The organism is Methylobacterium sp. J-078, assembly GCF_022829285.1.
Classification (GTDB): Bacteria; Pseudomonadota; Alphaproteobacteria; order Rhizobiales; family Beijerinckiaceae; genus Methylobacterium.
In genome coordinates, this window is record NZ_JAKSYI010000040.1 from 1 (window position 1) to 57,671 (window position 57,671).

Genomic DNA, 57,671 nt, shown 5'->3' on the forward strand with positions numbered 1-57,671 from the left:
CCTTGGCCGCACGAGGGTACTGGCGCGCGGCCTGGTCGCGCACCGACTGATCGATGCAGTCGAGCGGATTGCTGATCTTGGACACCGAGGGCGCCGCGGCCTGGGCCGCCGTGTGCACGGTGCCCCCCACGAGGGAGCCCGCTCCGCCGAGCGTGCTGGTCACCCCCGAGACCGCGCCGCCGATCAGCCCGCCGGGCGCCTCGACCCTGTCGCTGAGTGCAGGCGTCCGGTTCGTGGCCTCGGCCTTCTGCTTGGCCGCCGCCACGGTCTCGTCGTACTGCTTGCGGTAGTCCTGGATCTGCGCCTTTGCCTGGTCGACCGGGATGCCCTGGGCCTTGGCCAGCGCGTCGGCCGCGCGGGTCTCGGCCTGAGCCTTCTGGGCCGGGTCGCCGGTGATCCCGCCGATGGCGGTCTGTGCACGGCCTTTGACGTGGCGGGACGCGGCGCGGGACTGATCTCCGTCCATGTATCGGATCTCCTGTGTTCGAGGGGGAAGGCGGGGCTGCGAGACCCGGCGTGTCGCGGGGAGCGGCCGGGATTCGCGGATCAGGCGCGGCGGGCGGCGTAGCTGTCGGCCCGGGTCGTGTGGTTGGTGGCGCCCGAGCGGCTGCCCAGCAAACCCGCTAGCTCCCGCAGGCAGTACGACTAGACCGTGGCGACCGCCAAGCAGAGGGCCGAGGCAGGTGCGGTGGCGGCCAAGTCCGCCGCAACGCAGGGCGCCTTCTACGGCGCGCTCGCGCTGATCCTGGGCGCGCTGGCGGGTTTCCTGGGTGGCCGCTTCGGCGCCCACAAGCTCCACACCCTGGCCGACGGCTACGCCGCCCGCCGCGCCTGATCCGAGCGACCCGACCCGAGAGAACCGGCCGGTCCCCGCGACCGGCCGGCCTTCGATGGGCACGAAACCCCGAGGAGCCCCTGACCGATGCGGTTCGCGAAGCTCCTCCTGCGCCCGGAACTCGTCTTCCTGCTGCTGACGGTGCTCCTCGGCGCCGCGGCCGGCGCGGCCTACTGGGTCTCGCGGGCCACGGTGCTGACGGTGGCGGTGGCCCCGCGCGACGGCACGGAGCCGGCGCTGATCCAGGCCTACGCGGATGCCCTGGCCAAACGCCACAAGGAGATCCGCCTCAAGGTCCTGGCCTTCGACGACGTGCGCGACAGCGCCGCCGCCCTCCAGGACGGCCGGGCCGACCTCGCGGTGGTGCGCCCGGACGTCGACCTGCCCGACAACGGCCTGACCCTGGCGATCCTGCGCGACCAAGCCATGATCATCGCCTCGCCCGAGGCGTCCGGGCTGACCCGGTTTCCGAGCCTCGACCGCAAGCGCCTCGCCATCCTCGCCCATCGCGACGCGGATCAGGCCCTGATCCGGGCGATGGTCGAGCATTACGGCCTCACCCTCCTCGACCGGGAGCCCGAGGGTGCCGTGCCGCCGCGCCACGTCGTCCTCGTGGAGATGGCGGAAGCCGATCTCGCGGCGGCCTTCGCCACCAAGCGCATCGACGCCGTCGTCTCGGTAATCGCCCCGACGGCGCCGACCGCCCAGCGCATCGTCGGGATCGTCCAGGGGGTCAGCCGGAACCGGAAGGTCGCCTTCGTGGATGTCGAGAACGTCGACGCCATCATCGCGCGCATGCCCCGGCTCCAATCCGTGACGATGCCGGGCGAGACTTTCGGCGGAAGCCCCAAGGTGCCGGCCGAGGACGTCCACACCGTGGGGGCCTCCTACCGCCTGATGGCGCGCACCAGCCTCTCGCGCTCGGTGGCGGCGGACGTGACCCAGCACCTGTTCGAGATGCGCAGCGGGATGGCCAACACTACCCCCGCCGCCGACTACATGCAGGCTCCGACATACGAGAGCACCGCCGAGGCCACCAGCGCCCGGCTTCCCATCCACCCCGGCGCCGTCGACTTCTTCGAGCGCGAGCAGCAGGGCTTCATCGAGCGCTACGAGACCTGGATCTACCTCGTGGCCTTCCTGGGCGGCGGCATCGGCTCGGCCGTGGCCTGGGTCGGCCAGCGCCTGTCGCGCCTGCGCCGCGAGCGCGTCGAGGAGGCCACCGACCGTCTGCTGGCGATCCGCCAGGAGGCGCAGGACAGCACCGACGCGCCGCGCCTGGAACGGCTCGCCCGCGAGATCGACGATCTGGCCGGAGACATCGCCAAGCACGCCCTCGAACGCCCGACCGAGGCCCGGACCATGTCGGCGGCCGCCATCGCCATCGATGCGGCTCGCTCCACGGTCAAGAGAACCATCGCGGCCAGCCAGTATGCCGCCGAATCGAGCGATCTGGCCGGCCGCACCACGTCGACGCAAGACACCGCGGCGACCTGACGGCGAGACCCCGGACGAGAGCCCAGCCGGATTGCCCCCGGATCGGACGCGGCGCTCGTCAGGGCTCGTGCCGGTCCGTCCCCGGAGCCGCCCGCATCAGACCTTCGTAATAGCCCTCCAGGCCCAGCCCGTTCTGGGCCGAGAGCCGGTGAGCGGCCCGGTACAGGATCGCCCGCACGGCACCGACCCGCTCGGCCGTCGAGGCGGCCAGGATGGCGTCGATCTCGCCCGTGGTCTCTCGCAGGTGCCAGGCGGTGTTCTGCAGGACCGTGCCGCCGATCTCCGCCGCGCATTGCGAGAAGAAGCTCAGCACGGGCGCGATGATCCGGCGCGAGCGCGACAGCAGGATGAGGTCGACGGCGGCGCGCTGGTTCTCGGTGAGGGACATCCCCGCGCAGGAGGCCACCCGGTCGGGCCCGTAGCGCGTGACGAACCGCTCGACGACGCCGTCGTCCTCGGTGCAGACGACGATGCCGCCCGCATCGGGGCCGGCTGCGTCGATCGCTTCGAAATACGCCTGCAGGGGCGTGTAGCGCTGCAGGATCTGGGTCATGCCGTCGCTGGCGAGGTCGGCGAGGTCGTAGGCGAAGAGCATCTCGAGGATGTCGCCCCGTCGGACATGGACCGACAGGCACCGGCCGAGCCGGAAGCGCCCGTCGATCTCCGCGATGGCCGCGGCGACGGCCGGACTCCAGTTGATCGTGGCGGCGATGCGGGACACGCCCGCCTTCAGCGCCGGGTCCCGCTCCATGAAGTCGAACAGCGGACCCGGGAAGTCGTAGTTGACGCCCCGGCCCATCATGGCGATCTGCGCGACCTCGCCGCGCGACAGGCCGGAGAGCTCGTCCCGGTTGTAGTACAGGCTGAAGAGCTCGGTGCTGACGACCTCCTCGTGGGGGACGATCACCCCATGCGCGCCGTCCGCCGCGTCGCGGAAGAGGTGCAGGCTGGCGAAGATCTCGGGCAGGTGCCGGGGGTGCATCAGGGGCGTGTCGCGCACCAGGAAGGGCCAGCCCAGGGGGGTCCAGACCACGCCCATCGGAACGCCGACCTGCTCCGACAGCATCCGCGCGTAGATCGCCGACAGGATGCGGGTTCCGAGGCCGTCGCTACGCTGAGAATAGATCATCGTCCCATCGGTTTCGCGCGGAATATCGCCGGGGAATGCCGCCGCGGACGGCGACAGATGGCACCTCGGACACGGGCAGGCTAGTCCGGCAGGAGCGGGGCGCAGACGGATTGGCGGAACCCCGGCAGCGGCACCACCGCGACGGCGACGCCGTAGATCCGGGCGAGACTCTCCGGCGTGATCGTCGCGGCCGGATCGCCGAGCGCCAGGAGGCGGCCCTCGTGCAGGAGCGCCACCCGGTCGGCGCAGAAGAAGGCGTGGTCCGGGTCGTGCGTCGAGAGGATGACCGCGATGCCCAGCCGCGACAGGCGCCGGACCTGGGCCAGCACGCGGGTCTGGTTGCCGAAATCGAGGCTGGCGGTGGGCTCGTCCATGACGAGGAGCCCGGGCTCGCCGGCCAGCGCCCGGGCGATCAGAACCATCTGGCGCTCGCCGCCGCTGATCTCCGTATAGGTGCGCTCCGCCAGGTGGGCGATCTCCAGGCTCGCCAGCGCCCGGGCGGCGACCGCGCGGTCCGCCGGACCGGGACTCGCGAAGGGGCCGAGCCGGCTCGCACGCCCCATCAGGACGACGTCCGAGACCCGGAACGGGAAGGTTGCCCCCTGCGCCTGGGGCACGTAGCCGAGGCGCGCCGCCAACCGGCGGCGGGACCAGCGGGCGACGTCCTCGCCGTCGAGGCGGATCGTGCCGGCGAGCGGCGGCAGCAGGCCCAGCAGGGTCTTGAACAGGGTGGTCTTGCCGCCCCCGTTCGGGCCGAGGAGGCAGAGCACCTCGCCGGCCCGAACGGTGAGATCGAGGCCGGCGCCGACGCGGCGGCGGCCGTAGCCGAAGGCGAGACCCGAAACCTCGAGCATCAGGAGACATCCCGCATCAGGCCCAGCCCCGCTTGCCGCTGGCCAGCAGCCAGAGGAAGAAGGGCGCGCCGATGAGCGCGGTGAGGATGCCCAGCGGCACCTCGATGGGGGCGATGGTGCGGGCCACGAGATCGACGGCGAGGAGGTAGCCCGCCCCGAGGATCAGGGAGGCCGGCAGCAGGCGCCGGAAGTCCGGGCCCACGAGCAGGCGGGCCACGTGCGGCACCAGGAGGCCGATCCAGCCGATCACCCCCGTCACGGAGACGGCGGCGGCAGTGACCAGGGTCGCGGCCGCGATCAGGACCGGGCGCAGGACGCGGGTCTCGACGCCGAGCGCCCGGGCCTCCTCCTCGCCGAGACTCATCAGGTTCATGCGCCAGCGCAGGAGCATCAGGGGCACGAGGCCGAGGAGGATGGCCGGCAGGATGGCGGCGACATCCCCGAGGCTGGCCGAGGCGAGGCTGCCCAGCAGCCAGTAGGTGATGGCGGGAAGCTGGTTGTAGGGGTCGGCCAGCACCTTGAGGAGCGAGATGGCCGAGCCCAGCACCGCGCCGATGGCGACGCCGGCCAGGACGAGGGTCAGGACCGGATCGTGCCGGCGCACCGCCGCGCCCACGGCGTAGACGGCCGCCACCGCCCCGAGCCCGCCCGCGAAGGCGAGGCCCTGGATGGCCGCCACCGGCAGGGCGAGGAAGATGCCCAGCACCGCCCCGAGGCTGGCCCCCGCCGAGACGCCGAGGATGTCCGGCGAGACCAGGGGATTGCGGAACAGGCCCTGGTAGGTCGCCCCCGCCGCCGCGAGGCCCGCCCCCACCACCAGGGCGGCGAGGACACGGGGCAGGCGCACCTGCAGGACGACGATCTGCATCGCCGGCTCGGCCCGCATCGGCAAACCGAAGAGCTTTCCGGCGAGGATTCCGAACACGTCGCCGACGGGTACGGAGTAGCGCCCGGTGGCGAGCGCCAGCACGACCAGGGCGAGGAGTCCCAGAATCGGGAGCAGGACCGGAAGCACCAGCGTCGCAAGGCGCTCGCGGATGTGCGGAGGGGCCCCCGGCAGGGGCTCGGACGCCGGAACGGTCTCGCGCTCCGGCGTCACGGGGTCCGGCCGCCCGTCGCGCCCGACAGCAGCGTCTCGACCTGCCGGGCGTCGAGCTCCACATGGTAGAACCGCCGGTAGAAGTCCCGCGTCGCGTCGTCGAGCGCCTGCGGGAACAGATCCGGATAGAGCACGTGCGCGAGCCAGCGGATGCCGATCAGGCGGTTGGCACCGGGGGGCGCATCGAACCAGCCGAAGGGCAGGGCGGGGGCCTGGTGGACGCGCCCCGCGCGCACCGCCTCGAGGCCCGACCAGAGCGGATCGGCGGCGATCCCGGCGCGAAAGCCCGCATCCTGGGTGAGGATCACGTCCGGGTTCCAGGCCAGGACCTGCTCCGGCGAGACCGTGGCGAGCCCCCCGGGACCGGCGGCCGCCGCGACGTTGCGGGCGCCGACGACCTCCAGCAGCTCGACGTTGATCGAGCCGGCGAGCCCGGTTTCGAGCCCCTTCGGCCCACGGGCATAGTACACGCGCGGGCGCCGCGCTTCCGGCACCGTGGCGACCACCCGCGCCACGTCGGCCACGATGGCCTCGGCGGAGGCCGCGAGGTCGGCGGCGGCGGCTTGCGCGCCGATGAGCGCACCGAGTTGCCGATAGCTCTCGGCGGTGCGCGAGAAATGCCCGTCGAGGAGCACGTAGGGGATACCGGTCTGGGCCTGCACCCGGTCGGCGAGGGAGGCGTAGGTCGGGGCGGTGCTGCCGACATCGACGATGAGGTCGGGTTTCAGGGCGAGGACCGCCTCGACGTTGGCGGTCCCGCCGCGCCCGGTCAGGCGCCCCGTGGCGGGCAGGTCCCGGACGCCGGGGGCGAGGAAAGGCCTCTCCTCGGCGGTGGGACTGCGGATCCAGCCCAGCATCCGGTCGGGTGCGAGGGTGTAGAGCAGCACGGAGGCCGGCGGGCCGGCGGCCAGGATGCGCAGCGGGCGGTCGGGCACCTCCACCACCCGCCCGGCCGCATCCGTGAAGGGCCGCGCCCAGGCCGGCGCGGCGGCACTCCCGATCACGAGGACGATTCCCGCGAGGACCGAACGTCGGGCGAGGCTGGGCCGCGCGCGAGCGGGCAGGCAGGTGGGCGGGCGCATGCGGTCTTCCGGGAGGTGCTGTCCAGGCGGAGATATCTAGGCGGCTTCCCCCCGGCCAGCCATCTCCGAGCCGAAGGTCGGCGGCGGTTTGTCCCGAATGCGCGCGAAATCCGGCCCGCCGCTCACGCCGCGTCGGCCAGCGGGAGGAGGGCCGCGTCGCCCCGGGGCTCGGCCGCCGGCTCGGCGGCAACCGGCGGGCGGTCCGCCCCGAGTTGGGCGATGAGGTCGGCCAGGTGCTCGGACAGGCCGTTCGACATATCCGAGAGGTCGGAGAGGCCGTAGGCGAGGTCGAGGGCGGGCATGATGCTGCGCAGGAGGGTCGGGGGGGCCCGCAGGGGGAGCGGGGGCGGCGCCTCCTGCCCGGCGACCGGCCACAGGAGCGTTGCGAAGGTGTCTGGCGCGGGGGCGAGCATGGGGTCCGTGCGGGTCCGGGGCACGCCTTCGGGGAGGGCGGCGGCCGGTCCGGTGCGCCCGCCCCCGCGAAGGCCGCCCAAGCTGCGCCGTATCACTTGAACCGGAGGTGAAGCGGCCTCGATCCGGACGTTCAGCGTGCGGGATTCCTGTGCTTCAGCCTTCCAGCGCCATCAGGCTCGCATTCCCGCCGGCGGCGGCGGTGTTGATGGAGACCGAGCGCTCGGCCAGGAGCCCGAGGGGGTCGTAGTCCCGGCCCGCCGGCAGGGCCTCGACCTCCAGGGACTGGAGCGCCACGATCGGTCCCGCCCGCGCGGCGAGGCGGCGGGCGAGGGCCGCGCATTCCGCCCGGTCGCCGGCGTGCAGCACCGCCCGCAGGTCCGGAATGTCGTCGAGGTCGGCGGAGAACCCGATCGCGGCGGCGGCCCCGGCCGGCAGGCCGCGCAGGTGCCCGGCCGCCTGCGGACCGATCGCGACGGCCCGGTTGCCGGTGGCGAGGATCAGCCCGACCTGGAGACGGAGCGCGAGGGGCGAAGACGCCACGGCGGCGGCGAGGCCCCGCGGGCGCAGGGCGTAGAGGTTGCGCTCCCCCACCGGGCCCGGCAGTTCCACCTCGGTTCCGGGCCCCACATGCGCGCAGAGGCCCGCGATCCGGGCGGCGAGATCGGCCTGACCTGCCTCCCTCAGCCAGTCCGCATAGGCCCGGGCGGCCGGGATCTCGGGGGCGGCCGCCCCGAACTCGACCGGCGGCGGGTCGGCCAGCAGGCGACGCAGGGCGAGGGGGCCGCCCGCCTTCGGCCCCGTGCCGGAGAGGCCGGTACCGCCGAAGGGCTGCACGCCCACCACCGCCCCGATGATGTTGCGGTTGACGTAAAGGTTGCCCGCCTCGATCCGGTCGAGGACGCGCGTCATCGTCTCGGTGATCCGGGTGTGCAGGCCGAAGGTCAGCCCGTACCCGGTGGCGTTGATGCGCGCGATCAGGCGATCGAGATCCGCGCGGGGATAGCGCAGCACGTGCAGGACCGGGCCGAACACCTCCCGCTCCACGTCGGCGACGTCCGCGATGGCGATCAGCGTCGGGGCCACGAAACTGCCCCGGTCGGCCTCGGGCGGCAGCGGTGCCTGGACGACCCGGTGGCCGCGCGCTCGCATGGCCTCGACATGGGCGCGGATGCCGCGCTGCGCCTCGGCGCCGATGACCGGGCCGACATCCACCGAGAGGCGCCGGGGGTCGCCGATCTCGAGTTCCCGCAGCGCCCCCTCCAGGAGGGTGAGGATGCGGTCCGCCCCCTCCTCCTGCAGGCAGAGGATGCGCAGGGCCGAGCAGCGCTGCCCGGCCGAATCGAAGGCGGAGGCGACGACGTCGGCCACCACCTGCTCGGGCAGTGCGGAGGAATCCGCCACCAGGGCGTTCTGGCCCCCGGTCTCGGCCACCAGCGGCACCGGTCGCCCGTCCGTCGTCAGGCGCTCGGACAGGGTCCGGTGGATGGCCCGCGCCACCGCCGTGGAGCCGGTGAAGAGCACGCCCTGCACGCGCGCGTCGGCCACCAGCGCCGCGCCGACCGCGCCCGCCCCGGGCACGAGGCGCAGGGCGTCGGCGGGGATGCCCGCCGCGTGCAGGAGGCGGACCGCCTCGGCGGCGATCAGCGGCGTCTCCTCGGCGGGCTTGGCCAGCACCGCGTTGCCGGCCGCGAGGGCGGCGGCGACCTGCCCGGTGAAGATCGCGAGGGGGAAGTTCCAGGGCGAGATGCAGACGACCGGCCCGAGGGGGCGCGGCGTGCCCGCCCCCGCCAGGCGCTCGCCCTCGGCCGCGTAGTAGCGCAGGAAATCGACGGCCTCCCGCACCTCCGCCACGGCGTCGGGCAGAATCCGGCCGGCCTCGCGCACGATGAGCCCGATCAGGACCGGCATCCGCGCCTCGAAGGCGTCCGCCGCGCCCCGCAGCGCCTCCGCGCGGATGGAGGCCGGCGTGGCGGCCCAGGTCCGAGCGCCGTCGCAGACGGCGCCGAGGGCGGCGGCGATGTCGGCGGGCTCGGCGACGCGGACATGGCCGACCACGTCGTCCCGGTCGGCCGGGTTACGGACGGGCTCCACGGCCGCCTCGGGCGGATGCCCGGACGGGGTCGCCGTCCAGGTCAGGCCCGCGCTCGCCGAGAGGGATTCGCTCACGGCCGCGAGGACGGCCTCGTCGGAGAGGTCCAGCCCGGCGGCGTTGCGGCGCGCGGGCCCGAACAGGTCCGGCGGGCGGGCGATGCCCAGATGCGGCGCCCCCGGCGTCGCCATGGCGCGGACCACGGCCACGGGGTCGGCGATCAGGGCCTCCACCGGCACGGTCGCATCCGCGATGCGGTGGACGAAGGAGGCGTTGGCGCCGTTCTCGAGGAGCCGGCGCACGAGGTAGGCGAGCAGGGTCTCGTGGGTGCCCACCGGCGCGTAGATGCGGCAGGGCCGATCCAACCGGTCGGCGCCCACCACCGCCTCGTAGAGCGGCTCGCCCATCCCGTGCAGGCACTGGAACTCGTAGTCGCCGAGGCGGAAATCCGGTCCCGCCATTTCCAGGATGGCGGCCAGGGTCTGGGCGTTGTGGGTGGCGAATTGCGGGAACACCGCGTCGCGGGCCGCCAGCAGCTGGCGGGCGCAGGCGAGGTAGGAGACGTCCGTGTGCGCCTTGCGGGTGAAGACGGGGAAGTCCGCCAGACCCTCCACCTGGGCGCGCTTGATCTCGGTGTCCCAGTAGGCGCCCTTGACGAGGCGGACCATGAGGCGCCGCCCCGCGCGCCGGGCGAGGTCGACGAGCCAGTCGATCACGAAGGGGCAGCGCCGGCCATAGGCCTGAACCACGAAGCCGAGGCCGTCCCATCCCGAGAGGTCGCGGTCGAGGGCCAGGGACTCCAGGATGTCGAGGGAGAGGTCGAGGCGGTCGGCCTCCTCCGCATCGATGTTGAGACCGATGTCGTAGTGCCGGGCGAGGCGCGCCAGCGCCTTCACCCGGGGCAGGAGTTCGGCCAGCACCCGCCCGCGCTTGGCCCGGAGGTAGCGCGGGTGCAGGGCCGAGAGCTTGATGGAGATGCCCGGTCCCGCCTGGATTCCGCGCCCCCTCGCGGCCTCCCCGATGGCGTGGATCGCCTCCCGGTAGGCATCTTCGTAGCGCGCCGCGTCCGCGGCGGTGGCCGCCGCCTCGCCGAGCATGTCGTAGGAGTAGGTGAAGCCCCTGGCCTCCATCCGGCGCGCCCGGCCCAAGGCCTCCGCGATGGTCTGGCCGGTGACGAACTGCTCGCCCATCAGGCGCATGCCGAGATCCACGCCCCGGCGGATCAGCGGCTCGCCGCCCCGCCCGATCAGGCGCGTCAGCGCGGCGGCGAGCCCGGCCTCGCTGGTGGTCGCGGTGAGCCGGCCCGTCACGAGCAGCCCCCAGGTCGCCGCGTTGACGAAGGGCGAGGGGCTGTGGCCGAGATGCGCCTGCCAGTTCCCGGTCCCGATCTTGTCGCGGATGAGCGCGTCGCGGGTCGCCGCGTCGGGGATGCGCAGCAGCGCCTCGGCAAGGCACATCAGGGCGACGCCCTCCTGGCTCGAGAGGTCGTATTCGCGGATCAGTCCCTCGACGCCCCCGCGCCGCGCGCTGCCCCGCAGGGTCCCGACGAGGTGGCGGGCCGTCGCGGCGACCCGCGCCGCCGCCTCGGGGGACAGAGCGGCCCGCGCGAGGAGCGGCGCCAGGCATTCGGCCTCGGGGCGCCGGTGGGCCGCCACGATCGCGGCCCGCAGGGACGAGAGCGCCGGCGGATCGTCCCGGAAGGCCCACCCCGCATCGGCGTCGCCCCAGGAGGCGGGCGGGGGACTCGGCGCTGTCGGCATGGCGGGGTTCATGACGGGGCTCACTGTATCCGGCCCGAGTGTAGGCCCGGCGGCCCCGCGTTGATATCCCGCCGATGCGCGGGTCAGGCCGTCGTGACGGCCCCCGACGACCCGGGCGTCCCGCAGGCGGTGCAGTAGCGCTCGAAGGTGCTCTTGCGGTGGGTGCAGACGGGGCAGCGCGCGAACAGGCCGATGCCGCAATGCGGGCAGAAATTCGTTTCGGGGTTGGCCAGATCGATGGGACGCTCGCAGCCGGGGCAGGCCTTCTTGGCGAGGCGCAGCAGGGCCTGGTCGGTGGCGATCTCGGTCCGGCGCTCCGCGTCCGGGCGGGCCTCGTCCGCCTTCTGGCGCTCGTTGTAGGCCTGGAGGGCGTTGATCACCGCGCGCCCTCCCAGCAGCGTGATCACGATCCCCACTCCGTACTGCACGTAGCCGCCGTAGCTCGGCATGTAGGGCACGAGTTCGACGAAGAACGCGAAGGCCGCCGCGATGGCGAAGCCCCAGACGAAGGGCCAGTTGCGGCTGCGCCGCCGCGTCCGCAGCAGCCATCCGGCGAGCGCCAGCATCGGCAGGGTCAGGGCGAGGCGGTAGCCGAACACCCGCATCTCCTGCCCGCGCAGGGCCGCGTCGCGCTTGGCCTCGGCGGCCCCGCGCAGATCGGCCTCGATGCGCTCCTGCTCGGTCTCCCGCTCGGAGAGGTCGAGCCCGGTCTTGGCCAGGGCTTCCAGCCGCTCCTCGATGGCGCGCTCGGCCGCCTTGAGGGCGTCGAGGCGCTTCGTGCGCTCGATAAGGCCGGGATCCTGGTCGACGCGCTGCGTCGCGTCGCGGGTCTTGAGCCAGTTGGCGAAGGTCTCGCGGGCGCTCTCGGAGGCCGCGCGAGCGGCGTCCAGGGCCAGCTCCCCCTGCTCGGAGAGGCGCCGCAGGTCGGCGCGCTCGCGGCGGATCTGCTTGAGGGCGGCGGCCGTGGCACTCGCCTGGTCCTGCTCCAGGAACTGCTCGGTGGTGTAGCGCTGCTCGACCTGGGGCAGATCTCCGACCAGGAGCGACCCGAGGCCGATGAGGAAGACCGCGAAGGCGATCGCCACGAGCCAGAGAACGAGGTTGAACCACCGTTCCGACAATCGGGAGCCAGATCTCATCGTGCGGCCTCGTCCGGGTCGTGGCGATGCCGCGGCGTGCGGCATCCATCCCCGTCCAACCCTTCGCCGCGATGTGTGGAGCAGAATCACGCATTCGCGTAGCCCCAACGTGGGCGCTCCGAGGCGGCGCGGCCCGGCGGGTGTGCCCGAACACGCACGTCCGCTTGCGCTTATAGATTATGTTTATAATCTATAAGGACGACGGCGGCCGACGTGGCCGCCAACTAGGAGCCTTCCCGTGTCGAAATCCCAGCAGAAGACCGCCATCGTCACGGGAGCCTCCTCGGGCATCGGGCTGGCGACGGCCAGAGCCCTGAGCGATGCGGGCTACCGCGTGTTCGGCACGAGCCGGCGGGCGACGTCCCTGCCGGGCGTGGCGATCACGATGCTGACCTGCGACCTCACCGACGAGGCCTCCGTCGCGGCCCTGGTGGAGCGCGTGCGCGACGAGACCGGGCGGATCGACCTCCTCGTCAACAATGCGGGCTTCGGCATCAGCGGGGGCGCGGAGGAATCCTCGGTGGCACAGGCGAAGGACCTGTTCGACGTCAACCTGTTCGGCGTCATCCGGACGACCCGGGCCGTGCTGCCGGCGATGCGCGCGGCGGGGGGCGGGCGCATCGTCAACATCAGCTCCGTCCTCGGGCTGATGCCGGCGCCCTACATGGCGCTCTACGCGGCGAGCAAGCACGCGCTCGAGGGCTACTCGGAATCCCTCGACCACGAGGTCCGTGGCCAGGGCATCCGCATCGTCCTCGTCGAGCCGGCCTATACCCGCACGGCCTTCGATCAGAACCAGGTGGCGCCGGACGCGAAGCTCGACCTCTACGCCCAGGCGCGCGCCGACGCGGAGCGGACGCTGCGCACGGTCATGGCGACGGCCGACGCGCCGGAGGTGGTGGCCCGGATCGTGGTGGCGGCGGCCACCGCGACGGCACCGCGCCGGCGGTACACCGCCGGCAAGGTCGCCCGGCAGGTGAGCCTGCTGCGCCGCTTCGCGCCGGCGGCCCTGTTCGACAAGAGCCTGCGCAAGCAGATGGGGCTCGCCGGCTGACGGCGGTGCCGGACCTCCCCCGGTCTCAGGCCCCGGAGGTCTGGATCGCCCGGCGGGCGACCACGAGGGACAGGACCACGTTGAGGGCCGCGACGGCGAGCATCAGGTCCAGCAGAACGTCGAGCCCGAGCCAGGCACCGAGGTAGCCGCAGGCGAGGGGCGTCGCGGCCTGGCCCAGGAGCGGCATCCGGGCGAGGCGCCCCATCACGGCGGCGTAATCCCCCTGGCCGTAGAGGGCGAGCGGCAGGGTGCCGCGCACCACGGTGCGCATGCCGTTGCCCGCCCCGTACAGGACGATGCCGGCCCAGGCGAAGCTCGGGGCGAAGGCCAGGATGAGGATGCCTAGGCCGACGCTCCCGCTCGACACCAGCAGAGCCCAGACCGGATGCGCCCGCCGCCCGAACAGGAGTTCGAGGATGCGGGCGCCGACCTGCGAGGGGCCGATCAGGGTGCTCAGGGCGACGGCCGTGCCGGCCGCCACCCCCTTGGCCTGCAGGAGGAGGAGGAGCTGCACCGAGATCGCGGTCATGATCACCGCCGCGCTGGTGAAGGTGACGGCCAGGATGCGCTCGCCCGGCAGCGGCCCCCGGCCCGCCGGACTCACCAGGGGCGCGGCGCCCGTCTCGGGCGCCGCGACCTTCGCCACGGATCCCGCGGTGCCGGTCTGAGCGGGAAGCGCCCAGGCGAAGAGCGGAACCACCACGAAGGCCGCGAGCGCAGCGTAGACGAGGCAGGTGCCCCGCCAGCCGACCGTCTCGACGAGGAGGCTCGAGGCCGGCCAGCACAGGGTGATGGCGAAGCCCGAGGCGATCGCGATCTGTGTCATCGCCCCGCGCGCCGAACTCCCGTAGGCCTGCCCGATGGCGGCGAAGAGCGGGTCGTAGAGGGCGCCGGCCATGCCGATGCCGGTGACCACCCAGGCCCCCAGGAAGACGGGCAAGTTCGGCGCCAGCGCCATCAGAACCTGCCCGAGGGCGATGACCAGCGCGCCCGCCATCAGCACCGGGCGTCCGCCATGGCGCCGGATCTTCCGCCCGACCCAGGGCGAGAGCAGGCCCGAGACCAGGATCGCCAGGGACAGGGCCCCCACCACCACGCCCAGCGGCCAGCCGGTCGAGCGCACGATCGATTCGGCGAGCACGGCCATCAAGAAGAACGAGCCGCCCCACAGGAGGATCTGGGTGATGCCGAGCGCCGCGTTGCCCGCCAGGGTCGGGGCACTCGGCGGCGGGCGGGCCGGGGACGGGTCTGGCACGGTTCGGGTCTCCTGGGCACCCGCGACCGGGTCCGGACCCTGCGTGTTTGCCCCCGTTCGGGCGAGGGCGAAACCCGGTCCGGCCGGATGACCGCCCCATCCCCCGGAACCTGTCAGGGATGCGGCAGGGCGCCTTGGGGCAGTGGCGCCTCGTCGGTCGCACCGACGAGGCGCCCGAAGACCCGGCCGAGGACCGCGCCGAGGCTGTCCATCAGCAGGAACACCGCCGGCACGAAGACCAGCGAGAGCAGGGTCGAGACGATGAGGCCGCCGATCACCGCCACCGCCATCGGCGCGCGGAACTCGCCGCCGATGCCGAGCGCCATGGCCGAGGGCACCATGCCGGCCGCCATCGCGATGGTGGTCATCACGATGGGCCGGGCGCGCTTGCGGCCCGCATCCACGATGGCGGTGACCCGGTCGACGCCGCGCGCCATCTGCTCGACGGCGAAGTCGACGAGCATGATGGCGTTCTTCGTCACCAGCCCCATCAGCATCAGGATGCCGATCACCACCGGCATCGAGATCGGCATGTTTAGGATCAGGAGGCCGAGGATCGCGCCGCCGATGGAGAGCGGCAGCGAGAACAGGATGGTCAGCGGCTGCAGGAACGAGCCGAACAGCAGCACCAGCACGGCGTAGACCATCATGATCCCGGCCCCCATCGCCATGAGGAAGCCCGAGAACACCTCGGCCATGATCTCGGCGTCGCCCGTCTGCCGGATGGTGACGCCCGGCGGCAGGTTTTTCGCGGTCGGGGTTTGGAGCGCTTGGGCGATGAGGGAGCCGAGCGCGTCCGAGCCCTCCATGTTGGCCTCCACGGCCACGCGCACCACGCGGTCGTAGCGCTCGATGGCGCCAGGGCCCTGGTCGAGCTCGATGTCGGCCACCGCCGCCAGCGGCACGGCAGCGCCGTTCTTGGCCGGCACCTTGAGGTTCTCGAGGCGCGAGACCGCACCGCGCGCGCTCTCGGGCAGCTGCACCCGGATCGGGATCTGGCGGTCGGGCGCGTTGAACTTCGCCAGATTCAGGCCGATGTCGCCGATGGTGCCGACCCGTACGGTCTCCGCGATGGCGTCGGTGGAGACGCCGAGATCGGCGGCAGCACCCGCCTTCGGCCGGATGCGCACCTCCGTGCGGTTGAGGGGGGCCGTCGACATCACCGAGACGAGGTGGGGGATCGCCGCCATGTCGCGCTGGAGGCGAGCGGCGACCTCCGTGACGACGTCGACGTCGGGGCCGCCGACCACGAGGGCGAGGTCGCGCTGGCCGCCGTCGCGCAGGGTCCAGGAGCGGATGTCGGGCTCCTGGGCGAGCAGGCCGGCGATCTCGGTCTCGATGGCGGCCTGTTTGCGGGCGCGCTGGTTCTTCGGCGTCAGGTTGACGATGAGGGTGGCGAGGCGCGTCTCCCGCTTGCCGCCGGCCTGGCGGCCGCCGTCGACGAAGACGGAGACCACCTCCGGCAGGGCCCGGATGCGGGCCACCACCCGGTCGGAGACCGCCACCGTGTCGGGCAGCCGGGCGCCGGGGGCGAGTTCGACCATGAACAGCGTGCGGGCGTTGTCCTGCTTCGGCACGAAGCCTGAGGGCAGCAGCCCCGTGGAGGCGAGCGAGCCGGCGAACAGCGCGAGGCCGACGATCAGCGTGACGAAGCGGTGGCGCACCGACCAGCCGACGAGGCGGCCGTAGGCGCGCATCACCGGACCCTCCTTCGCCTCGGCATGGCCGTGGTCGCGCAGGAAGTAGGCGGCCAGCATCGGGGTGATCAGGCGCGCGACCAGGAGCGACATGAACACCGAGACCGCGATGGTGAGGCCGAACTGCATGAAGTAGCGGCCCGCGATGCCCCCCATGAACGAGACCGGCGCGAACACCGCGATCAGGGTCGCGGTAATGGCGATGACGGCGAGCCCGATCTCGTCGGCGCCCTCGATGGCCGCGCGGTAGGGCGATTTGCCGAGCCGCATGTGCCGGACGATGTTCTCGATCTCCACGATGGCGTCGTCGACGAGGATGCCGGTGACCAGCGTGATGGCGAGCAGGCTGATCCCGTTGAGGGTGAAGCCCATGGCGTCCATCGCCCAGAAGGTGGGGAAGACGGAGAGCGGCAGGGCGACGGCGGCGATCAGCGTCGCGCGCCAGTCGCGCAGGAACAGGAACACCACCAGAACGGCCAGAGCCGCCCCCTCGATCAGGGTGTGCATGGCCGAATCGTAGGAGCCGATCGTGGCCGAGACCGAGGAATCGATGGTCTCGAACTGGATGTCGGGATAGGCGGTCTTGAACTCGGTGATCTTCCGCTCGATGCCCGCCGCCACCGCGGCGTCGCTGGCGCCCGAGCCGCGCGAGACCGCGAAGGCCACCACCGGCTCGCCGTTGAAGCGCGCGAAGGTGCGGGGCTCCTCGATGGAATCCTCCAGCGTGGCCAGTTCGTCGAGGCGAACCTTGCGGCCCCCGGGGAGCACGATGGAGGTGGCCTTGAGGTCGCGTAAGGAACGCGAGGCGGCCAGCGTCCGGATCGACTGCTCGCGCCCGCCGACCTCGCCGCGCCCGCCCGCCATGTCGGCGGAGGTCAGGCGCAGCTGCCGGTTCACGTCGGCCGCCGTGATGCCGAGCGCCAGCAGGCGGTCGGGCAGCAGGGTGACGCGCATCTCGCGGGCGACGCCGCCCACGCGCTCGACGCCGCCCACGCCCTTCACGCCCTGGAGTGCGCGGGCGACCTTGTCCTCCACGAACCAGGACAGCTCGGCCGGATTCATGCCGGGCGACCGCACGCCGTAGATCAGGATGGGCAGGCCGGTGATCTCGACGCGCTGGATCACCGGCTCGTCGATGGTGCGGGGCAGGTTGATGCGGATCTTCGAGACCGCGTCCTTGACGTCGTTGACGGCCCGGTCGGTGTTCACCTCCAGGCGGAACTCCACCGTGGTGACGGAGGACCCTTCCGTGATCGCCGAGGTGATGTGCTTGACCCCGCGCACGCCGGCGATGGAATCCTCGACCCACTTCGTCACCTGGGTCTGGAGTTCGGCGGGGGCCGAGCCCGACTGCGTGATCGTCACCGAGACGATGGGCACGTCGACGTTCGGCATCCGCGTCACCGCGAGGCCGCGGAAGCTGACGAGGCCGAGCACGATCAGCACCAGGAACAGCACGAGGGGGGCGATGGGATTGCGGATCGCCCAGGCGGAGATGTTCAGGCGCATGGGGCGACCCGTTCCAGTTCGCGTGTCAGGATGCGGCGCGGCGCCCGATCAGGGCGTGCCGGCCTCGGCGGTCTCGCGCGGGGAGGGGCCGGCGGCCACCGCCGGCGCCTGTACGGCCAGGGCCACCGGGCGGACCCGGTCGCCGTCGCGCAGGAAGCTGCCGGCCCGGGCGACCACGCGCTCGCCGTCGGCGAGTCCGGCGCGGATCTCGATGTCGTCGTCGTCGGACAGGCCGGTGCGGACCTCGCGGGCCTCGACCACGTCGTCGGCGACGACGAGGACGGAGCTGCGCTTGGCCCCGCCGTAGAGCACGGAGGCCTGCGGCACCGTCACGCCGCGGGTGCGGGCGAGCTCGACGGCGCCCCGCGCGAAGGTGCCGATGCGCAGGCGCGGATCCGGCTCCAGGCGGATGCGGACCTTGCCGAGGCGGGTCGCGCGGTCGACCTCCGGGTAGACGGTGCGCACGCTGCCGGGCAGGCGGACCCCGTCGCCGAGGTCGATCCAGGCCGGGGCGTTGTCGCGCAGCTGCGGCAGCTTGGTCTCGATGACCTCGCCCTCGAGCTCGATCTCGCCGCGCGCGATCAGGCGGAACAGCGGCTCGGCCGTGGCGGAGGCGGCCAAGCCCACGCGGGCGGTGCGGCGGCTGACGATGCCGGCCTCCGGCGCGCGGATCTCGGTGCGGGCCAGACGCAGGTTGAGTTCGTCGAGCACGGCCCGCGCCTGGGCGAGGTCGGCCCGCGCGATGCGCAGGCCGTTGCGGGCGAAGGCGAGCTTGCCCTCGGCCTGGCGCAGGGTCGCGGTGCGGCCCTCCATCACGGCCGCCGTGGCGTTGCCGGTCCTGAGGAGCTGCTGGGCCCGCTCGAAGGCGAGACGCGCCTCGGTCTCGGCGGCCTCCGCCTGCTCGATGCTGCTCTGGGCCTGCGGCACGGCAGCCTCGGCCTTCTCGACGAGGGCCGCCTGCTGGGCGAGCTGGCGGTCGATGAGGTCGCGCGAGAGGCGGGCGAGCACCTGGCCGCGGGCCACCCGTGCGCCTTCCTCGACCAGCACCTCGGTGACCCGGTAGCCCTCGATCTCGGGCGTCACCAGGATCTCGTCGCGCGGGACCAGGGTGCCGGTGACCACCACCGACTCGACGATCTCCCGCCGCGTGGCATCGACCACGCTGATCGTCGGCACGAGATCGGCTTTCGCCGGCGCCGGGGCGGGGCTCGCCAGCACCGGCGGGGCCGCCAGCCCGAGGGCGAGGGCCAGCAGGGCCGTGCCGAGGACGAAGCGCGGATCGGTCATCGATGGGACTCCGGGGCGGCCTCGGGGATGGCGGGAAGCCGGCCGTCGAGCCCGGCTTCGATGAGGGCGCGGATCTGCGCGACGGCGCCGGCCATGTCGAAATCCGGCAGGATCGCCCGGCTTGCGACGACCCCGGTCATCTGGGGCGCCAGCAGGGCGTAGAGGGCTGCGGGATCGCAGGCGGGCGACGTGGCGAGCGCCGCGAACGTATCCTCGAACCAGGTCCGGGTTTCCGTTTCCGAAGCCTCGGTCAGATCCGCGATGGCCGGATTGCGGGTTCCTTCCGACCAGATTTCCAGGCGCAGGATCGCCTCGTCCCGGGTGAGGGTGCCGAAATACTGCTCCAGGACCCCGAACAGCGCGCTGCGCCGGTCGCCCTCGCGCTGCAATTGCGTGACGAGGAGGGCGCCCCCCTCGCGCTCGCGCTGCACGAGGCCCATCACCAGGGCCTCCTTGGAGCGGAAGTAGTGGTAGAAGTTGCCCGCCGTCATGCCGGCCTCGCGGGCGAGGTCCTGCATCGTTGTCCGGTGGAACCCGTGGCGCACGAAACAGGCGCTGGCAGCGTCGAGGATCTGTTCCCGGCGCGTGGCCTGGCCGGCGCGGGCGTCGATGAGGCTGCCGACCGGCGAAGCCATCGTCAGGAGACCTTTCCATCCGATGCCGGGGCGACCACCCGGCAGGCGGCGATCGCGGCGTCCGCGTCGGCGCAGAGGCGGGCCTGCCAGCCCACCGAACCGTTGCCGGTCCAAGCGATCAGGGCGGCCCAGCCGAGGACCAGCACGGCTCCGAGCAGCAGGTGATCCGGCGCGAAGAGCGCGCGAACCTTCCCGACCAAAGCCTGAGACCGGACATCCTCGTGGGTGCGCTGCATGGCATCCTCCAACCGACCTCATCATCGTATTGAACGTTCATTCACTGGTCAATGAGTGTTCATTCTCGAGGTGCGCAGGAGCACGGCGGTGCGGCCGTGGCGCCACAGCGCCAGGCTTCCGAGCGGCGCCGACGTGTCAACGTGAAGCAAGCCGGAAGCGGAACGGCCGAGGGCGACAGGGGTTCGACCAGATCCCCAGTGGAGGACCCGGTCGGCCCGGTCCGGATATTCGCGACACGCAGGCCTCGGCTCGCTGCGTCGCGCCCGGCCCCGGCCGGGTATCGTCCGCTCCCCATCCGAGGCCGTCCTCACCGTGTTGAAGCCCTTTCCCCGCGCGGGCGGTCCCGTCACCCGTATCGACGGATTTCTCCCGATCGAGGGCTACGCGGCCCTTGGGGAGGGCCGCTCGGTGGCGCTCGCGGGCGCGGACGGCTCCATCGACTGGTGGTGCTGCCCCAACCTCGACTCGCCGCCGCTGTTCGACCGCCTGCTCAGCGCGGAGGAGGGCGGCTACTTCGCGATCACGCCGGAGGCGCCGTTCACGTCCGAGATCGGCTACCGCGACGGCAGCAACGTCCACGAGACCGTCTTCACGACGGAGACCGGGCGGGCGCGCCTCACCGAGAGCCTGAACAGCGGCCCGGCCGGGCGCCTACCCTGGGCGGAACTCGCCCGCCGGATCGAGGGGCTGGAGGGGCACGTGCGCTTCCGGGTCGCGCTGGTGTTCGGCACGCGGGGCGACACCGCCGCCCCCTACCTCTCGGGCAACGGCAACGGCACCGCCTTCCACGTCGCCGGCATGATGGGCCTGTTCCGCACCAGCGACGGCGTCCGGATCGAGACGGAGAACGATCACGCCATCGCGGGCTTCGTCGAGGTGCGGGCGGGCCAGCGCGAACTCGTCGCCATCGTGGCGGCCGAGAACCAGCCCCTGGTGGTGGCGCCCATCGCCGAGATCGACGGGCGCATCGACGTGTCATGCCAGGAATGGCGGGACTGGACCGAGCGGCTGGCCTATCGGGGCCGCTACGCCGAGCCCGTCCTGCGCAGTGCCCTGGCGCTGAAGCTGCTGCTCTACTCGCCCACGGGGGCCATCGCGGCGGCGGCCACGAGTTCCCTGCCCGAGGGCATCGGCGGCTCGAAGAACTACGATTACCGCTACGCCTGGATCCGCGATGCCGGCTACGTCATCAAGGCGTTCCTGCGGCTGGGGGCGCAGGCCGAGGCCAACGCGGCCCTGTCCTGGCTGATGCGCCACATCGGCGAGCATGGGGCGCAGGTTCTCTACACCCTCGAGGGCGGATGCGTGCCCGACGAGCAGGAAATCGACCTGGCCGGCTATCGCGGCTCGCGCCCGGTGCGCACCGGCAATGCCGCCACGGGCCAGCACCAGCACGGCATCTACGGCGACATCTTCGAGACCGCCGAGCGCTTCGTCGCCGACGGCAACATGCTCGACCTGCGCACCGGGGCTCTCCTCGCCGGGCTCGCCGACCAATGCGCTGAATCCTGGAAGCTGAAGGATGCGGGCATCTGGGAATTGCCGGAGGCCAAGCACTACACCGGCTCCAAGATCAGTTGCTGGCAGGCCCTGGCCCGGGCGGTGGAACTCGCCGATGGCGGCCATCTGCCCGGCAGCTGCCGGGAGCGCTGGGCCCGCGCCCGCGACCGCGTCGCCGACTGGATCGACGAGAACTGCTGGTCGGAGGCCCAGCAATCCTACGTCATGCATCCCGGCTCGGAGAAGCTCGACGCCTCCCTGACGCTGGCCGTGCGCTTCCGCTTCGGCAACCCCGAACGCCTCGCGGCCACCTGCCGCGCCATCGACCGGGAACTCGGGCGCGGCCCCTACCACTACCGCTACACCGGCGCGCAAGCGGAGGAGGGCTGCTTCCTCGCCTGCACGTTCTGGCTCGTGGAGGCCAAGGCCTTGCTCGGGGAGACGGCGGAGGCAGAAGCCATGTTCGAGGCACTCGTCGCTGCCCTCGACCGGAATTCCGGCACCTATTCGGAGATGGCCGACCCGGTCAGCGGTGCCTATCTGGGCAACCTGCCGCAAGGGCTGACCCACCTCGCCCTGATCCAGGCCGCCGCGACGCTGTCGGGCCTCGATCTCTGAAGGGCCGCCGCACCCGGCGGGAGCTTTGGTCGCAGATCCGACCCCCGTCCCGCCGCGTTGCTCGGGACCACGCCAGGAGACGGCAGCATGGCCAGCACAACCGACCACAAGACCAACGACCGGAAGACCGGGGACGTGACGACCTACATCCTCAAGCAGGCCCTGGCCGCGCGGGTCGACGATCACGTGGAGATCGCGGTCGAGGCCGAGGACGGCACGACCTTCAAGATCCGGGCGACGTCCGACCAGCTCGACGCCCTGACGGGCGACCTCGAGACCATCCTCGAAGCCGACGACGCCGACGCCTGATCCGCTCCTTCCGGGGTCCGCCACCGCGCGGGCCCCACCTTTCCGAAGACGACCGCCGAACACAGCCCGGGAAAGCACCCCTCCGATGACCATCGATCCCCGTGACGCCGGTCCCCGGCCGCCCTTTCCCGGCGACCAGCAGCAGGAGCGACCGGGTCTGACCTCGCGGATGCGTCCGGCGCCCGACCACGGCGAGACGAGCTACGTCGGCAAGGGGCTCCTCACCGACCGGGTCGCCCTGGTGACCGGCGGGGATTCGGGCATCGGCCGGGCGGTGGCCATCGCGTATGCCCGCGAAGGCGCCGATGTGGCGATCTCGTACCTGCCCGTCGAGCAGTCGGACGCCGAGGACACCGCCGAGTGGGTGCGCAAGGCGGGTCGGCGCGTCCTGCTCCTGCCCGGCGACCTGCGCGACCCGGCCCATTGCCGCGATCTCGTGGCCCGCACCGTGGCCGAACTCGGCGGCCTCGACATCCTCGTCAACAACGCCGCCGCGCAGGTGGTCAACGAAGGTCTCGACGACGTGACGCCGGAGGATCTCGAGGGCTCGTTCCGCGCCAACGTCTTCGCGATGCTCTACCTCGCCCAGGCGGCCGTGCCGCACATGAAGCCGGGCGGGGCCATCGTGAACTCCACGAGCCAGCAAGCCAAGGTCGCCGACAAGACCATGCTGGTCTACGCCTCCACCAAGGGCGCCATCGCGAGCCTGACCATCGGCCTCTCCAACCTGCTGGCGCCGAAGGGCATCCGGGTGAACTGCGTCGCTCCGGGCCCGGTCTGGACCCCGATCCAGCCCATCGTGAAGGACCCCGAGCAGATCGCATCGCTGGGCGCCGACACGCCGTTGGGCCGCGCCGGCCAGCCGGCCGAACTCGCTCCCGCCTACGTGCTCCTCGCCTCGCGGGAGGGCAGCTACATGACCGGCGCGCTGGTGCCGGTCACGGGCGGCACGCCGATGTATTGAAGGGACGGTTCTGCGCAGTCTTGAGGAGACCGTGGGCCCTCAAGGCACGCGGCGATGATCGTCTCGTAGATCCGGCGGACAGTCGCCAACCTGTCGGCCTCAGGCGTCGATGACGCTGGCCAGGGCGGACTCGATGAGCGCCGAGCGCGTGAGGCCGCGCGCTTGCGCGGTCTCGTCGGCCTGCCGCAGCATCGCCTTGCTGATCGTGATGTTAACGCGGACTCGATCGGTCGGCAGGTGGCGGGGAAAGATCAGCTGCGGAAGCCCAGCGGCGTCCTCGGGCGTCCGGCTCTCGAGAAACTGGATCATGCCGCGTCCTTCGGGCACCGGCTCGCGGTCCGCGCGAAGGGCGGCCAAGTGGCCGGACAGGGCTTCGCGCGCCGCCGCCACCGCGTCCTCGAAGGTATCGCCGCCGGTGACACATCCAGGCACGTCTGGGAAGGTGACACCCCACTCGGAACCGTTCTCGGGCGGATGGATGAGCGCAACGTAACCGTGGTTGCTCGTGGCGTTCATGAGGCTCGCTCCTGGGGCGAAACGGATTTCGAGGGCAATGGCGCGGACGCCGCTGGTTCTAGAGCCCCGCCGCCGCCCTGATGCTCTTCACCGTTTTTGGGTGCATGTCCTTCTTCGGATGAGGAATGGTGATCTTCCCCGGCCGCGTCGGATGCTTGAAGTGGCGGTGACTGCCGGTCGTCGAGTGCCAGACCCAGCCAGCAGCCTCGACCTCCCTGATGAGGTCCCTGGAATCCATCGCCGCTCGGCCACCGCTTGGATGTGTATAGCATACACACAATGAGATCGAACGACAAAGGGGTCGAACCGATTGGTGCTGGCGCAGGCGGCAGTGCCGGAATTCGCCTCTGCCTCAGGTCCGGGTGATCACTGCCCCACCTTCAGGAACGCCTCTGCGCTGCGCAGGCTGAGCGCCATGATCGTCAGGGCCGGGTTGGCGGCCAGCGAACTCGGGAAGGTCGAGCCGTCGCAGATCCAGAGGTTCGGAACCTCGAAGCTGCGGCCGAAGGGATCGACCACCGCCGTGTCGCCGTCGCGGCCCATGCGGCAGGTGCCGATGGTGTGGGCGACGCGCTCCAGGGTCCAGAGATCCGTGGCCCCGGCCGCCTCCCAGACCCGGTTCAGGAACCGGGTCGCGTGGGCGTTGAGGCGCTCCTCGTTCGGGCCGTAGCCGAAGCTGATCGCGGCCTTGCGCATGCCGAGCGCGTCGACCTCGTCGGAGAGCGTCAGCACGTTGGCGTCGCAGGGCAGGGTCTCGCCGTTGATGCCGATGCCCGCCATGTGGTTGTAGCGGGCGAGCTGGTCTGCGAGCGCCCGGCCCCAGAGCTTGCGGCCCCGCACCAGGGAATTGCCGAAGGTGAGCGGCACCACGCCGAGGCTCTGCACGAGGTAGCCGCCGGCGAAGTCCGCGTCGGCCGGACGGATCATGTCCTCGGTGATGAGCGAGGAGGGATAGCCCTTGTTCATCCGCATCTCGGGTGCGAAGGTACCCCAGACCTGGGTGGCGACGTGGCCCATGTAGTTGCGCCCGACCTGGCCGCTGCCGTTGGCCAGATCGAGATGCAGCAGCAGGCGCGCGGATTCCACCGAGCCGGCGCAGAGGAAGACGTTGCGGCAGGGCTGGCGATGGTCGATCCCGCCCTGGCGGTAGATCACCGCCGTCACCCGGCCGTCCTTCGCGCGCTCGATGCCGTGGACCCGGGCCTCGGCCCGGATCTCGGCGCCGTGATGGACGGCGAGCGGCAGGTAGGTCACGTCCATGCTGGTCTTGGCGCCGGTGCGGCAGCCCTGGTGGCAGTAGCCGCAATTGATGCAGCCGGGCCGAGTCGGGCCGTGCTCCTGGGTGAAGGCGCGTGAGACCACCGCCGCCGGCGCGTCGGCGTAGCGCACGCCGAGCGCCGCGCAGGCGCTCGCCATGGCCTGGGCCGGGGCGTTGCGGGCAACAGGGCTTAGGGGATAGGCGCGGGTCTCGTCCCAGGGATAGGCGGCCGGGCCGGAGACGCCGATGAAGGCTTCGACGCGCTCGTAGAACGGCACCAGCTCGGCGTAGTCCAGGGGCCAGTCGACACCCTCGCCGGTCTCGCTGTGGAGGCGGAGATCCCGGGCGTCGGCCCGGGGCGTGAAGGCGCCCCAGTGCAGGGTCGAGCCGCCGACCCCGGTGCCGCTGTTGTTGCCGCCGAAGGCCTCGGGCGTCGCGCCGCCGCTGATCCGCTCCTCGGTCCAGTAGATCTCGTCCGCCAGGGTCTCGTCGAAGGCGAACCCTTTCGGATCGAAGTTCGGCCCGGCCTCCAGGGCAACGCAGGAGAGGCCGGCTTCAGCGAGGCGCGCCAGCAGGGGCGCGCCGCCCGCGCCGGTGCCGATCACCACCGCGTCGACGGTCTCGGAGGTCGCAAAGCGACGCATCGCAGCGAGGTTCATCGGGCGGTCTCCGGGGGGGCGTTCGGTTCCCAAGGTTCACGCTGGCCGATGCCGACCGCGTGGAAGCCGGGCAGGGGCTCGGCGTCGCCGCCGGCGCCGATGCCGCTGAAGTTCATGCGGGCCAGGGCGACCGGGTGGGCGAGGTAGGTGCGGGCCACGTCCGCGCGCAGGTCCTCGAACCAGAAGCCCATCTGCTCCGCGTCGAGGTCGCCGGAGACCGCACCGGATTCGAGGCTGCCGAGGAGAGTGTCCTGCGCGTCTGTATCGAGGGCGACGAAGGGCGTCCCGTGCCGGGACCAGGCGGCGGCGTCCAGGGTCCGCAGGGCGAGCCGATAGGCCTCCGGGTCGGGAGGGAGGCGGGCGAAGCGCCAGCCGTCCCCGGCCCCGCTCGCCAGCCGCGCGTCGATGCGGGCGGCAAAGTCGATGGGGCCGGGACCGTCCTGCGGCAGGACCCGCGCGCAGGCCGCCCGCAGGATGGCGAGGCCGACGGGGTCGAGGGCGCGGGGCTGGTAGGCGGGGTCGTCGGGTTCGGCGCGCTGCAGGAGGGCTTCGCGCAGGCGGGTATTCACTCGCTCGGAGCGGATCAGCGCGGCGTAGGCTTCCGGGATGGCAGGCGCCTCCGGCCCGGCGGCGGCGGCTCCGTCCGCGAGGGCCAGCACCGCCTCCGCCACCGCGTCGGGGCGCTCCAGGGGGATGAGGTGCCCGGTGCCCTCCAGGGTCACGAGACGACCGCGCGCGCAGTGCGGTGCCGTCAGGGCGGCCTGGGCCGGCGCGCCGAGGTCGGCATCCTCGGACCCCGCCAGGATGATCGCGGGCGTCCGTAGGACGCCGATGCGCGCGCTCCAGTCCTCGCGGCTGCCGCCCGCGAGCCAGGCCTTCCAGGCGGCGGGATCGGCCCTCAGGACATCCGCCACCGCACCGTCCCGCAGTCCGTCGGGGAGGCGCGCGCCGACATTGGCATCGACGAAGGCCCCGGCTTCGCGCGCACGAGTCGCCGGATCGGCATCGATCCAGGCGATCATCGCGGCGCGCTTGTCGTCGCTCATGGGCTCCGGGGAGGGCGGGGAGCCGGCGAGGATCACCAGGCCTTCCAGGCCTTCGAGGCCGGGCGCACCGTCCTCGGCCCGCCGGGCCAGGACGAGGGCAACCTTGGCGCCCATGCTGTTGCCCGCCAGCATCCAGCGCTGGGGGGCGGCCACGCGGATGCGATCCGCCATCGCGTCGGCCATGGCGGCGACGTCCCACCCGGATGGTGCGTCTGCCCCACCGAAGCCCGGCAGGTCGAGGCCGATGCAGGTCACGCGGCCGGCGAGGCGTTCGGCGACGCCGTCGAAGGCGCGTCCGCTCCCGCCGAGGTAATGCAGTCCGAAAAGAACCGGGTGTCCGGGCGTCTGGTTCGTCATGGTCGGGGAAGTCGCGCGCGGCCGTGGCGCTTCAAGCCAGACCCGACGCGGCGTTCGGCAGCAGCCGGCGATAGGAACGATCTTCCACCCCGGCCAGCCGACGGAGAACGACGATCTCCGTAGGGGCGCGCGCCATCGCACGACCTCGCGGAGAGCAATTCACGTTTCCGTGATGTGTCGGATTACGCCGTGGGATCGCGGGCTCCGGCCCGCGGCCGCGAAGGGGCCGCGCCTCGCGGCGCGACCCCGTACCAAGCCATCGGGAAGGTCCGCGAGTTTGCGGCTCAGCCGAGGGTTCCGGCGCCGAAGGTGCCGTCGTTGAGGACCGAGCGGTTCTCGATGAGGCCGTATTGCAGGAAGTGCTGCATCGGGTCGATCCCGGCTTGGCCGACGTCGCTGTTCACCGCGAGATAGGTGGAGGTGTCGAAATCCCGGGCCGGATCGCGCCCCTCCTTCCAGCCGTAGGTGTCGTAGTGGTCCAAGGGGTTCACCCCGGCCGCCGCGACGTCGCCGTAGGCGGCGAGATACCCCTTGGTGTCGAACACTGCGTTCGGGTCCCGGCCTTCCTTCCAGCCCGTGCTGTCGAAGTGCTGGCGGGCGAAGGCGAAGATGTCGCCGCCGGCAACTGTGGCGGCCCGGGCCACGTCCGCGTTGGCCAGAAGGTAGAATTCGGGATCGAAGCCGCCCTTGATGTTCGCGGTGAACCCGACTGCGTCGAAGATCGCGCGGCCTTCCGCCTGGCCGTACTCGATGTAGTGGGTCAGCGGGTCGATGCCGGCCGCCTTCACGTCGGCGTTGCGGGCGAGGTAGAACTGCGTGTCGAAATTCGCGCCCGGATCGCGGCCCTCCTTCCAGCCGTAGGTGTCATAGTGGGTCAGCGGGTTCTGCTTGGCCTGCGCGACATCCGTGTAGGTGGCGAGATAGCCCTTGGTGGAGAAGAAGGCGTTCGGGTCGCGGCCCTCGCTCGCCCCGTAGGCCGCGTAGTGCGCGTCGGCGTCCTGGCCAGCGGCGAGCACGTCCTTGTTCCGGGCGAGGTAGAACAGGTCGTCCACCAGGCGGTTGCCGTCGGCGAGATTGATCGTCACGTCCGAGAACTGGATGCGCTCGAAGCCGTTGATGGCGTCGCGCCCTTCCGGGCCGGAAACGATCGTGAAGTTGCCCTCCTGCCAGACCTGCGCGTCGGCGAGCGCCGTCGCGAAGATCAGAGTGTCAGTTTGCGTGGCGCCGCCCGGACCGGCGCCACCGGTGAGAATGTCGTCCCCGGCGCTGTTGTAGACGATGTCGTCGCCCGCCCCGCCGTTGAGGATGTCGCTGAAGGCCGTGCCCCGCAGGGTGTCGGCCTCGGGCGTGCCGTTCTTGAGGACGCCGCGCTGGAGCACGGTGTCGGCCCGCGCCGCGAGGTTCTGGATGCGCAGGTCGCCGGCCGGCCCGGTATCGGCGGTGCCGTAGGGCGTCGTGGCGTGGAAGGCCTTGAGGTACTCGGCGAGCGCGTCCTGCTCGGAGCCCTTGACCGCGAAGGTCTCGGTGTCGGGCAATGAGACCGGGGCGGCGTCGCGCAGGGCGATCTTGTTCTCGCCGTAGGCCGGGAAGGGATAGTTGTCGCCGCCCAGACCCGGCGCCGAGGCGGTGCCGGTGGCGAGGAAGTCAAGGGTCACGACCTTGATGGCGCGGTTGGCGTCGCCCACGAGCTGGCCGTTCTGCACCAGGGTGTCGAGGACGCGGCCGTTCTCGTCGATGATCGCCGCGTTGACGATGCGCTGGCCCTCGCGGGTGACGTTGCCGTTCACGTCGAGGGTCTGGGCCTGCTTCGAAGCGTCGAAGCTGTAGGAGATGCCGCCGACCTGGGCGAACTGGCCCGGGGTGGCGCCGGGCGCCACCGCGGCGACCCCGTGCTCGAGGACGCGCTCGAGTTCGGCGGCGGTGACGGTGACGACCGCGAGGTTGTTGTTGAAGCGCAGCGAATTGGTGACGTCGAGCTGCGAGATGTCGCCGGCCTGCTTGCCGGCCGAGGGGTTGGCCGCCGGGGGCAGCTCACTGGTGCCGCCGCCGGCCGTGGAGAACGAGCCGATCGAGTCGCGGATGCCGCCGCCGTTCTTGATCGAGACGGTGACGCCGGCATCGAACTGCTTGGCGTACCAGAGGTTCGCGTCCGACGAGAGGTCGCCGAGGTTGGTCTCCTCCGTGCGGACCTCGCCGCGCCGGCCTTCCAGGTAGACGCTGGAGCGGCCGAGGATGTTGCCGTCCTGGGCGCGGATGACGTCGGCGATGCCGGCGGTCTCCTGCACGCCGTCGTTGTTGGCGTCGAGCCCCTCGATCACCTCGCGGACGAGGAAGCCCTTGCTGCCGGGGGTGAAGGCGGCGGCGGTCGAGCCGTAGAGCGCGGCCACGCTGGCGTCGTCCACCGCCACGGCACCGCTGGTGGCCGGGTTCACCGAGTTCCGGATGATGTTGCCCTGGTCGTCGAAGGTGACGGTGAGGCGGCCCACGTAGGAATACTCGGAGGCGGTGTTCACCAGGGCGAGGGTCTGGCCGCTGGCGTTGGTGTAGAACTGCGGGTAGCCGCCGGCGGCCGTGTCGCCGGGAAGCAGGCGGTCGTCGCCGTCGGCCAGCAGGGTGTGCGAGCCGCCGCCGATGAGCACGTCGACGTTGCGCAGGAGCGGCGCCAGGGCCTGCTCGTTGGCGAGCTGCTGCAGGTGCGTGCCGACGATGACCTTGTTCACGTCCGGGTTGAGGCTGAGCACCCGGTCGACCTCGGCGTTGATCTGGCTTGCCAGCAGGGCGACGTTGTCCTGGCCGTTGAAGCCGTCCAGCGTGACGTTGCCCAGCGTCGTCAGCAGGGGCTCGAGCTGGGTGGTGGCGCCCACGAAGGCGATCTTTTCGCCATTCTCCACGAGGATCGTGGACTTGGCGATCTTGTCCGCGCCGGTGCCGGTCTGGGTCGAGGTCGGTCCGGTCTGGGCGAAGGTGGCGTTGGAGACGTTCGGGTTGACGAGGCCCGAGAGCGCCGCTTCCCGCGAGAAATTCAGGTTGGTGGAGAGGTAGGGGAACTGGGCACCGACCCAGGTGTCGTCGGAATTGCCCGCAGCCGTGCCGAGATTGGCGCCGATGATGTTGGCGACTTCCGTGGGGCCGGAATCGAACTCGTGGTTGCCGAACACCGCCGCCTGGACGCCGATGATGTTCTGGATGGTGATGTCGGCCCGGCCGACGGAGGCCGCAAGCTTGGTGTAGGCGGCCGAGCCGGTGAGCCCGTAGAGCTGGTTGTAGACGCCGTTATAGGTGGCGGCGAGCTGCGGGTCGGCGCCCGCGATGAAGAACGGGCTCGGGATCCAGCCGTCGCCGGTGGAGAGGGTGATCGAGTTCGGGGTCGAATCTTCGAGCTTGTCGACGATGGCGGTGAAGTTCGCCGCGCGCTGCGTGGCCAGGAGGCCCGCTTCCCAATCGGACGCGTGCAGGATCTGGAGCGTGTAGGTCATGGCCGGCGGGGTCTCCGTCGTGAAGTCGAGCTGATCCTGGGGGATGCCGGCGAATGCGTTGCCGGCGGTGTCCACGAGGGCGCCCGCCGGGACGATCACGTCGTAGGCGGTGCCGGCCTTGAGGTCGGTGCTTGGGTTGATCGTCACCGTGGCGCCGCTGATCGAGACCTGGGACGTGTCGCCGACCGCGATGGCGCGGGTGTCGCCGGCCCCGTCGGTGATCGTGATGGCGCCGGTGCCGGCCTTCACCGCCTCGCTGAGCGTCAGGACGATGTTGGCGCCCACCGCGACCTTGAGGGCATTGTCGGCGGGCGTCGCGGCAACGAGGCGCGGCGCGGTCTGGTCGAGCGTGAGCCCGACCAGGATCGGATCGTGGTCGGATTCGCGGGCGGGGACGAGCCCGTCGAAATAGGCGGCCGAGCGGCCGAAATCGAGGTTGTAGTCGATGGCGTCCGCCTCGTCGGCGTTGATGTGCCACTCGGTGACGCCAGTGACCTGGCGGTTCAGGCTGGCATTGGCCAACGCGTGGTCGAGGGCGCCGTAGGCCCCGTCGAAGACGTAGGAATAGGGGTTGGCGAGGCGGTCCTCGGCGAGGTTGGTGAAGCCGCCGGCCTTGAGGACGTCGAGGGCGTCCTCCTTGATGTAGGCGTTGAAGTCCCCGAGCAGCACGACGTCGCCGTCCTGCGTCCCCGTCGGCTTGAGGGCGAGCCATTTCGTGAGGGCCGTGGCGGCGAGTTCGCGCTGCTGCTGCCAGCCGCCCTGGCCGTCGCCCTGGTCAGCGTCTGCCCCGGTGCCGGCGCCGCTCTTCGACTTCAGGTGGTTGATGACCGCCGTGAAGTCCTCGCCCGTGGCATTCTCCCGGAAAGTCGCCGCCAGGGCGGCGCGGCTGGTGTTGGCGCCGTTGAAGACGTGGCCGATCGTGCTCTGCTGGAGGAGGGCCGGGTCGAAGGCCTGGACGTCCGAATCGTCGAGCTTCTCGATGGTGGTGTTCAGCGCCACCGAGACCTTGCTCGGCTTGTAGACGAAGCCCACCGCGATGGCGTCGCCGCCGAGGAACTGGCCCTGGTCGAGCTGGGCACCCGGCCGCACCCAGTCGTAGGTGCCGGCGCCCGCGCGGGCATTGAGCTGACCGACGAGGTATTCCAGCGCGTTGCCCGGGTTGCCGGGCTGGAACTGGTTCTCCAGCTCGGTGAGGCCGAACACATCGGCCCCGGAGGCGATCACCGTGGTGACGAGCTTGGTTGTCTGGCGGTCGAACTCGGCGGCCGTGTTGGCGCCGCGCGGGTCGAGGCCGATGGCGGTCTTCACGCCGGTGGCGGAGCCGTCGCTGTCGAGGGTGCGGAAGTAGTTCAGCACGTTGAGGCTGCCGACCTTCAGACTGCCGCCGACATCGTCGGGGGCGGCCGGGCGCGGATTGGCCTTCGCAAAGGCGTTGTCGCCGTCGTCGATCGCCCGGACCCGGTAGGCATTGGCGGGGCCGTAGCCGAGCACGCCCGTGAGGCCCGTCACCGTGTCGCCCATCCGGGGCGCGGTGGCGGTGGAATAGGCCGGGCCGAAGCCGTCGAGGAGGTCGACCGGCTGGTTCTGGACGTTGAGTCCGTCGTCGTAGGTGATCGAGCGCGACGCGACTTGCGCGAGATACGCCGCGTAGGCGGCAGTGTTCGGCTCGAACGCGTTGGTGAAGGTCTCCGGGCGCCCGCCGGCCGCGAGGCGGATCTCGTTGAAGCGGTCGAGGTTGAACTGCTCGGTGATGGTGAGCGTCTGCGCCACCTTCACCAGCATGCCCTCGTAGCGCTCGAGATCCGGCTGCGCCGTGGTGCCGGTGCCGATCGTGGCGGCGGCGGGCAGGTCGACCACCGTCGCGGCGGCCTTGAGGGCGGCGGCCGAGACCGCGCCGGCCTGGACGACCTGGATCTGGGCCGCGTCGGTGACCGTGATCTGCGTCTCGCCGCCGAACTCGCCGACGGTGCCGGTGACCCGGACGCGGTCGCCTTCCTGGAGGTCCTTCAGGAGGTTGCCGGCGCCCTCGTAGACGAACACGCCCTCGGAGGTCAGCGGGTTGCCGTCCTGGTCCGTGGCCTCCTCCTGCAGGTAGAAGCCGCCGAGGTTGCGCTTGGCGTCGGCGTCCCCGTTCTGGAAGTCGCCGACGACGATCGCCTCCACCGTGACGGTGCGGCCGGCAAGCGGGCTCGCGGCCCCCGTGCCCTGCACGGCGGAGATCAGGGTGACGTCGTCGTTGAGGATGGTGCCGGTGGCCACGGTGCCGGTCGCCGCGAGCGCCGCCGTCACGCCGCTCTGGCCGGCGCTGGCACCCTTCAGGGTGACGGTGAAGCCCTCGGCGGCCTCCGGCAGCACGTCGCCCTGGACCGAGACGGTGACGACGGCCGAGGTCGCGCCCGCCGGAATGGTGCCCGCGATGGTGGCCGGCAGGGTCGGTGCGCCGGCGAAATCGGCGCCGTCCGCACCGGCGCCGGTGAGTTCCGCCGTGAAGGCGAGGCTGCCCAGCGTGCCGCCCGTGCGCTCCACCGTGAAGGCGAAGGTGGTGGTGCCGGCATCGCCCTCGGCCTTGGCGACCGCGAGGGAGCCGGGCTGGAAGGCGATGGCCTGCGTGTAACCCTGGGGCAGGGCGGCGTAGAGGGTGGCGCCACCGCCGGCTTCGTTGGCGGTGACGAGGAGCGGGGTGCCGGTGGGGTTGCGGTCGGCGGCGATGAAGGTGAGCACCTCCGGGCCGAGATCGGCGGAGACCCCTGCCAGCGGCGGCACGTAGGAGACGTAGGTCGCCTTCGCCGGATCGGTGACGTCGTAGACGATCACGCCGCTCTGGCGCTCCAGGCCCACGAAGGCGTAGGTGCGGCCGTCGACGGTGCCGATGGTGACGCCCTCCGGCTCGGGGCCCTTGTTGTCGGAGCGGTCGTCGGGGGTGTTGGCCACGACCTGGTCGTTGTTGAAGCGCTCCGGCGCCAGGCTCGCGAAGATCTTCTCGAACTCGCCCCCGGTCTCGCGCACCTTGGTCAGGGCGCCGTCGGCCTCCTGGCGGAAGATCGAGATGCCGCGACCGCCGAGGGTATGGAGCTGGTCGATGACGCCGTCGTTGTTCGTGTCGCCGGTGCGCAGCAGGACGTTGAGGCGGGCATAGGCCGGGTCGGCCTTGAGCGCCTGCAATTCCGGGGTGAGGCGACTGTTGGCGATGCTGGAGAGGCGGGCGACATCCGCCGCATCGTCGGCGCCGCCGATGACGCGCTGGTCGCCCTCGTTCGCGGTGACGACGTAGGTGACGCCGTTGACCGCGAAGCTCGCCGCGCCGTCCGGCTGGAGCAGGCCGTAGATCGGCGCGTTGGCGGGCGTGGCGGCGATGCGGATCGAGGCCGTGCCGCCCGGCCCGTCGCGGTCGGAGGCGTCGAATTCGTTGCCCGGCAGCGAATGGTTGACGGAACCGAGGGGCTGGATCGCGATCGGGGCGGTGCCCGGGTTGGCCAGATCGATCACCGCGATGCCATTGACCTCCTGCAGGGTCACGTAGGCGAAGCGGTTGTCGGGGGAGAGGGTGATGTATTCGGGCTCGATGTCGGCGGCGGCGCTCTTGCCGGCCGTGATCGCGAGGCCCTTGGCGCGCAGCACCGCCTCGCTGCCGTTGAGGGCGTCGAAGCCCACGGTGGCGCTGACGGCGGCGGCGGCCGCGCCCCCGGACAGATCGAGGATCGAGACGCTGCCGACGGGGTTGCTGGCGGTGGTGAACTGCTCGCCCTCGTTGGCGACGAGGAGCTTCGTGCCGTCACTGGTGAACACGATCTGGTCGGGACCGATGCCGACGCTCACCGATTTCAGCAGGGTGCCGGCCTTGTCGAACAGGGCGACGCGGCCGGGCTGGTCGCCCGTCGCGTTGGCGTAGGCCACGGCGACCAGGCCGTTGGAGGCCGCCACCGAGTTCACCGAGCCGTACTGCTCCAGGCCAGCGAGCCGGATCTCGCCGGACTTCGCCAGGGCGCCGTCGGCGCCGATGCCGACGATCTCGATCCGGTTCTCGTTGGTGTTCTGGATGTAGAGGCTGCCGGTGGTGCGGTCGTAGGCCACCACCTCGGCATTGGCCGCGATGCTGGTCGCCGGGTCGTTCGTGGTGGCGTAGCCCCCCAGGCGCACGAGCTGCAGGGCGTTGGTGGCGACCGGCGCGGCGGTGGCGGTGGCGCCCTGCGCACCCTGGAGGGAGGGGGCGGCATCGAACACCGCCACACCGTTGATGACGCCGGACGCGTCGTCGTTGAGGATCGTGCCGACCGCCTCGCCGTCGGCGACCGTCGCGCCGACCACGTTCGTCACCCGGAGCGCGAAGGTCTCGTTGGCTTCGGCCAGGGTGTCGCCGTTCACCGGCACGGAGATGGTGGTCGTGGTGGCGCCGGCCGCGATGCTCCGCCCGGCCAGGGTCGTGGCGAGGTAATCCGAGCCCGCGCTCGCGGTGCCGTCGGCGGTGGCAACGTCGAAGGTCACACCGCCGGCCGGGGCCGGTGCGCTGAGGGAGACCGTGAAGGTCAGGTTGGTCTGGCCCGCCTGGCCCTCGGTCACCTGCGCATCGGCGACCGACAGGGCCGGCAGGCTCACCGCCGCGCTCTGGCTCGACACCGCGATGTCGTCGATGCCGACCCACTCGTCGTTGCCCACCGCGTTGGCGGTGATGATGCGGACCTGGAGACCGGCCGCGCCGTTCGCCTCGGACGGCAGCGTGACGCTGACCGGCGTCACCTGCGTGGCGCTGCCCTGCGTGGTGGCATCCGCGACGTATCCGGCCGGCAGGTTCTTCCAGGCGCCCCCATCGATCCGGTACTGGACGGCGATGGGCTGGATCGCGTTGTCCGTCGAGCCGTCGATGTCGCGGGCGTTGAAGGCCACCACCACGTCCCGGCGCCCGGTGGCGTCGAGGTAGAGCACGAGGTGGGGCGCATCCGCGGTGCCCGAGCCCTGCAGGGCGATCGTCGGGTCGGACAGGGCGAACTCGGCGACGCCGCCCGTGTTCAGGGTGTTCGGGTTGGTCTGGTTGGCGATGACGTCGACGTCGTTGGCCAGGCTCGAATCGGTCGTCAGGGTCTGCGGATCGGTGCCCGTGGCCGCCGTGATGTCCTGCCCGAGATACCCGACGATGCCCGGCACCCCGCTCCAGTCGTCGTTCGCCGTGATCGCACCGGCATTGGACCAGGCCTGGAGGAGGGGGCCGGTCGCGAGGACATGCGGCGTCGTGGTCATGCGGGCACTCTGCGGAGGACGAAACGCCGGAGATCGGCAGGCTTCTCGTGAACCCGTTCGGCGCGGCGACATCTCGGGGGAGAGACTTCGCGAGGCGGCACACCCAGGCTCACGCCGCGCTTAAATCGGCCGCATGACAGACAGATGAATTCTGGTCGATCGAAGTCTTTCCAAGACAATCCGGATACGGCAAAGCATTGCCTGGACCGATCGAAGCAAGCGACGTCGAATTTTAATCCGTTCCTTCGAAGATTTTTCTTCGACCCGTCGCCGGAGCGCGAAGCGGCTCACCGCCACGGGTTCGGGAGCGATGCGCGGCGCCACGGCCGCCCCCGCCTCAGGGGCGCGGGGGCACGGCCTCGGTGCGGCCGTAGGCCTGCAGGGCCTCGAAGACGCGCAGGCTCGCCGCGAGGTCGGCGGTGCTGACATCCGCGAAGACCTCGGCCCGCAGGCCCGCCAGATCCGCCTCCATCCGCGCCACCACGGCCATGCCGGTGGGGGTCAGGCTGAGCACCTTGGCGCGGCGGTCGGTCGGGTCCTCCCGGCGCAGGGCGAGCCCGGCCTCGCAGAGCTGGTCGAGGAGGCGCACGAGCGATGCTCCCTCGATCCCCACGGCCTCGGCGAGGGCGGTCTGGCGCGGGGCGCCGTCGAGGCGCGCGATCATGATGAGCGGGACGGCGCTGGCATCCGAGAGCCCGTGCGCCTCCATGACGGCGTTCGCCGCCCGCCGCCAGTGCCGGCCCGACAGGAGCAGGGTCTGGGTGTAGGCGAGGCGGAGGCGATCCAGGTGATCGGCCCGGTCCTCGGCCGGGTCGCCGACCCAATTCTCGGCCGAGCCCTGATTCGAATGTCGGAGCGGCACGCGCGAGGCTTCCTGCGGGTGACGGACGGGATGCGCCCGGCCCTCGATTGACTCCTAACAGTTAGAATGCAAACCATTTGATCGCAAGCGGGGATCGGCGTATCAGGGCGCCAGCACCCGTCTCGTCGACCGGTGCGTCCGGCGGCCGGCCTCATCGTGAGACAGGTCCAACTGGAGACTTGATCGATCCGGCGAGACGTAAGTAAGGACTGACGATGAGCGCCCCCGACGACCTCTCCTTCGCCACCCTGCCGCATGCCGCGCCGGTCTCGCCGGAACGCCGGGCCGAGCTCCTCGTCGATCCCGGATTCGGGCGGGTGTTCACCGACCACATGGTGACGATCCGCTACGTCGAGGGTCGCGGCTGGCACGATGCCCGCGTCGAGGCGCGCGCGCCGATCGCCCTCGATCCGGCGGCGGCCGTGCTGCACTACGCCCAGGAGATCTTCGAGGGGCTCAAGGCCTACCGCACCGCCGACGGCGGCGCCGCCCTGTTCCGGCCGGAGGCCAATGCCCTGCGCTTCCGGCGCTCGGCCGAACGCCTGGCGATGCCGCCGCTGCCCGACGCCGTCTTCGTCGAATCCGTCAAGCAGCTCGTCAGCGCGGACCGCGACTGGATCCCGTCGAGCGAGGGCGGCAGCCTGTATCTGCGCCCCTTCATGATCGCCAGCGAGGTCTTCCTCGGGGTCAAGCCGTCCTCGGAATACCTCTACCTCGTCATCGCCTCGGCGGTGGGCGCCTACTTCAAGGGAGGCTCCGAGACCGTGACGGTGTGGGTCTCGCGGGACCAGACCCGCGCGGCCCCCGGCGGCACCGGTGCGGCCAAGTGCGGCGGCAACTACGCCGCGAGCCTGCGCGCGCAAGCTGCGGCCGTGGAGCACGGCTGCGCCCAGGTCGTGTTCCTCGACGCGATCGAGCGCCGCTGGGTCGAGGAGCTCGGCGGCATGAACATCTTCTTCGTGTTCGACGACGGCTCGATGGTCACCCCGCCGCTGAGCGACACCATCCTGTCGGGCATCACCCGCGACTCGATCCTGACCCTCGCGAAGGCGGACGGCCTCACGGTCGCCGAGCGGCCCTATTCCATCGACGACTGGAAGGCGGACGCCGCGAGCGGACGCCTGCGCGAGGTCTTCGCCTGCGGCACCGCCGCGGTGATCACCCCGGTCGGGACCGTGCGCAGCGCGGACGGGGAATTCTCGGTCTCCGACAACGTCGCCGGCCCGGTGACGAAGCGGCTGCGCTCGGCGCTGGTCGACATCCAGCGCGGCAACGCCCCCGATCCCCACGGCTGGGTCACGCGGGTGTACTGAGCCGCCGGCGGCCCCGGGCCCGGCTCAGGCGAGCCAGGGCTGGGTCGCGAGGTGCCGGGCCTGGAATGCCCGGATCGCGTCCGCGTGGTCGAGGGTGGCGCCGATCGCATCGAGGCCACGGACGAGGTGATCCTTGCGCCGGGCCGGGATCTCGAAGTGCTGCACCGCGCCGTTGGCGGTGGTGATGGTCTGGGCCGGCAGGTCGATCGTCATGCGGTTGCCCGCCGGATCGGCGGCCCGGGCCGCGAGTTCGGCGACGGCTTCGGGCGCCAGTTCGATCAGCAGCAGGCCGTTATTGGCGGCGTTGTCGGCGAAGATGCCGGCGAAGCTGGTGCCGACGAGAGCGCGGATGCCGCATTGGAGCAGGCCCCAGACCGCGTGCTCGCGCGACGAGCCGCAGCCGAAGTTCGGGCCGACCACGAGGATGCGCGCCTCCCGCCATTCGGGTCGGTTCAGCACGAAGTCCGGACGCATCTGTCCGGGGCCGGCATGGCGCAGGTCGTGGAAGACGGCCTCGCCCAGGCCCGCGCGGTCGATCCCCTTGAGGAACTGCTTGGGCATGATGACGTCGGTGTCGATGTTGGCGCCGGGCAGGCCGGCGGCCGGGCCGGACACGATCGTGAAGGGCTGCATGCTCAGGTCTCCGGCGCGAGGCGGTTTTCTTGCGCGAGGCGGTTTTCTTGCGCGAAGCGGCGACTGTCGGTGAGGTGGCCGGCGATGGCCGCGGCCGCCACCATGGCGGGGCTCATCAGGTGGGTGCGCCCGCCCGCGCCCTGGCGGCCCTCGAAGTTGCGGTTGGTGCTGGAGGCGCAGCGCTCGCCCGGCGCCAGCACGTCGTCGTTCATGGCGAGACACATCGAGCAGCCGGACTGGCGCCATTCGAAGCCGGCATCGCGAAAAACCCGGTCGAGGCCCTCGGCTTCCGCCGCCCGGCGCACGCTGGAGGAGCCCGGCACCACCATGGCCTGGACCCCGGGCGCGACCCGCCGGCCGCGCACCAGGGCGGCGGCCTCGCGCAGATCGGAGAGCCGGGCGTTGGTGCAGGAGCCGATGAAGGCGCGCTGAATCGGGATGGCGGCGAGGGGCGTGCCCGGCGAAAGATCCATGTAGGCGAGCGCCCGGACCATGTCCCGGCGCCGGGCCGGATCGGGCTCGGCCGCCGGATCGGGCACGCGGCCGCCGACCTGGCCGGCCTGATCGGGGCTGGTGCCCCAGGTGACCATCGGCTCGATTCCAGCGGCGTCGAGGGCGACCTCGCGGTCGAACACGGCGCCGTCGTCGCTGCGCAGCGTCGCCCAATGGGCGCAGGCGGCGGCCCACAGATCGCCCTTCGGCGCGCGGGGTTTGTCGGCGAGGTAGTCGAGCACGGTCCGGTCGGGGGCCATGACCACGCCTCGCGCCCCGCACTCGACGGCCATGTTGCAGATCGTCATGCGGCCCTCGACGGACATGGCCGCGACCGCGGGCCCGGCGAACTCGACGGCGTAGCCCGTCGCCCCGTCGGCGCCGATCCGGCGGATCAGGGCCATGACCACGTCTTTGGCGGTGACGCCCGGCGCCAGGATTCCCGAGACCGTGACCCGCAGGGTCTTCATCCGGCGGTACACCAGGGTCTGGGTGGCGAGGTAGTGCTCGATGTCCGAGGTGCCGATGCCGAAGCCGAGCGCCCCCAGCGCCCCGTAGGTGGTGGTGTGGCTGTCGCCCGCCGCCACGATCATGCCGGGCAGGACGAAGCCCTGCTCGGGAGCGACCACGTGCTCGATGCCCTGGAGCGGATGCAGCACGTCGAGGAGTTCGATCCCGAAATCCCGGCAATTCGCGTCGAAATACGCCACCTGCCGCGCCCCGCCGGGATCCGGCATGGCGGCGACGCGCTCGGCCGCCGTGGGATTGACGTGGTCGACCACCGCGAGGGCGGCCTCGGGCCGCCAGACCCGGCGCCCGGCGTCGCGCAATCCGCTGAAGGCCTGCGGACTGGTGTATTCGTTGAGCACCGTGCGGTCGATGTAGAGGAGGACGCTGGCTCCGGGGCCTTCGGCGTCGTCGAGGCGGCGCACGGTGTGGGCGTCCACCAGCTTGTCGTAGAGGGTGCGGGCCTGCATCGGTCTGGGTCTCGGGCTTTGCCGGGGCGTGCGGACCAGAAAGCCCGGATTTCCGGCGCGAGGCCAATGCCGTTGCGGCATGAGACGATGCCGGACCCGGCCGATTGACCCGTGCGCGCGGGCCTCGCATCCTGCGCCCCGCCGGCCCCACGGGGCGAAGAAAGCACCGACGCGATGGATTCCGCCTGGCTGGAGGACTTCCTGGCCCTCGTCGATGGCGGCCACTTCTCCCGAGCCGCCGAGCAGCGCGGCATCACCCAGCCGGCCTTCAGCCGGCGGGTCCGGGCCCTGGAGGACTGGGTCGGCAGCCCGCTCTTCGACCGTGACAGCCAACCCGTGAGCCTGACCCCGGCGGGCATCCGCTTCCGCCCGGTGGCGGAGGAGACCCTGCGCCGGCTCTACCAGGGGCGCGAAGCCGCCCGCGAGGCCGGGCGGGCCGCCGCCGAGACCCTGCGCTTCGCCGCGACCCAGGCCCTGTCGCTGACCTTCTTCCCGCACTGGCTGCGGACGCTGGAGGCACGCGAATCCCTGAGCGCCACGATACACCTCACGGCAGCGCACATGGCCGCCTGCGAGCAGGCGATGCTGCGCGGCGAGGCGCAGTTCCTGCTCTGCCACCACCATCCGGCGGCGGCGAGTTTCCTGATGTCGGACCAGTTTCGCGGCCTGCCCGTCGGCGACGACCGGCTGCTGCCCGTGAGCGCGCCGGCGCCGGGCGGAACGGCGCCGCTGTTTTCCCTGTCGGAGACCGCCGACGCCCCGGTCCCCCTCCTGGGCTTCAGCGGCGAGTCCGGGATCGGGCGCATCCTCACGGCCACACGGGCGATGGAGGGGAGCGCGGCGCGCCTGACCCCGAGCTTCACCTCGCACCTCGCCTCGGTGCTGGTGGCCATGGCCCGCGACGGACGCGGCCTCGCCTGGGCGCCGATGAGCCTCGTGGCCGACGACCTCGCCAGCGGCACCCTGGTGCGGGCCGCCCCCCCGGACCGGGACATCGCCATCGAGATCCGGCTCTACCGCGCCCGGGCCCGCCAGAGCCCGCCGGCCGAACGTCTCTGGGCGGCGGTGGCGGGGGGGTGCGGCGGGTGAGGGTTCAGGGCAGGGCGGCGCGCTTGCGCAGGATCAGGTCGCCCCGGAACAGGAATTTCTGAGCCCGTTTGCCCGTATCGACCTCGGTGGTGAAGACGTTGCCCCGGCTGTCCACCGCGAGGTTGTGGACCCAGTGGAAGTCGCCCGCCATGCGGCCGTTGCGGCCGAAGGCGCCGAGCACCTCGCCGGTCTCGCGACTGAGGGTGCGGACCTCGTTGTTGGCCCCGTCCGCGTTGAGGAGATAGCTCTGGTCGGCGTCGGGCCAGAGCGCCAGCTCCCAGACCGAGCCGTTGGCGCGGGTGTTCTTCTCGACGAAGAACTCCTTCACGAAGCTGCCGTCGCGGCGGAAGACCTGGACGCGGTCGTTGGTGCGGTCGCAGACATAGACCAATCCGTCGCGGGCGATCTGCACGCAGTGGACGGGGTTGCGGAATTGCTGCGCGGGGGCGGCGGCCGGATCGTAGGCCGGCAGGGTCTCGTCCGTGGGCGGTCGGCCGTAGGCTCCCCACATCCGCTTGAACGCGCCCGTCTCGGCGTCGAACACGATGATCCGATGGTTGTAGTAGCCGTCGGCGACGAAGAGCTCGTTGGTCTCGGGGTCGACCTGCATCGCGGCGGGCTTGCCCAGCCGCGTGGTGTCGAGGCTGTTGGTCTGCGGTCCCTGCTTGCCGATCTGCAGGACGAACTTTCCGTCGGGGGTGAACTTCAGGATCTGCCCGTCGGTCTCGCCGTTCCCGGCGAGCCAGACGAAGCCCTTGTGATCGATGTGGATGCCGTGCTCGTTCAGGGGCCAGTCGTAGCCCTCGCCGGGGCCGCCCCAGCTGCGGATCAGGGTGCCGGCCTGGTCGAACACCAGAACCGGGGGCGCGGGGCGACAGCATTTCGTCCGTGGGGGTGAGAGGCTCGCGGCCTTCTCGTCGTCGGTGAGGGTGCGCGGACGCTGCACCACCCAGACGTTGTCCTGCGCATCGATGGCGACCCCCGAGGCCTGCCCCATGATCCACTGGTTGGGCAGCGGCTTCGGCCAGGCCGGATCGACCTGGAAGGTCAGCGGGTCCGCGGACGCCAGACCCGCCCACGCGACCGCGAGCACGGCCAGTCCCAGCCGAAGCATCATTGTGTCCTCCCGATGATCTTTTGTGTTGTCGCGACTATCCGCGTGCCGAAATCACGCGTCCAGTCTCGGCGAGGGCAAGGAGGATATTCGGCGGGATTTTGTCAGGCATACCGGTCACGCATCGCGCCAGGCGGCGAAGACCGCCGCCTGGCCGGCCACGGACCCGTCCGGGCGGCGCAGCTGCCAGACCACGCCGTCCTCGATCCAGAAGCGCCGGCCTGACCGCGCGATCCGGACGCCGCGATACCCGGTGGCGAAGCCGTCGCGGGCGACCGCGTCGAGGAGACGCTGGCGCGCGGCCCGCTCCGGCGCCTCGGCGGAGAGGCGCGAGGGCAGCCCGACGATCGTGTCCCAATCATATTCGAAGCAGGCCTGCGCCGTCCGGTTCGCGTAGATGAAGCGGGGGTCCGCCCCGCCATCGTGGGCGAGGAGGGCGAAGGGGGCCCGCGCGTAGAGCCAGGCCGCGTTCGGCGGCACCGGCATCAGAGGCACGCCGACGACGGCCCGGTGGCTCTCCACCACGAGCCGGAAGAAGCCGGGATCGCCGGCAAGGCCGGGGCCGGGACGCGGATCGTCGCTCATCGCACCTCGCGAGACGTTGCACGGGACATCGCGGGGGCCGTCAAGGTCCGGCCTTGATCCGCTCCACCAGCGCCGGGTCGGCATAGCCGTCCGGCACCAGCCCCCGCGCGGCCTGGAAGGCGCGCAGGGCCGCCCGGGTCCGGGGGCCCGGCTTGCCGTCCGCGGCGCCCGGCGCGAACCCGAGCTCGGCGAGCCGGGCCTGCAGGCCCTTGAGGGCGTCCGCGCTCAGCATCGCGTCGCCCCGCGGCCAGTCCCGCTCGAAGGCGGGGGCGCCGCGCAGGCGATCCGCCAGATGGGCCACCGTGAGGGCGTAGGACAGGGCGGTGTTGTAGCGCAGGATCATCCGGAAGTTCGGCTGGAGCAGGAAGGCGGGCCCGCGCGCCCCGGCCGGCACGATCAGGACCGCCCCCGCGCCGTCGTCGGCCGGCGCCTGCACGGGCGTGGCGCCCAGGGCGCGCCAGGCGGCGAAGCTGCGCTCGGTGGTCTCGTCGGCGAGCCCGTAGTCGAAGCCCGGCTCCAGGCGCGCCTCGCTGCCCCAGCGCTCGCCCGGCCGCCAGCCCATGGCCGTGAGGTAGTTGGCCGTGGAGGCGAGGGCATCCGGGACCGAGGTCCAGATGTCGCGCCGCCCGTCGCCGTCGAAATCCACCGCGTAGGCCTGGTAGACGGTGGGCATGAACTGGGTGTGGCCCATGGCGCCGGCCCAGGAGCCGGTAAGGGGCTCGGCCGGCGGCCGGTCCTGGGCCAGGATCTGGAGCGCGGCCACCAGCTCGCCGCGCCAGTAGGGCGCGCGCGGCGTCGGCGTGCAGGCGAGCGTCGCCAGGGAGCGCAGGACGGGGCGCACGATGCCGGGATCGTCGAGGACGCTGCCGTAGGTGGATTCGACGCCCCAGAACGCCACCAGGATGTGACGGTCCACGCCGTAGCGCGCCTCGATCGCCGCGAGGGTGGGGGCCCATTCCGCCAGCTTGGCGCGGCCCGCCGCGATGCGCGCCTCGGTGAGGTTGGCGTCGAGATAGGCCCAGATCGGCTTGACGAACTCCGCCTGGTTCTGCGTGGCCGCGACCACCTCGGGATCGACGGGCAGATCCGTCAGGCGCGCGGCGATCGGGGCGGGCACGCCTTGGATCTCGGCCGCGCGGGCGATCTCGCCGAGGCAGTCGGCGGGCGCGGGTGCGGACGCCTCCGGACCGGCGGCGGGGACGGGGACAGGAGACGGGGTCTGGGCCGGGGCATCCGTCTGCGTCGGCGGCGCGCCGAAGGCCGGCCCCGCGAGGGCGAGGCTCAGCAGGGCGGCTTCGAGGCGAAGGGTTCGACGGCGACACCGCATGCAGCTTGTCCTCTCGTCCGGCGGTTTGGCCGCGCGAACGCCTCGCGCGGCAAGGGACCGGACACGGGCGACGGTCGGGGATCGGGTACGGTCCCGTCAACCGAGCCTTTGCGCGCACCGGGGCAGGACGAGACCCGGGGGCGGTGCGCTGACCCGCCGCGCCGCCGGCGGCCTGTTGCCAGGGGCGGGATGCCGGGGGCAGAAGCCGTCAGGCACGAACATCGCACCGAACGCCACGGACGCCCGACCGCGAGAGGACATCCCCAATGCTGGTCGCCCTGATCCTCTTCCTGGGGGGTGCCGCCGTCGGCCTCTACAGCCACGTGATGTTCGCCTTCGGCCTGTCCGGCGTGGTGCTGGCGCTCTCGCTCGTCGCCTGGGCGGTCCGGGCCGAGCTGACGCTCGCCGGCATCCTCGTGCTCTTCGCCCACCTCACCGCCCTGCAGGCGGGGTACCTCCTGGGCGCCTACCTGCGCGCGCGCCGGCCGATCCGCTGATCCGGCCTCGGGTCGGTCGGCGCGGCCGAGCCGGCGGGGGGCCCGCCGCTCACCAGAACCAGACCGGCTCGTGGCGGAGCACCAGGATCGGAACCCACAGGAGCAGCGCCGTCCCGCACAGGATCAGGATCAGGGACAATGACGGCTGCCGGCTCAACCGGGCACAGAGTGTTCTGAAACGGGACATGCTTGCTGCAATCCAGGACATTTCGGACGTGTCCCTGGGTTGGACTGCAGGCCGCGGGCCGCCGTCCCGGCCAACGCTGGCCGACATCTGTCCCGGCCGCGATGGGGACGCGAAGCGTGCAACGAAGACACGGTGGTCCACCGGTTTCGTCAAAGTGACGGGGCAGGCCGCAAGCAGAACCAAATTTGCCGCAAAGAGGCTCGACTCACCGCAACATTCGTTGCCTTGGTCCGCCAAGGGGTCGCGTTCGAGAAGTGCGGCAGCCCGTGATGGGCGCGGCGCGCGAGGGAGTTTTTGGAATGATCGGCAGTGGGTATCGGGCACCGTGGTTCGCGGCGGCCCTCGCGGCGCTCGCCTGCATGGCGGGCCGCGCGGATGCGGCGCAATGCGGCAACACCGCCGCCGGCTTCGAGTCCTGGAAGCGCGAATTCTCCGACGAGGCCCGGGGCCGGGCGAGTGCCGCGAGCCTCGCGGCGCTGATGGGAACCTCCTATTCGACGGCCACCATCTCGGCCGATCGCGGACAGAAGAGCTTCAAGCTCTCCCTGGACCAGTTCCTGGCCAAGCGCGGCGGCAACACCATCGTGTCGCGCGGCCGGGCCCTGAAGGCCCAGAACGCGGCCCTGTTCGACCAGATCGAGCAACGCTACGGCGTGCCGCCCGGCCCGCTCCTGGCGATCTGGGGCATGGAGACGGGCTTCGGCGCGGTAAAGGGCAACGTGAACACCCTCTCGGCGGTGGCGACGCTGGCCTACGATTGCCGACGCTCGGCCTACTTCACCGACCAGCTCTACGCCGCACTCACCCTGGTCGATCGCGGCGTCCTGAACACGAGCACCCGGGGCGCGGCCCACGGCGAGGTCGGACACACGCAGTTCCTGCCCAAGAACGTCCTGACCTACGGCGTCGGCGGCAGCCTGGACAATTCGAGCAACGCCCTGAATTCCACGGCGAACTTCCTCAAGGGCCATGGCTGGCGCGCGGGCGCCGGCTACCAGCCGGGCGAACCGAACTTCGCCGCGATCCAGGGCTGGAACGCCGCCTCGGTCTACCAGCGCGCGATCGCGCTCCTCGGCCAGCGCATCGACGGACAGTAAAGAGAAGGAATCGGGGGCACCCGCTCGGGTGCCCCCGGCGGAGCGATTACGGACCGACGGCGGCGACATCGTCGGTGCAGAGCATGAGCTCGGTGGCCTTGGCCACGAGGCCGGCCATGATCCGCTCGTCCTCCGGGGTGCGCGGGCTGGCCGCCAGGCGCGCGGCATCCTGCTTGAGGGTCCGGTTGCAGCCGCAGCTCGGCAGTCCGCCATCCGGCGTGCAGGCATCGTGCTTGCGGCAGGCGGCGTCGAGGGCGTCGACGGGCGTCACGTCCATGCCGTCGTTGCCGGGCCCACAATAATGCCCGTGCACGAGCAGGGCAGGGCGCGGGGTCTGGTTCTGCGATGTCGTCAGTTCGGTCGCCGGGGGCTGGCCCGGCAGGGGCTGGGCGAGGGCGAGCGAGGCATGAAGGGTCAGGGCTCCGAGGAGCAGGGCGCGTGTGAGCAGCCGCATCGGATGTCTCCGGCAGGTCGGGGATGAGCGGGATCGGGAGTTAGGGCCGGACGGCCCGAGATTCGCGGGATCGGCACGGGCGACGGCGCGCCGCTGCCCGGACGCCGCAGCCTCAGCTCACGGCGGTCCGGCCGAGCCGGTCAGGCGCGCGCAATTCATCATCGTGGTGTCCTGCACGAAGGCGAGGCGGAACACGGTCTTGCCGTGCCGCCGTCCGGTTGAGCCCCTCGAACCAGACAATGCTATCGAAACCGTCGCGTTCCCTAAAAATGGCGCCCCCCGGCATCACGAACCCGCGTCGCGAGCCTCGTGAATCAAGCTGCGCGGTCGAGATCCGCTGGGAGAGTGAGGCCCGTGCGCGGGGCAGCGGCGAGAATCTCCGCGATCAGGGCGACGAGCTGGTGCCCGTGATAGGGCGTCCGCAGGCAGAGCGCGCCCGTCACCATCGAGCCGGACTCGAGCCGGCGGGGGGAGCGCGCGGTGTAGACCACGCCCACCGTGGGATCGAGGCAGCGGGCAACGTCCGCCAGCGAGAGGCCATCCACCGTGTCGCGGACATCGGCATCGGTCACCAGCACGTCGACCCGGCGCCGGCCGGGCGGGGCGAGGAGGAGGGCTTCGACCTCCCCGGCGGTGCGTGCCCCGATGACGTCGTAGCCCGACATTTCCAGGCAGCTCGTGGTGATGCAGCGGGTCAGCTCGTCTCCGGCGAGGAGAACCACGAGTGGTTGGCGGGACACGGCCTGCATGGCGATTTTCCTGGCTGAACCGATGTCGAGCGCTTCGGCTTTCAAGTGGACGATGATCCGATCGTAGGAATCGGCGGGTTAACGCGTCCTTAAACAACCGGTTTCGTCAGGCAATATCTTTTCCGGCGCCAAGCTTCCAGGATCGACGATTTGGGGCAGATGCCCACCTTATCAGCATCGCCCTGCCTAGAAAGAATGCCGACCCAGCAATGACTGCATCTTGATTGGATTTCGTCGGAACTGGTGTGCAGGTGCCAGGTATCCGGTGTGCCAAGCATGGAGAGTGCCAAGCACGGAGGACAAGGCGCCTGGGCAGGCGGGCGGACCCGGAGGCCGCCCGATTCCGAGCCGCGCGGCAGGCGTCGTTGCGTGTTCCGGCGCCCCAGGCGAGGCCCGCAGGCGGATCGTTCGGCCGTCGCGACGAACGGGAGAACAGGCTTTCCCATTCCAGCCGAAAAAAGCCGTTCGGTTCCTTTGACGCCGCCCTCCGTGCAGTCGATGCTGTCAATCGAACGGCTCAGCAGAGCACAGGCACAGTTCTTCGGCAGTCATCATGCCTTCGTGTTCTTGCTGAGTTTTGTATTCAATTTTTTAACTCAGGATCTATGCGCGCCGATCCTTGGCGCCGGATCCGCATGCGCGGGTGTCATCATGAGCGTCCAACCGTCGAACCGCCACAGCGACGAGCCGATCCGCTTCGCCTACTGGGTGCCCAACGTCTCGGGCGGCCTCGTCATCAGCAAGATTCCCCAGCGCACGAGCTGGGACGCGCCCTACAACCGGCGCCTCGCGCAGATCGCGGAAGCGGCCGGGTTCGACTACGCCCTGACGCAGATCCGCTTCACCGCCGGCTACGGGGCCGAGTACCAGCACGAATCCGTCGCCTTCAGCCACGCGCTGCTGGCCGCCACCTCGAAGCTGAAGGTCATCGCCGCCCTCCTGCCCGGCCCCTGGAACCCGACGCTCGCCGCCAAGCAGATCGCCACGATCAGCCAGCTCACCGAGGGGCGCATCGCCATCAACGTGGTCTCGGGCTGGTTCTCGGGCGAGTTCCGGGCGATCGGCGAGCCGTGGCTCGATCACGATGAGCGCTACCGCCGCTCGGAGGAGTTCATCCGCGCACTACGGGGCATCTGGACCCAGGACAACTTCACCTTCCGGGGCGATTTCTACCGCTACAGCGACTACACCCTCAAACCCAAGCCCGCAGATCCGCAGCCCGAGATCTTCCAGGGGGGATCGTCCCGCGCGGCGCGCGACATGGCGGCCCGGGTCTCGGACTGGTACTTCACCAACGGCAACACGCCCGAGGGCATCCGGGCCCAGGTCGACGACATCCAGGCCAAGGCGCGGGCCAACGGCCACGCGGTCAAGGTCGGGGTCAACGCCTTCGTGATCGCCCGCGACACGGAAGCCGAGGCCCGCGCGGTCCTCCAGGAAATCATCGACAACGCCGATCCGGACGCCGTGAAGGCCTTCGGGCACGAAGTGAAGAACGCCGGCCGGGCCTCGCCGGAGGGCGAGGGCAACTGGGCCAAGTCCAGCTTCGAGGACCTCGTCCAGTACAACGACGGCTTCAAGACCAACCTGATCGGCACACCGGACCAGATCGCCGAGCGCATCGTGGCGCTGAAGGACGTCGGGGTCGACCTGGCCCTCCTCGCCTTCCTGCACTTCCAGGAGGAGGTCGCGTATTTCGGCGCGCACGTCATCCCGCGGGTCCGCGCCCTGGAGGCGGCCCGCGCCGAGCGGGCGCAGGCGGCCTGAGCCGAGCCCCCCGCCCCCGCCCCCCGATCCGGAGACACCGCATGACCATCGCCGTCAGCCCGAACCCGCGCGAGACCTACCGCTGGCCCGCCGGGGCGCCCGGCCCCGAGCGCCCGGCCGAGCCGGCCCACGTCATCCGCGACGCCGCCGAAGCCCTGCGGGTCGCCCACGCCCTGGCGGAGACGTTCCGGGCCGGCGCCTCCGAGCGCGACCGCAGCGGGCGCCGACCCCTGGCCGAGCTCGACGCGTTCTCCCAGAGCGGCCTGTGGTCGATCAACGTGCCACGGGCCCATGGCGGACCGGGACTGTCCTACCGGACCCTGGCCCAGGTCATCGCCATCGTGTCGGCGGCCGATCCGTCCATCGGACAGATCGCCCAGAACCACCTCGGCATCGTGGCGTCGATCGATACAGTCTCGGACGAAGCCCAGAAGGCCCTGCTGTTCGGGCTCGTGCTCGCCGGTACCCGGTTCGGCAACGCCTTCTCGGAGATCGGGACGCCCCGCGCCGCCGACTTCCGGACCCGTTTCGAGGAGGACGGCGACCACGTGGTGGTGCAGGGCACCAAGTTCTACGCCACCGGCGCGCTCCTCGCCCACCTCGTGCCCATCGTCGCCCTCGATGGAGAGGGCCGGGCCTGGTACGCCATCGCGGAGCGCAACGCGCCGGGCCTGACGGTGATCGACGATTGGTCGAGCTTCGGCCAGCGCACCACCGCGAGCGGCACCGTGCAGATCGACGGCGTGCGAGTGCCGAAGTCCCATCTGGTGCCGGCCTGGAAGGGCTACGCGCGCCCCAGCGCCGACGGGGCGATCTTCCAGATCATCCAGGCCGCGGTGGATGCGGGCATCGCCCGGGCGGCGCTGGCCGAGACCATCGACTTCGTGCGTACCCGGTCCCGCCCCTGGATCGACAGCGGGCTGGAGCGCGCCTCCGACGACCCCCACACCATCCGCATCGTCGGCGACCTCACGATCCGCCTGCACGCGGCCGAAGCCCTGCTCGACCGGGCCGGCCTCGCCCTCGACGCCGCCGTGGCGGACCCCGACGCCGACACGGTGGCGGCCGCGCAGCTGGCGGTGGCGGAAGCCAAGGTGCTCACCACCGAGGTGGCGCTCGGCACCACCAACACCCTGTTCGAGCTCGCCGGCACCCGCGCGACGCTCGCAGAGCACAACCTCGACCGCCACTGGCGCAACGCCCGCACTCACACGCTCCACGATCCCGTACGCTGGAAATACGCGATCATCGGCAACCACGCCCTCAACGGCGTGAACCCGCCCTTCCACGCCTGGAGTTGACGGAGAGGATCGTGCGGGGGGCGAGGGCGCCCCCCGTTCGGCGTCCGGGTTTGGCCCGGCACAAACTGCCGCGACCCGGCAAGCCATGTATCCCCGCGACCGGTCGAGAATCCCTCAAGCGCCTCATCCATAAGGATAAAATTCGCACCCTCGCATGGCGTCCTTCTTGCTCGGAGGAGGCAGAATCACGCGAGCGACCCCGATGACCATTTCCAGCGCCAGCCTGTTCGGCAACGGGCCTGTCACCCGGCCGGCGGGCATCGCCACGGCGAAGGCCTCCGGCGGCCAGGCCTCGGTCAATACCCAGGGCGACTTCCTCAAATACGCGAAGATGTCTCCGATGGATCGGATGCGCGCGGGCATCCTGAAGAGCATGGACCTCACGGAGGAGCAGCTCGGCGCCCTGCCGCAGGACGCACGTCAGAAGATCGAGGACCAGATCAAGGACAGCATCAGGAAGATGGTCTCCAACGAGGGTCCGAAGGGGCAGCTCATCGACATCTCGGCGTGAGGCCGCCCCTGCGTCGTCCTTGTTCGAACCATCTCGCCATACCCGGGTTCGACGGCCTCCATCCCGGTCGAGGATGCGGGCCGCGATCGAAACGGACGTCCGACCCTTCGATGGTCCGTTAACCCGCCGCTGAAACAGTACCGGCTCCGGCCACACGCTGTCGTCTGGGCCCGGAGCGGATGACACGGCCGGGCGGACGGATCAGTGAGAGCAACCTACCGGCTTCCAGCGCCGTCCTGCGCCGAACCGTCGTCCTCCGCCGACCGCTCGGCCTTCGACAATCCCGCGATCCTGTGGCTGCTCGTGGTGTTGGGCCTCTACACCCTCTATCCCCTCGCCGACTTTCGCGCGGTGGTCGAGCGCCTGCGCCTGCCTGATTCCGACGACGCGATGCGTCTCGTTCAGGTGCGCGACCTCCTGGCGGGGCAGGGCTGGTTCGACATGGTCCAGCACCGGCTGATGCCGCCGGACGGTGCCGGCATGCACTGGTCCCGCCTCGTCGATGCGCCCCTGGCCGGTCTGATCGGCCTCGCCACGCCCTGGCTCGGCCGGCCCCTGGCGGAGGGGCTCGTGGTGGCTCTCTGGCCGCCGGCCCTCTTCGCCGCCTACCTCCTCATCGTCTACCGCGCCGTCCGTTCCCGCTTCGGCGTTCGCCCGGCCCTGCTGTCCCTGTTCGCCGCCACCCAGGTCGCGGGGCTCGGGACGCTCTTCGCCTTCGGGCGGATCGACCACCACAACGTCCAGGTGCTGCTCGTCCTCCTCCTCGGATGCGCCCTCGCCGATTCCGGGCGCTCCGTCCGCGCAGCCGTCGTCGGCGGTCTCGCCACGGCGGCCTCCCTGGCGGTCGGCCTCGAAGCGCTGCCCGTGATCGTGATCGGCGGTCTCTTCGTGTTGGGCGACTGGATCGTGGCGGGACGAACGGGTCTTCCGGTGTTTCGGGCGTTCACCCTCACCTTGGCGGGCGGCAGCCTCGCCCTGTTCCTGATCCAGACCGACCCGGCCCTGTGGGCGACGACGCAGTGCGACGCGCTCTCACCGCCGTGGCTCTGGCTGGCCGTGGGGTCCGCCGCCGTCGCATCGGGCGCCACCGTCCTTGCCGCACGGCTCGGCACGCCGCTTCGCCGCGCCGGTTTCGCGGCCGCGTGCGGTGTCGTCGTGGTGGCTGTCTTCGTGTCCCTCGCCCCGCACTGCCTGTCGGGTCCCTTCCAGGGCCTGCCGGCTTTCGTCCGGACGGAATGGCTCGACCGCGTTCGGGAAATGCAATCCGCCCGCAGCCTCCTATCGGCGCTTCCGGACGTCGCGCTCGCCTGCTACGGGCCGCTGCTGCTGGCCGGGCTGGTGGCGGCGCACGCCGCCCTGCGCGGTCGCCCGGAGATCCGGCGCGCTGCGGCCCTGACCGCCGCGTTCCTGCTCTCCGGGTTCGTCCTGGCCCAGTTCCAGTTCCGCAGCCTCTACATGGCCGCGGCCTTCATTCCCCTGGTCGCCGGCCCCGTCTTCAGCCACACGGTCACGCTGCTGCGCGGTCCCGCTCCCGCATGGCGACGGATCGCGACGTCGAGCCTGGCCTGTCTGCTGATCGCCCAGGTTTGGGTGATGCTGCACGCGCCCTTCAGCGGCAGCGCCCCGGAGAGTGCGGCCCCGGCGCCGGCCGGACCGGACTGCGGCACGGCCCAGTCCCTGGCGGCCCTCGACATGCTTCCGTCCGGCCTCATCCTGGCCGACCAGGATCTGGGCCCGTCGATCCTGCTTCGAAGCCATCACGGCGTCGTGGCGGCCCCGTATCACCGGGCGATCACGGGGCTGATCGCCGCGGTCGAAGGTCTCTCCGGTGACGAGGCGGCCCTGAAGCGGGCGCTCGCCACCTCCGGGGCCACCTACCTCGTCGTCTGCACCCATTCCGTGACGAGCGCGGACCGCGCGATGGCTCCGTTCGCCCGCCGGCTGGCCGAGGGTACGGCGACGGCCCCGTGGCTCGAACGCCTGCCGCTCGCCGGGACGCCGCTGGCCGCCTGGCGCGTCCGGCTTGCCGGGCAGGGATCGGGCGCGTGATGAGTTCCTCCGTGCCCCGGTCGTCATCCGCCCCGCTGAATCGACCGGCCCCGTGCGACGCGCCGAACCGCTCTGATCGGCCGGGCGCACGCACGGGATCGCACATGTCGGCGAACGCGGCTTCGATGACGACGGTCTCCTCGGCGACCCGGCCCGCGCGAGGCCGCCCGCAACGGGACAGACCCGCATGTGCGGCCGGCACCGCCGTTAAGCCGATCAGCGCATGGCAGCGCTACGCCGTGCGGGACTACTCAGGCCCTGGCAGAAGGCCCATCTCGAGGCGGTCGTCATCGCTCGCCTCGCGGAACGCGGCGAAGCAGACATGAATTCGGGAATCGGAACCGTGGATATCGAGACCGCCAAGATGCTGGTGGGGGCCGTCCTCGTGGTGGCCATCGGCGCCTTCTCCGTGCTAACCGTGGGCGGGATGGTCCGCGCCATGGTCGCCGATCTGCGTGCCGGACGCGCCGAGTTGCACGGCGAGAGGGTCTCCGAGCCCCGCTGACGGGTGGTCGCGGCCCCGATCGGAGACGGGCCGGCACGATTCAGCGCAGGGATAAGCCGGGTTTGGTACGAAATCCGCCCTGGCCGTCGCGCATCCGTGATCCATCTTCTGACGATGAACGCCCTTCCGCAGGACTGCATCGATAACGGCCCGGCTCGGATCGTGGCCGCCGCGCGCGCGGTCTCCCGCCGTGCGGCCGAGCGGGCCGACGCCCTCGACCGGGACGGCGGGTTTCCGGCCGAGGACGTCGCCGACGCCCATGCGGCGGGCCTGCTCGTGGCGCCCCTGCCGGTGGCGCTGGGCGGGGCCGGCCTCGATGCACCCCACCGGGCGCCGGTGCTGGCCGATCTCCTCGCCCAGATCGGACGCGGCAGCCTCGCCCTCGGCCGGCTCTACGAGGGGCACGTCAACGCCCTCGCCCTGATGTTGCGCTACGCCGAGCCGGCGGTGGCCGAGCGACTCGCCGCGGATGCCCGCGCCGGGCACCTGTTCGGGGTCTGGAACACCCAGCCCCAGGCCGGCGGCCTCAGCCTCCAGAAAGTCGGCGGCCTCAGCCTCCAGACAGCCGGCGACCTCAGCCTTGAGAATGCCGGCGGCTTCGATCCGGCGGGTGAGTCCTGGACCCTGGCGGGTGTGAAGTCCTTCGCCTCCGGCGCCGGGGCGGTGACCCGGCCCCTCGTCACCGCGCGCCGCCCGGACGGGCGCCAACAGATGCTCGTGGTGGACCTGGAGCCCGGCACCCGCGCCGACCTGTCCGGCTGGCGGGCGCAGGGCATGCGCGCCTCGACCTCGGGCATCCTCGACTTCACCGGCCTGCCCGCCGGCCCCGGCAGCTTCGTCGGCGGCCCCGACGATTACTTTGCCGAGCCGCACTTCTCCGGCGGCGCCTGGCGCTTCGCCGCCGTGCAGCTCGGCGGCATCGAGGCGGTGTTCGACGCCCTGCGGACGCATCTCCGGGCCACCGGGCGGGGCGGCGACCCGCATCAGGCGGCCCGCCTCGGCGAGGCCGCGATCGCGGTGGAGGGCGCGCGCCTCTTCGTCGGCCACGCGGCGCGGCTCGCCGCCGACCCGGAGGCGGAGCCCGACCGGGTGATCGCCTACGTCAACCTCACCCGCCTCGCGGTGGAGCGGGCCGGGCTCGACGTGCTGGAGCGGGCCCAGCGCTCGGTGGGGCTGGCGGGCTTCCTCAGCCCCCATCCCCTGGAGCGCTTGGCGCGGGATCTGGCCACCTACCTGCGCCAGCCCGGCCCCGACCGGGCCCTGACCAGCGCGGCGGCCCACGTCCTCGCGGCGCCGCGGCCGGCGGACATGCTCTGGCGCAATCCCGCCGGGGTGCCTATTCCTGACGCGGCTCCGGCCGATCTGTAGGCGCTGACCTCCATGACACGCTCCCCGCACACGCTGCCGCCGGATTACTTCACCGCGCTCTACGCATCGAACCCCGATCCGTGGGACTTCACCACCAGCCCCTACGAGCACGCCAAGTACGACGCCACCCTGGCGGCGCTGGGGCGGGAGACCTACCCGCAGGCCGTGGAGGTCGGGTGCTCCATCGGCGTGCTGACCCACCGGCTGGCCGAGCGCTGCACGGCCCTGCTCGCCCTCGACGTGGCCGAGACCGCCCTCGACGCCGCCCGCGCCCGCTGCGCCGCGCAGCCCCACGTCACCTTCCGGCGCGCGGCGGTGCCGGCCGAGTGGCCCCCCGGCCGGTTCGACCTCGTGGTGCTCTCGGAGGTGCTGTACTTCTTCACGCCCGAGGATCTCGCCCGCATCGCCGAGCGCCTCGTGGCGGCGCTGAACCCGGGGGGCGAGGTCGTCCTCGTGCACTGGCTCGGGGAGACGAACTTCCCCTTGAGCGCCGACGCGGCGGTCGGGACGCTGATCGATCGGACCCGGGGCGCCCTCGAACCGGGCCAGCGGAGCCGCACCGAGGGCTACCGCCTCGACGTGCTACGGGCGCCCACGTGAGGCCCCCGATGGCGGAGGACCCGGACCCTTCCCTGGTTCACCGGCACGCCGCCTGGGTGCGCCTGACCCATTGGCTCAACGCGGTCGCGTTCCTCGCCCTGGTCGTCAGCGGCATCGCGATCCTGCTTGCCCTGCCGCGCCTGTTCTGGGGCGAGACCGGGGCCAACGGGGCGCCGGCCGCCCTCGACCTGCCGCTGCCGGTCAACCTCGAGCAGACGGGCTGGGGCCGCAACCTGCACTTCCTGTCCGCCTGGGTGCTCGTCCTCAACGGAATCGTGTACCTCATCGTGGCCTTCGTGGGCGGCCACTTCGCCCGTGACCTCGTGCCGGACCGCGACCAGCTCGCCCCGCGCCACCTCGCCCGCGAGATCGCCGACCATGCCCGCCTCAAAGCCGCCCGCGGGCGCGAGGCCCTGCGCTACAACGCCCTGCAGAAATTCGCCTATCTGGCGGTGCTGTTCGGGCTGTTTCCCCTCATGGTGCTCACCGGACTCACCATGTCGCCGGGGGTGACCGCGGCCTATCCGGAGCTCTTCACCCTGTTCGGCGGCCGGCAATCGGCGCGCACCCTGCATTTCCTCACCGCCTGCCTGCTCGTGCTCTTCCTCGTCGTCCACGTGGCCCAGGTCTTCGTCGGCGGGGCGGCCAACCTGATGCGGTCGATGATCACCGGGCGCTTCCGCATTCCCCCCGAAACGGCCCGGGAGCGCTTCACGGAGTCCCCCGATGCGTGACATCTCGCGCCGCCGCCTCCTCACCGGCTCGGGCAGCCTGATCGGCGCCGGCCTCCTCGGCGGCTGCGAGGCGCCGGCCCTGTCGCGGCTGGCCTCCCCCTACGACTGGAGCAACGGCCTGACCTTCGCGGTCCAGCGCTGGCTCCAGCGACACCAGCCCCTGGTGCGCGAGTTCGGGCCCGAGGCCATCTCGGCCGTCTTCCCGACCATCAACACCACCGATCCCGACAATCCCGACTACCAGCGCTCGAAGGCGCTGGGCTTCTCCGACTGGAAGCTCCCGGTCAGCGGTCTCGTGGCACGCCCGGCCGCCTTCTCGCTGGCCGAGCTGAAGGCGATGCCGGCCCGCACCCAGATCACCCTCCATTCCTGCGAGCAGGGCTGGTCGGCCATCGGCGGCTGGACCGGCGTTCCGCTGGCCCATCTCCTCACCCATGTCGGCCTGAAGCCCGAGGCGCGCTTCGTCGTGGTGCGCAGCGTCGACGGCTGGTGGGACAGCTACGACCTGTTCGACGCCCTCCACCCGCAGACCATCCTCGCCTACGGCATGAACGGCGGCGCCCTGCCGGTGGCGCACGGGGCGCCGGTGCGCCTGCGGGTCGAGCGCCAGCTCGGCTACAAGAGCCTGAAGTACATCAGCGCCATCGAGGCGGTGGAGCGGGTCAACGGCCTCGGCAAGGGACGCGGCAGCATGGTCGCCGAACTCGGCTTCCCCTGGTACGCGGGCATCTGACCTTTCGTCGGCTCGTGTAACCCCACGTTCCAGATCCGTATTGCGATCCCCGGTCATCGTCGAACGCGTCGCAAGGTACGTAATCGGTCCGGCGGCATCGACTGTCGGAAACAGAGCAAGCCAGTCGTCATCACGATTCGAGCCAGTCCGATAACGACATTTTAAGCATGACGTTGTTTCCTCCGGTCGGAATGCATATCCGGACGGTCCCACAACGATGCGCGTCTCTCTGAAATCCATCCTGATCGGTTCGATAACCCTGCTCAGCGTCGCAGCGGCGGGGCAGGGCGTGGTCAGCCTCGTGAAGCTCAGGGCGATCGAGCGCGAGGTGACCGAGGTCGCGACGAACTGGCTTCCCTCCGTCAACGTCGTGAACACGATCAGCACGGCGACGCGCGACGTGCGGGTGAAGCTGTACCGCTTCGTCGTCGCCTCCGAGACGCCGCAGGCGCTGGCGGAGAACGAGGCGGGCCTGAAGAAGTCCCTCGACGCCCTCGACGGTATGCGCCGGACCTACGAGCCGCTGATCAGCTCCGCCGAGGAGAAGGCGCTCTACGACAGCTTCACGCCCCTGTGGGCGCGCTACATCGAGGGTCAGCAGACCGTCATCGGCCTCATGAAAGCGGGCCGGAAGGCCGACGCCCTGGCGCTCACCACCAGCGCCGAGATGGCCGACCTGAACAACGGCGCTATCCGGGCCCTGCAGCGGGCGGTCGACTTCAACCGGGACGGGGCCCAGCGCAGCACCGCCCTCAGCACGGCCAGCGCCGGCTCGGCCATGCTCACCGCCTGGATCGCGATGGCGATCTCGCTGGCGGCCGCCATCGGCGCGATGCTCTTCAGCCTGTTCGGCGTCGCGCGTCCGATCGAGCGCATGACCCGCACCATGGGCCGGCTCGCCGGCGGCGACACCGCCGTGGACATCCCGTCCCGCACCCGCCGCGACGAGATCGGCGACATGGCCGCCGCCGTGAGCGTGTTCCGGGACAACATGATCCAGACCCGCAAACTGGAAGAGGAGACGGTGCTGGCCCGGGCGGGCGCGGAGGCGCAGCGCAAGGCGGCCACGCGGGCCATGGCCGACAGCTTCGAGGGCGCGGTGGGCGGCATCATCACCATGGTGACGAGTTCGGCCACCGAGCTGCAGGCCACCGCCCAGAGCATGGCCGGCACCGCCACCCAGACCGCCAACCAGTCCACCAGCGTCGCGGCGGCGGCCG

General features: G+C 71.6%; 46 protein-coding genes and 1 pseudogene (1 of these 47 running past the window's edge). 20 read left to right on the plus strand and 27 right to left on the minus strand.

All coding sequences use genetic code 11. The features are described 5' to 3' along the window. A pseudogene (locus tag MKK58_RS27090) lies at window positions 1-466 on the minus strand (hypothetical protein); the annotation flags it as partial. 186 nt (window positions 467-652) lie between these two features. On the opposite strand from MKK58_RS27090, the gene MKK58_RS03955 reads away from it, so the two are divergent. Further along, window positions 653-835, plus strand: coding sequence for a hypothetical protein (locus MKK58_RS03955; protein WP_243910865.1), 183 nt, complete (start codon window positions 653-655; stop codon window positions 833-835). Window positions 836-922: 87 nt separating this feature from the next. Continuing rightward, window positions 923-2,332, plus strand: coding sequence for a TAXI family TRAP transporter solute-binding subunit (locus MKK58_RS03960; protein ID WP_243910866.1), 1,410 nt, complete (start codon window positions 923-925; stop codon window positions 2,330-2,332). A 58-nt stretch (window positions 2,333-2,390) separates the two neighbouring features. Here the strand turns inward: MKK58_RS03960 and MKK58_RS03965 are convergent, their stop codons facing one another. The 7 genes from MKK58_RS03965 to MKK58_RS03995 form a co-directional block, all read right to left on the minus strand. Then, window positions 2,391-3,461: a hypothetical protein gene (locus tag MKK58_RS03965; RefSeq protein ID WP_243910867.1), complete on the minus strand. Its 1,071-nt coding sequence runs from the start codon at window positions 3,459-3,461 to the stop codon at window positions 2,391-2,393. Window positions 3,462-3,541: 80 nt separating this feature from the next. After that, window positions 3,542-4,318 (minus strand): ABC transporter ATP-binding protein, encoded by a 777-nt coding sequence (locus tag MKK58_RS03970; RefSeq protein WP_243910931.1) that lies wholly within the window; start codon window positions 4,316-4,318, stop codon window positions 3,542-3,544. A gap of 13 nt (window positions 4,319-4,331) precedes the next feature. Beyond that, a complete protein-coding gene (locus MKK58_RS03975; protein WP_409565183.1) occupies window positions 4,332-5,375 on the minus strand; it encodes a FecCD family ABC transporter permease in 1,044 nt (347 codons plus the stop codon). Between the two features lie 35 nt (window positions 5,376-5,410). Next, the gene (locus MKK58_RS03980) at window positions 5,411-6,496 is read right to left on the minus strand and encodes an iron ABC transporter substrate-binding protein (protein ID WP_243910868.1); all 1,086 of its coding nucleotides are present in this window, start codon (window positions 6,494-6,496) and stop codon (window positions 5,411-5,413) included. 122 nt (window positions 6,497-6,618) lie between these two features. Next, window positions 6,619-6,990, minus strand: a complete 372-nt coding sequence (locus tag MKK58_RS03985) for a hypothetical protein (protein ID WP_243910869.1) — start codon at window positions 6,988-6,990, stop codon at window positions 6,619-6,621. 73 nt (window positions 6,991-7,063) lie between these two features. Further along, the gene (gene putA / locus MKK58_RS03990; RefSeq protein ID WP_243910870.1) at window positions 7,064-10,759 is read right to left on the minus strand and encodes a trifunctional transcriptional regulator/proline dehydrogenase/L-glutamate gamma-semialdehyde dehydrogenase; all 3,696 of its coding nucleotides are present in this window, start codon (window positions 10,757-10,759) and stop codon (window positions 7,064-7,066) included. An 83-nt stretch (window positions 10,760-10,842) separates the two neighbouring features. Further along, a complete protein-coding gene (locus MKK58_RS03995; protein ID WP_243910871.1) occupies window positions 10,843-11,898 on the minus strand; it encodes a zinc ribbon domain-containing protein in 1,056 nt (351 codons plus the stop codon). Window positions 11,899-12,136: 238 nt separating this feature from the next. Between MKK58_RS03995 and MKK58_RS04000 the strand changes: the two genes are divergently transcribed. Then, window positions 12,137-12,952, plus strand: a complete 816-nt coding sequence (locus tag MKK58_RS04000) for an oxidoreductase (RefSeq protein ID WP_243910872.1) — start codon at window positions 12,137-12,139, stop codon at window positions 12,950-12,952. Window positions 12,953-12,977: 25 nt separating this feature from the next. On the opposite strand, the gene MKK58_RS04005 is transcribed toward MKK58_RS04000, so the two are convergent. The 5 genes from MKK58_RS04005 to MKK58_RS04025 form a co-directional block, all read right to left on the minus strand. Next, complete coding sequence (locus MKK58_RS04005) at window positions 12,978-14,207, minus strand: MFS transporter (RefSeq protein WP_243910873.1); 1,230 nt, start codon at window positions 14,205-14,207, stop codon at window positions 12,978-12,980. 113 nt (window positions 14,208-14,320) lie between these two features. After that, entirely contained in the window at window positions 14,321-17,413 is a 3,093-nt protein-coding gene (locus MKK58_RS04010) for an efflux RND transporter permease subunit (RefSeq protein ID WP_243910874.1), read from the minus strand. Window positions 17,414-17,461: 48 nt separating this feature from the next. Then, window positions 17,462-18,700: an efflux RND transporter periplasmic adaptor subunit gene (locus MKK58_RS04015; RefSeq protein WP_243910875.1), complete on the minus strand. Its 1,239-nt coding sequence runs from the start codon at window positions 18,698-18,700 to the stop codon at window positions 17,462-17,464. After that, window positions 18,697-19,335, minus strand: coding sequence for a TetR/AcrR family transcriptional regulator (locus MKK58_RS04020; RefSeq protein ID WP_243910876.1), 639 nt, complete (start codon window positions 19,333-19,335; stop codon window positions 18,697-18,699). Before MKK58_RS04020 ends, MKK58_RS04015 begins: the two co-directional genes overlap by 4 nt. A gap of 2 nt (window positions 19,336-19,337) precedes the next feature. Beyond that, window positions 19,338-19,571 (minus strand): hypothetical protein, encoded by a 234-nt coding sequence (locus tag MKK58_RS04025; protein WP_243910877.1) that lies wholly within the window; start codon window positions 19,569-19,571, stop codon window positions 19,338-19,340. Window positions 19,572-19,884: 313 nt separating this feature from the next. Between MKK58_RS04025 and MKK58_RS04030 the strand changes: the two genes are divergently transcribed. The 3 genes from MKK58_RS04030 to MKK58_RS04040 all read left to right on the plus strand — a co-directional run bounded on the left by MKK58_RS04030 (window position 19,885) and on the right by MKK58_RS04040 (window position 22,963). Then, window positions 19,885-21,690, plus strand: a complete 1,806-nt coding sequence (locus MKK58_RS04030) for a glycoside hydrolase family 15 protein (protein ID WP_243910878.1) — start codon at window positions 19,885-19,887, stop codon at window positions 21,688-21,690. A gap of 87 nt (window positions 21,691-21,777) precedes the next feature. Beyond that, the gene (locus tag MKK58_RS04035; protein WP_243910879.1) at window positions 21,778-21,999 is read left to right on the plus strand and encodes a hypothetical protein; all 222 of its coding nucleotides are present in this window, start codon (window positions 21,778-21,780) and stop codon (window positions 21,997-21,999) included. 85 nt (window positions 22,000-22,084) lie between these two features. After that, a complete protein-coding gene (locus MKK58_RS04040; RefSeq protein WP_243910880.1) occupies window positions 22,085-22,963 on the plus strand; it encodes an SDR family oxidoreductase in 879 nt (292 codons plus the stop codon). 99 nt (window positions 22,964-23,062) lie between these two features. Here MKK58_RS04040 and MKK58_RS04045 read toward each other — a convergent pair whose 3' ends face one another. From MKK58_RS04045 to MKK58_RS04070, 6 genes are all read right to left on the minus strand, one after another. Further along, complete coding sequence (locus MKK58_RS04045) at window positions 23,063-23,479, minus strand: type II toxin-antitoxin system HicB family antitoxin (RefSeq protein ID WP_243910881.1); 417 nt, start codon at window positions 23,477-23,479, stop codon at window positions 23,063-23,065. Between the two features lie 58 nt (window positions 23,480-23,537). After that, a complete protein-coding gene (locus MKK58_RS04050) occupies window positions 23,538-23,717 on the minus strand; it encodes a type II toxin-antitoxin system HicA family toxin (protein ID WP_243910882.1) in 180 nt (59 codons plus the stop codon). 128 nt (window positions 23,718-23,845) lie between these two features. Next, complete coding sequence (locus MKK58_RS04055; protein WP_243910883.1) at window positions 23,846-25,396, minus strand: GMC family oxidoreductase; 1,551 nt, start codon at window positions 25,394-25,396, stop codon at window positions 23,846-23,848. Next, the gene (locus MKK58_RS04060; RefSeq protein ID WP_243910884.1) at window positions 25,393-26,799 is read right to left on the minus strand and encodes an alpha/beta hydrolase; all 1,407 of its coding nucleotides are present in this window, start codon (window positions 26,797-26,799) and stop codon (window positions 25,393-25,395) included. The genes MKK58_RS04055 and MKK58_RS04060 overlap by 4 nt, the downstream gene beginning before the upstream one ends. Window positions 26,800-27,083: 284 nt before the next feature. Next, the gene (locus MKK58_RS04065; RefSeq protein ID WP_243910885.1) at window positions 27,084-35,507 is read right to left on the minus strand and encodes an ExeM/NucH family extracellular endonuclease; all 8,424 of its coding nucleotides are present in this window, start codon (window positions 35,505-35,507) and stop codon (window positions 27,084-27,086) included. Between the two features lie 337 nt (window positions 35,508-35,844). After that, window positions 35,845-36,294, minus strand: a complete 450-nt coding sequence (locus MKK58_RS04070) for a MarR family winged helix-turn-helix transcriptional regulator (protein WP_243910933.1) — start codon at window positions 36,292-36,294, stop codon at window positions 35,845-35,847. A 290-nt stretch (window positions 36,295-36,584) separates the two neighbouring features. On the opposite strand from MKK58_RS04070, the gene MKK58_RS04075 reads away from it, so the two are divergent. Beyond that, window positions 36,585-37,682 (plus strand): branched-chain amino acid aminotransferase, encoded by a 1,098-nt coding sequence (locus tag MKK58_RS04075; protein WP_243910886.1) that lies wholly within the window; start codon window positions 36,585-36,587, stop codon window positions 37,680-37,682. 24 nt (window positions 37,683-37,706) lie between these two features. On the opposite strand, the gene leuD is transcribed toward MKK58_RS04075, so the two are convergent. Further along, a complete protein-coding gene (gene leuD, locus MKK58_RS04080) occupies window positions 37,707-38,315 on the minus strand; it encodes a 3-isopropylmalate dehydratase small subunit (protein WP_243910887.1) in 609 nt (202 codons plus the stop codon). A gap of 2 nt (window positions 38,316-38,317) precedes the next feature. After that, a complete protein-coding gene (gene leuC / locus MKK58_RS04085) occupies window positions 38,318-39,784 on the minus strand; it encodes a 3-isopropylmalate dehydratase large subunit (protein WP_243910888.1) in 1,467 nt (488 codons plus the stop codon). A gap of 174 nt (window positions 39,785-39,958) precedes the next feature. Here leuC and MKK58_RS04090 point away from each other — a divergent pair, with 174 nt between their 5' ends. Then, window positions 39,959-40,873: a LysR family transcriptional regulator gene (locus tag MKK58_RS04090; RefSeq protein WP_243910889.1), complete on the plus strand. Its 915-nt coding sequence runs from the start codon at window positions 39,959-39,961 to the stop codon at window positions 40,871-40,873. Window positions 40,874-40,877: 4 nt separating this feature from the next. Here the strand turns inward: MKK58_RS04090 and MKK58_RS04095 are convergent, their stop codons facing one another. The 3 genes from MKK58_RS04095 to MKK58_RS04105 form a co-directional block, all read right to left on the minus strand. Continuing rightward, window positions 40,878-41,990: a hypothetical protein gene (locus MKK58_RS04095; RefSeq protein WP_243910890.1), complete on the minus strand. Its 1,113-nt coding sequence runs from the start codon at window positions 41,988-41,990 to the stop codon at window positions 40,878-40,880. 114 nt (window positions 41,991-42,104) lie between these two features. Beyond that, window positions 42,105-42,572: an MEKHLA domain-containing protein gene (locus MKK58_RS04100; protein ID WP_243910891.1), complete on the minus strand. Its 468-nt coding sequence runs from the start codon at window positions 42,570-42,572 to the stop codon at window positions 42,105-42,107. A 40-nt stretch (window positions 42,573-42,612) separates the two neighbouring features. Next, on the minus strand, window positions 42,613-43,899 hold the full coding sequence (locus tag MKK58_RS04105) for a lytic murein transglycosylase (protein WP_243910892.1): 1,287 nt from the start codon (window positions 43,897-43,899) through the stop codon (window positions 42,613-42,615). Window positions 43,900-44,165: 266 nt separating this feature from the next. On the opposite strand from MKK58_RS04105, the gene MKK58_RS04110 reads away from it, so the two are divergent. Then, the gene (locus MKK58_RS04110; protein ID WP_243910893.1) at window positions 44,166-44,396 is read left to right on the plus strand and encodes a hypothetical protein; all 231 of its coding nucleotides are present in this window, start codon (window positions 44,166-44,168) and stop codon (window positions 44,394-44,396) included. Between the two features lie 49 nt (window positions 44,397-44,445). Here the strand turns inward: MKK58_RS04110 and MKK58_RS04115 are convergent, their stop codons facing one another. After that, the gene (locus MKK58_RS04115) at window positions 44,446-44,583 is read right to left on the minus strand and encodes a hypothetical protein (protein ID WP_238279713.1); all 138 of its coding nucleotides are present in this window, start codon (window positions 44,581-44,583) and stop codon (window positions 44,446-44,448) included. A gap of 299 nt (window positions 44,584-44,882) precedes the next feature. Between MKK58_RS04115 and MKK58_RS04120 the strand changes: the two genes are divergently transcribed. Further along, window positions 44,883-45,680: a lytic transglycosylase domain-containing protein gene (locus tag MKK58_RS04120; protein WP_243910894.1), complete on the plus strand. Its 798-nt coding sequence runs from the start codon at window positions 44,883-44,885 to the stop codon at window positions 45,678-45,680. Between the two features lie 46 nt (window positions 45,681-45,726). Here the strand turns inward: MKK58_RS04120 and MKK58_RS04125 are convergent, their stop codons facing one another. Both MKK58_RS04125 and MKK58_RS04130 read right to left on the minus strand, forming a co-directional pair. Further along, a complete protein-coding gene (locus tag MKK58_RS04125) occupies window positions 45,727-46,134 on the minus strand; it encodes a hypothetical protein (protein ID WP_243910895.1) in 408 nt (135 codons plus the stop codon). Window positions 46,135-46,448: 314 nt separating this feature from the next. Continuing rightward, window positions 46,449-46,883 (minus strand): response regulator, encoded by a 435-nt coding sequence (locus tag MKK58_RS04130; protein WP_243910896.1) that lies wholly within the window; start codon window positions 46,881-46,883, stop codon window positions 46,449-46,451. A 651-nt stretch (window positions 46,884-47,534) separates the two neighbouring features. On the opposite strand from MKK58_RS04130, the gene sfnG reads away from it, so the two are divergent. The 10 genes from sfnG to MKK58_RS04180 form a co-directional block, all read left to right on the plus strand. Then, complete coding sequence (sfnG, locus tag MKK58_RS04135) at window positions 47,535-48,650, plus strand: dimethylsulfone monooxygenase SfnG (RefSeq protein WP_243910897.1); 1,116 nt, start codon at window positions 47,535-47,537, stop codon at window positions 48,648-48,650. 41 nt (window positions 48,651-48,691) lie between these two features. Continuing rightward, window positions 48,692-49,951, plus strand: coding sequence for an SfnB family sulfur acquisition oxidoreductase (locus MKK58_RS04140; RefSeq protein ID WP_243910898.1), 1,260 nt, complete (start codon window positions 48,692-48,694; stop codon window positions 49,949-49,951). Window positions 49,952-50,153: 202 nt separating this feature from the next. Next, window positions 50,154-50,462 carry a hypothetical protein gene (locus MKK58_RS04145; protein WP_243910899.1) on the plus strand — a complete coding sequence of 103 codons (309 nt, stop codon included), beginning with the start codon at window positions 50,154-50,156 and terminating at the stop codon, window positions 50,460-50,462. A 204-nt stretch (window positions 50,463-50,666) separates the two neighbouring features. Next, complete coding sequence (locus MKK58_RS04150) at window positions 50,667-52,511, plus strand: hypothetical protein (RefSeq protein ID WP_243910900.1); 1,845 nt, start codon at window positions 50,667-50,669, stop codon at window positions 52,509-52,511. A 223-nt stretch (window positions 52,512-52,734) separates the two neighbouring features. Then, a complete protein-coding gene (locus MKK58_RS04155) occupies window positions 52,735-53,016 on the plus strand; it encodes a hypothetical protein (RefSeq protein WP_243910901.1) in 282 nt (93 codons plus the stop codon). A gap of 114 nt (window positions 53,017-53,130) precedes the next feature. Then, a complete protein-coding gene (locus tag MKK58_RS04160) occupies window positions 53,131-54,384 on the plus strand; it encodes an acyl-CoA dehydrogenase family protein (RefSeq protein ID WP_243910902.1) in 1,254 nt (417 codons plus the stop codon). Window positions 54,385-54,396: 12 nt separating this feature from the next. Further along, window positions 54,397-54,984: a class I SAM-dependent methyltransferase gene (locus tag MKK58_RS04165; RefSeq protein ID WP_243910903.1), complete on the plus strand. Its 588-nt coding sequence runs from the start codon at window positions 54,397-54,399 to the stop codon at window positions 54,982-54,984. Between the two features lie 8 nt (window positions 54,985-54,992). Continuing rightward, window positions 54,993-55,718 carry a cytochrome b/b6 domain-containing protein gene (locus tag MKK58_RS04170; RefSeq protein ID WP_243910904.1) on the plus strand — a complete coding sequence of 242 codons (726 nt, stop codon included), beginning with the start codon at window positions 54,993-54,995 and terminating at the stop codon, window positions 55,716-55,718. Further along, window positions 55,711-56,451 (plus strand): molybdopterin-dependent oxidoreductase, encoded by a 741-nt coding sequence (locus tag MKK58_RS04175; protein WP_243910905.1) that lies wholly within the window; start codon window positions 55,711-55,713, stop codon window positions 56,449-56,451. The genes MKK58_RS04170 and MKK58_RS04175 overlap by 8 nt, the downstream gene beginning before the upstream one ends. Window positions 56,452-56,668: 217 nt before the next feature. After that, window positions 56,669-57,671, plus strand: the 5' portion of a protein-coding gene (locus MKK58_RS04180) for a methyl-accepting chemotaxis protein (protein ID WP_243910906.1). Its footprint extends 683 nt past the window's final position; only the first 1,003 of its 1,686 coding nucleotides appear in the window; it begins with the start codon at window positions 56,669-56,671; its stop codon lies beyond the right edge, outside the window.

Bases quoted from the DNA above. Each gene is read 5' to 3' on its own strand.
- leuD (WP_243910887.1), bottom strand. From the start codon at position 38,315: ATGCAGCCCTTCACGATCGTGTCCGGCCCGGCCGCCGGCCTGCCCGGC.
- putA (WP_243910870.1), bottom strand. From the start codon at position 10,759: ATGCCGACAGCGCCGAGTCCCCCGCCCGCCTCCTGGGGCGACGCCGAT.
- MKK58_RS04120 (WP_243910894.1), top strand. From the start codon at position 44,883: ATGATCGGCAGTGGGTATCGGGCACCGTGGTTCGCGGCGGCCCTCGCG.
- MKK58_RS04065 (WP_243910885.1), bottom strand. From the start codon at position 35,507: ATGACCACGACGCCGCATGTCCTCGCGACCGGCCCCCTCCTCCAGGCC.
- MKK58_RS03995 (WP_243910871.1), bottom strand. From the start codon at position 11,898: ATGAGATCTGGCTCCCGATTGTCGGAACGGTGGTTCAACCTCGTTCTC.
- MKK58_RS04015 (WP_243910875.1), bottom strand. From the start codon at position 18,700: ATGACCGATCCGCGCTTCGTCCTCGGCACGGCCCTGCTGGCCCTCGCC.
- MKK58_RS04105 (WP_243910892.1), bottom strand. From the start codon at position 43,899: ATGCGGTGTCGCCGTCGAACCCTTCGCCTCGAAGCCGCCCTGCTGAGC.
- MKK58_RS03965 (WP_243910867.1), bottom strand. From the start codon at position 3,461: ATGATCTATTCTCAGCGTAGCGACGGCCTCGGAACCCGCATCCTGTCG.
- MKK58_RS04175 (WP_243910905.1), top strand. From the start codon at position 55,711: ATGCGTGACATCTCGCGCCGCCGCCTCCTCACCGGCTCGGGCAGCCTG.
- MKK58_RS04045 (WP_243910881.1), bottom strand. From the start codon at position 23,479: ATGAACGCCACGAGCAACCACGGTTACGTTGCGCTCATCCATCCGCCC.
- MKK58_RS04040 (WP_243910880.1), top strand. From the start codon at position 22,085: ATGACCATCGATCCCCGTGACGCCGGTCCCCGGCCGCCCTTTCCCGGC.
- MKK58_RS04060 (WP_243910884.1), bottom strand. From the start codon at position 26,799: ATGACGAACCAGACGCCCGGACACCCGGTTCTTTTCGGACTGCATTAC.
- MKK58_RS04095 (WP_243910890.1), bottom strand. From the start codon at position 41,990: ATGATGCTTCGGCTGGGACTGGCCGTGCTCGCGGTCGCGTGGGCGGGT.
- MKK58_RS03980 (WP_243910868.1), bottom strand. From the start codon at position 6,496: ATGCGCCCGCCCACCTGCCTGCCCGCTCGCGCGCGGCCCAGCCTCGCC.
- MKK58_RS04145 (WP_243910899.1), top strand. From the start codon at position 50,154: ATGACCATTTCCAGCGCCAGCCTGTTCGGCAACGGGCCTGTCACCCGG.
- MKK58_RS04130 (WP_243910896.1), bottom strand. From the start codon at position 46,883: ATGCAGGCCGTGTCCCGCCAACCACTCGTGGTTCTCCTCGCCGGAGAC.
- MKK58_RS04170 (WP_243910904.1), top strand. From the start codon at position 54,993: ATGGCGGAGGACCCGGACCCTTCCCTGGTTCACCGGCACGCCGCCTGG.
- MKK58_RS04140 (WP_243910898.1), top strand. From the start codon at position 48,692: ATGACCATCGCCGTCAGCCCGAACCCGCGCGAGACCTACCGCTGGCCC.
- MKK58_RS04165 (WP_243910903.1), top strand. From the start codon at position 54,397: ATGACACGCTCCCCGCACACGCTGCCGCCGGATTACTTCACCGCGCTC.
- leuC (WP_243910888.1), bottom strand. From the start codon at position 39,784: ATGCAGGCCCGCACCCTCTACGACAAGCTGGTGGACGCCCACACCGTG.
- MKK58_RS04155 (WP_243910901.1), top strand. From the start codon at position 52,735: ATGGCAGCGCTACGCCGTGCGGGACTACTCAGGCCCTGGCAGAAGGCC.
- MKK58_RS04110 (WP_243910893.1), top strand. From the start codon at position 44,166: ATGCTGGTCGCCCTGATCCTCTTCCTGGGGGGTGCCGCCGTCGGCCTC.
- MKK58_RS04075 (WP_243910886.1), top strand. From the start codon at position 36,585: ATGAGCGCCCCCGACGACCTCTCCTTCGCCACCCTGCCGCATGCCGCG.
- MKK58_RS04010 (WP_243910874.1), bottom strand. From the start codon at position 17,413: ATGCGCCTGAACATCTCCGCCTGGGCGATCCGCAATCCCATCGCCCCC.
- MKK58_RS04025 (WP_243910877.1), bottom strand. From the start codon at position 19,571: ATGCAGCGCACCCACGAGGATGTCCGGTCTCAGGCTTTGGTCGGGAAG.
- MKK58_RS04035 (WP_243910879.1), top strand. From the start codon at position 21,778: ATGGCCAGCACAACCGACCACAAGACCAACGACCGGAAGACCGGGGAC.
- sfnG (WP_243910897.1), top strand. From the start codon at position 47,535: ATGAGCGTCCAACCGTCGAACCGCCACAGCGACGAGCCGATCCGCTTC.
- MKK58_RS04160 (WP_243910902.1), top strand. From the start codon at position 53,131: ATGAACGCCCTTCCGCAGGACTGCATCGATAACGGCCCGGCTCGGATC.
- MKK58_RS04090 (WP_243910889.1), top strand. From the start codon at position 39,959: ATGGATTCCGCCTGGCTGGAGGACTTCCTGGCCCTCGTCGATGGCGGC.
- MKK58_RS04020 (WP_243910876.1), bottom strand. From the start codon at position 19,335: ATGGCTTCGCCGGTCGGCAGCCTCATCGACGCCCGCGCCGGCCAGGCC.
- MKK58_RS04115 (WP_238279713.1), bottom strand. From the start codon at position 44,583: ATGTCCCGTTTCAGAACACTCTGTGCCCGGTTGAGCCGGCAGCCGTCA.
- MKK58_RS04100 (WP_243910891.1), bottom strand. From the start codon at position 42,572: ATGAGCGACGATCCGCGTCCCGGCCCCGGCCTTGCCGGCGATCCCGGC.
- MKK58_RS04055 (WP_243910883.1), bottom strand. From the start codon at position 25,396: ATGAACCTCGCTGCGATGCGTCGCTTTGCGACCTCCGAGACCGTCGAC.
- MKK58_RS04125 (WP_243910895.1), bottom strand. From the start codon at position 46,134: ATGCGGCTGCTCACACGCGCCCTGCTCCTCGGAGCCCTGACCCTTCAT.
- MKK58_RS04050 (WP_243910882.1), bottom strand. From the start codon at position 23,717: ATGGATTCCAGGGACCTCATCAGGGAGGTCGAGGCTGCTGGCTGGGTC.
- MKK58_RS03960 (WP_243910866.1), top strand. From the start codon at position 923: ATGCGGTTCGCGAAGCTCCTCCTGCGCCCGGAACTCGTCTTCCTGCTG.